Source organism: Clostridium sp. D43t1_170807_H7 (genome assembly GCF_015555905.1).
Classification (GTDB): Bacteria; Bacillota; Clostridia; order Clostridiales; family Clostridiaceae; genus Clostridium.
In genome coordinates, this window is the sequence record NZ_JADNLK010000005.1 from 1 (window position 1) to 57,671 (window position 57,671).

Below are 57,671 nucleotides of genomic sequence, written 5' to 3' on the forward strand. Positions count from 1 at the left end.
TTCTATTAGAAAAGATCAACAAGTGGTAAGTTCATATCCTATAGGCAAAAATATAACATTTAAGACTAATAATACGAGAGCTTTAGGCAACTTAAATAAAACTAAGTCAATATTAAAGGCTGATGTTAACAAGGTAGGTAATATGGTTGGAGTTGCTACTGCAGTTTCTGTTAATGCAGTTTCAAATATAATTGCAGTAAAAGGTAATGAATTAGGTGGGCTTATAGGTAGAGCATTGTCAAAATTATCTAATTTTGATATAAAGAATATTACAGGCATTAAAACATTAAAGAATAATGTTATTAAGCCATTGTTAAAAGTAGCAACTGTACCTATTAACCTTTTAGGAAATGTAGTAAAAGCTTCTAATAAAATTTTTAAATGGTTGCAAAGATTTTGTAGTAGGGGTTTTTGATTCTGTAGTTTCTGTTTTAGCATCACTAATTAATATTGTAGCTCAAGCACTTATTGGTATAGTGGCAGGATTAGGATATTTAATAGGTATGGGCTTTTTTGGAATAGAACCTAATGAAAATCCATTTTCAAAGTGGGCAGAAACTTGGAGGGGTGGAGTGAATAGCTTCTTTGAATGGGTGGCACCAAATGATACTGTTTATAATGTAACTAATTCTATATTAGATATGGCAGTTTCATGCATACCAGTAGTTGGGGACATAAGAGATGGTGTAGAAGTTATTACAGGTGTAAGTATGATAACAGGAGAAAAGTTATCAGTGGCAGAAAGACTAATTACAGCTGCATGCTTCTTTATACCACTAGTAGGAGCATCATTCGTAAGAGAATCAGGACAAGGAATAGTTAAGTTCATAGGAAAACACTGGGATGAAGCGATGCAATTTGCTTCAAAGTATATAGATGAAGGAATTACTTTGTTATCAAAATATGGTGGAGATTTCTTAATGAATATAGCTAAAAAAGGTGATGAAGGTTTAACGTTATTAAAAAAGGCATTTAATTTTGGTGATGAAATAGCATTAGCTGGAGGTGGAACAGTTAAGTTAGAACCAGAGGTTAGTACAAAGTTGCAGGATTTTGTATCAAAGATTACTGGTAAGGTTGATGATGTGGCTAGTAGTGGGACTGTAAAGAGAGTTGATAAAGCTGAAGCAGATGTTTCTTCTGCTTTTAAGCAAAAAGAATTCGCTAGTTCATATGAAGCAAGAATTAGTCAAACACCTGCAGAATTAAATCTAAAAGTAGGTTTTGAAGGAAAGAGAGGGGAATCTCTATGTACTCTTAAACCACCACCAAATCAAGAATTAAAAAAATATTAGATGAAGCTGGTATTAATGGTATTCAATATAAAAATGGAGTTCCAGATTTTTCTCCAGTTTCAAAAGCTGAAGTAGAAATAAATTATATGCTAGGGGGCAAAGGAGTAAATGGAGCCAAGGCAAGAAACTTGAATTTTGAACAAGCTAATATAGCATTAGCAAAACAGCTTAATAGCTCTCCTGAATTAGCAAATGAATTTGGAATGGTAGCAGGAAATATTAAAGCATCTGATATTGAAAAATATAGAATAAAAAATAATTTAACATGGCATGAATTAAATGACACTAAAATAATGCAACTTGTACCGACTAAAATAAATTCAACTTTTGGACATCTTGGAGGAGTTGGGGAGATTAATGCAGGTGCGTATAAAATAGATTAAAGTAGTGTATAGATAGATAAATTATATATAGGAGTGATTTATGATGATTAATGATTCAATCTTTGGGAAAATAGAGTATGATTATATTTGGTTTAGAAGAAGTAAGATTAAATTTTTCAATAATGAAGTCGATATTATGTTAATGATAGCTGGAGATGATGAAGGTCAATTTGAAGATGGGCAATATGAAGCTTATCAAGCCTTAATAAATAAATGGAATGAAATTCAGGAAACATTTTTAGAGCCAATTTTAGAGTATTATAAGCAAAAACGTAAAGAATTAGGATATGATATTGAATTAAATAAAAATTATCCAGAAATAAAATCAACTAAAGAATTATTAAATTATATTACTTTAGTTGGAATAAAAGTTCCCTATGCTGATATTTATGGTGGAAGAAGTATAGGTATAAGTTTTGACTGTTCATGGGATGAAGAAAATGGCTTAGGACTTAGATTAAATAACGAAGAAGTTATTGATGTTGGATATCAAGATATAGCTATTTAGAGTTAATGTTAAATACTGAAAAGTAGAGTTTTATATTATAAGTAATATTGTTTTTTATAAAAATAGTACAATCTTAATGATACAGTTTAAAAAAGGTTAATGTTATTATATGATATGCTCCCTTTATAGTAGACAGTTTAAATAATAAAACTGTAATTATAGAGGGAGTATTTTATTATGGGAAGAATATCAAAAATTTTACCAGAAGTTAAAATTAAGGTTGTAGAAGATTATTTAGATGGTAAAATTAGCTTGTACTCAGAAGTTAAAGGAATTTATGGATATCGCCGTATATCGTTAAATATAAATAATAGACTAAATTCAAACTATAATCATAAGCGTATATACAGACTTATGAAATCTGTAAAACTTACTTCTGTTATGGGTAGAAACTTGGAGATATGAAGTTAATAGCTTCTTTGAAGGGATAGCACCAAATGATACTGTTTATAACGTAACTAATTTTATATTAGATATGGTAGTTTCATGTTTACCATGGGTTGGATATGTAAGAGATGGTGTAGAGGTTATTACAGGTGTAAATATGATAACAGGAGAAAATTTATCAGTGGCAGAAAGACTAATTACAGCTGAATGTTTCTTTATACCAGTAGTAGGAACATCATTTATAAGAGAAGCAGGACAAGGAATAGTTAAGTTCAATTATTTGGGAAGAATAGGATAATGCAAATAGTAATTGATGGAGTAAAGTTGCGTAAAGTGAAGCTCTAAATCTTGATTTAGTTAGCTGAACTTACTCCTCTGAGCGATAGGGAAAAGTGAGTTTCATTTTAAAAGGAAGCACCTTCTCCTTACGTCGAATGTGTAAGTTTGATTTACAAAATTGAAATTTTGAATCTCACTTAAGTTTAAAAACTTTAGCAAACTTTACAGAATCAATTATATAAATTCTAGGTGAAAATTTCACGGTTACTGGAAAATAAATATTTCATTTTTTCGCTTCCACGTAACGAATAATTTAGTTATAGTGTGTGTTGCGGAATTCGGAAGGGGACATTCCTTCAAATGATTTAAAGGTTTTTGAAAAATGGCTTTGATCATAAAAGCCCAATGATATTGCTATATCAAGCATACTTTTATTTGTTGTAAGTAATAAAACCTTAGCCCTATCTATTTTTATTTTCTTAGAATATTTCATTAGAGATATTCCCATATGTTTTTTAAAACAAGTTGATGCATATTCAGGTGTTATTCCAAGATGTTCAGATATTTTTTCAAGTGACATAAAACTTTCAATATTCATATGAAGGTGTTGAAGAAGCTTGTTTACTATGAAGTTATCCTTAACTTCTACATCGCTAATTAAAAACTCAAGATATGCTTCAGCCATTTCTATTTCTAATTCCTGAAGGGATCTTAAATCATTAAGAGTTGGGATTTTAACATAATATTCATTATAAAGAGTATGAAGATATTTCTTAGAGATACCATGTCTTATAATTTCTTTAGAGAATATTGCATTCCATATATATAAATCAATTTTTTTATCTTCTATATTTAAATCATCCTCTAATTCCCCAATATGTTTTTGTTTAATTTTATAAAGAATAGCAGGTCTATTACTAGTATCAATAAAAGAAGAAAATTCATTGCTAAAAATATTTAAGTCAGAAATAAAACTTTCGTACATAACAATTACCCCCATAATATAGAAAAATTGTATTAATTATATATATATTATATTATAAATATACAATCAAGAGTATGAAAAATTTTTATAATAATTATGTAAATGTTTAAAAAATAGAGGTGAAGTTTATGAATAAATATGCTGTTTTTCATATTTTAGATACTCCTTATTCTTATGGAAAAGATAAGGATACTTTGGTTGTAAGAGTCAGAGTAGCAAGAAATGATGTTAAAGAATGTTACATTTATTATAAAGATAGATATGATTGGGAAAGTCCATATAGTAAAAAATCTATGAATGTAGTTGCAGAAACAGAATTTTTCACATATTATCAAACAGAAATATCAGTTTTTAGAAATAGGTATAGATATTATTTTGAATTTATTGATATGAATGAAGAAAGTTTTCAATATAATGAAAGAGGATTTGTAAATCCAGAATTTAAGTATAATGATATGAATTCTTTTCAGTTCCCTTATATAGCAGAAGAAGATTTGTACAAAGAGGTTAATTGGTTACAAGAGTCAGTTGTATATCAAATATTCCCTGATAGGTTTCATAATGGAGATCCTTCAATAGATGTTGAGGGAATTGGGCAATGGGGAAAAGGGAAGATTCATAAAAGAAGTATTTATGGAGGAGATTTACGTGGAATAATAGATAAGTTACCGTATTTAGAAGAATTAGGTGTGAATTTAATCTATCTTACACCTATATTTAAATCTGATACTAATCATAAGTATAATACTGAAGATTATTTTAGTATAGATCCTCAGTTTGGAACATTAGAAGAAGCAAAGGAGCTTGTAGAAAAGGCTCATAATTTAGGTATAAAAATAGTTTTTGATGCTGTATTCAATCATTCAGGATCAGATTTCTTTGCATTTAAAGACTTAATAGAAAACCAACAAGAATCACAATATAAAGAATGGTATTTTGTAGATTCATGGCCAGTAAAAAAATCAAAAAATAAATATTATACTTTTGCTAATGGTTGTGATAATATGCCTAAGCTTAATACTAATAATAAAGAAGTAAGAGAGTATTTATTAAAGGTAGGAGAGTTTTGGATTAAGGAAATTGGAATAGATGGATGGAGACTTGATGTTTGTGATGAAGTGGGACATGAGTTTTGGAGAGAGTTTAGAAAACGAGTTAAAGATGCTAAAAGTGATGCAATAATAATTGGAGAGATAATGCATGAAGCTAACTCATTTTTAAAAGGGGATCAATTAGATGGAATAATGAACTATCCTTTTAAAAACGCTATTATAGACTTTTTTGCTAAAGGGATTATAAACGGAAGAGAGTTTCTAGATATAATGGCAGAAAATAGAGTATTATATATGGATAGTATAACTAGGCAAATGTGGAACTTGATAGGAAGCCATGATACGAAAAGAGTTTATAATGAATGTGATGGAAATGTTAATAGAATAAAACTTGCTATAGCATATCAATTCTTATATATAGGTGTTCCATATATATATTATGGAGATGAAGTTGGACTAGATGGGGGAGATGATCCTGAAAATAGAAAATGTATGATTTGGGAGGCAAAAAAGCAAAATAGAGAGTTATTCGATTTTTATAAAAACATGATTAATATTAGAAGAAATAATAAAGTTTTTATATATGGGGACTTTGAAGAAGTTTATTGTAAAAATAATATTATAGCTTTCAAGAGAATTTTAGATTGTGAAGAAATTTTATGTGTATTTAATAATAGTAATGATAGTGTTTTAGTAAATATAAACTTAGAATTAAAGGCAGTAAATTTAATTACAGAAAGTATTGAAGATTTAGTTGAAATAAAGTTAGATAGTTTTTCTTTTAAAATCTATAAAGTAGTTAAATAATTACAGATTAATAAAAAAGAGAAGAAGCTAGCGCAAATTTTGTGCTAGCTTTTATATGAATTTAATTTGAAGTATATTGACAAAAAATAGAGCTATGATAACATTAAAATAAGAAAACAATTTCAAAAGTCTTCAAGATAGAGAAATTTTTTTTGAAGACTTTATTAAAACAATTAATAAAGAAGTGATAAGATGAGCAAAGTATTAAAAGGTAGCTTTGAGTTAATGAAACAATTAAATGTTTCGGCTGTGCTTAAGGTTATAAAAGATAATGGAAGCCTATCACGTGCAGAAATTGCAAAATTAACAGGATTAACTCCAGCTAGTGTTACGAATATAACAAAATTTTTAATTGAAGATAAATTTCTTATAGAAAGTAAAGTTGGAGAATCTAGTGGGGGAAGACCTCCAATAATATTAGAGCTTAATGCAGATGCTAGATATGTAATTGGTGTAGGCATAGGTGTTGGAGTCATAGATGTAGTTATAACAAACCTTTCAGCTAATATAATAATTAAGAAATCTATAATAATAGAGGATGAAAGATATGATTATGACTTAGTTTTTAAGAAGTTAGTTAATTTAATTAATGAAGTAGTAGAATCTAGCCAAATAGATCAAGAAAAGATATTAGGAGTAGGTGTAGCTCTACATGGTATAGTGAATGCAAGAACGGGAGTATCTATACATGCTTTATATTATGGTTGGAAAAACAAAAATATAAAAGAAAAGTTAGAACAAGAACTTGGATTAACTGTATGTGTAGATAATTATGTAAGAGCTATGGCACTAGGTGAAAGTTGGTTTGGAGCAACAAAGGATATAGCCAATTTTGTAACTTTAAATATATCCAATGGTATAGGGGCTGGAATTATTATAAACAATACTCCTTATTATGGAGTTGATTTTAGTGCTGGGGAAATAGGACATATAGTAGTAGAAGCAGATGGTGATAAATGTAACTGTGGAAAGTATGGTTGTCTTGAAACTGTTGCATCTAATAATAATATAACTCGAAAAGCTATTAAGCTTATAAAACAAGGTGTAAATAGTTCCCTTAGTAGAGATGTTAATGATATAAATAATTTATCGATAGAAGATATATGTAAGGCTGCTAAAGAGGGTGATGAGCTATCTATAACAATATTAAAAGAAGCTGCTAGATATATTGGAGTAGCAATTACAAATTTAATAAATATATTAAATCCAACAGCAATAGTAGTTGTTGGAGAGATATTTGAAAATACAACATATACTATTGAAACTTTAAATGAAATAGTAAAAAACAGAGGACTTAAATTGTTAAGTGAAAATGTACGAATAATTAGAAGTTTATTAGGGAGAGATGCTGCTGTAGTAGGAGCATCAACATTAGTTATTCAAGAGATATTTAATGGTATGAATAGAAAGTAAGTTATAGTATTAATTATAAAAATAAAAGGATTGTCCTATAATGAATTAGCCTTAGAGAAGTAAATTGAGGCTTAAGTAATTATAGACAGTCTTTTTATATTTTATATTAAATTATTATACTGGGAATATTATGTGTTTTATCCTAATAGTTTTTAGATAGTCATATATATAAAGATATTGACTATAAATTAATAAAAAAGTATAATTTTAAAGTATTATTAAAAAGGAGAATGAAATTAATGTTCGTCAATTGTCGAATTTAAAAAAAAATTGACTAAAGCAATATTCGTTAATATAATGTGTATATGACATAATATTTAGGAGGCTTATTTATATGAAAAACGCGTTAATATTTCAATCAGACTTTGGTATAGCGGATGGTGCAGTTAGTGCAATGTATGGAGTTGCATATTCTGTAGACAAAACACTACAATTATTTGATTTAACTCATGAAATACCACAATACAACATTTGGGAAGCTTCATATAGATTAATTCAAACTGTAGTTTATTGGCCAGAAGGAAGTGTATTTGTTTCTGTTGTTGACCCTGGAGTTGGATCACATAGAAAGAGTATAGCAGTTAAGACTGCAAAAGGTCAGTACATAATTACACCGGATAATGGAACACTTACTCATATCAAGCGTATGTGTGGAATTGTGGAAGCTAGAGAAATAGATGAAACTATAAACAGATTACCTAATTCAGGAGCATCTTATACATTCCATGGAAGAGATATATATGCATATACAGGTGCAAGACTTGCTTCAGGAGTTATAAGCTTTGAACAAGTTGGACCAGAAATTCCAGTTGAGGAAGTTATTGAATTACCAGTGGTTGAATCAACTAAAGATAAGGATATGGTAACTGGAACAATTGATGTTTTAGATGTTAGATTTGGTAGTCTTTGGACAAATATTGGAAGAGAGTTATTTACTAGTTTAGGAATAAACTATGGAGATAGAGTAGAAGTTTCAATAAAAAATGATACAAGAGAAGTTTATAGAAACATAATGATATATGCAAAATCATTTGCAGATGTTCATGTTGGAGAAACTTTAGTTTATGTTAATTCATTAGATAATTTAGCTGTTGCTATAAATCAAGGTTCATTCTCTAAGGCATATAATATACAAACAGGAACTAATTGGATAATTTCTATAAGAAAGGCACCAAAAGTAGTTTACGAATAAAATTAATTTTAATTAATCATAATGTATATGAAAAGGAGAAAATGTAATGGGTAATAAATTATCTATCAAGACTATTGTTGCAATTGGTATTGGAGCAGCTGTGTTTATGATATTAGGTCGTTTTGGTTCTATTCCGTCAGGAATACCAAATACTAATATTGAAACATGTTATGCATTTTTAGCTTTAATGGCGATCTTATATGGACCAGTTGCAGGTGTTGCCATTGGATTTATAGGACATGCGTTAAAAGATTTAGTGTTTTATGGTTCACCTTGGTTTAGCTGGGTTATCGCATCAGCATCTATTGGATTAATTATAGGATTAGCTTGGAAGAAATTAAAGGTTAATGAAGGTGAATTTGGTAAAAAGGAAATGATAGTTTTCAATATTTATCAAATAATTGCTAATGTTATAGCATGGCTTTTAATTGCACCAACATTAGATATAGTTATATATGCTGAGCCTGCTAACAAAGTTTACTTACAAGGAGCTGTAGCTGGAACTTCAAACGCAATTACAGTTGGAATATTAGGAACTATATTATTATATACTTATTCTAAGACTAGAGTTAAAAAAGGAAGCTTAGATAGAGAATAATATCTATTTTAAATACCGGAGTCTTTATGTCTCTGGTATTTTTAATGATTAAAGAAAATTTTACGTTATAAAATTTTTTTCAGAATATACATATGATTAAAAATATAGTATTATCTTTAATGAAGGTTATTAATTAAGGTTTTACTAATTAATAAAATTTTAATAATATAACTTAAAAATGCTTAATAATTGTCTATTAAGTTTTACAGTCATTAATAAAATTAGATTAACATATTAAAGTTTATATACAAGAAGACGAGGAGATTTGCTATGAAAAAACCTGTAATTGAGTTCGTGGATTTTACTTTTCAATACAGAGCTCAGGCAAAGCCAACATTAAATAATATAAATTTAACTATATATGAAGGAGAAAAGGTACTTATAGTAGGACCATCAGGTTCAGGAAAAAGTACTCTTTCAAATTGCATAAATGGGATTGTGCCATTTTCTAATGAAGGTGAAATTTCTGGTAGCTTAAAAGTTAAGGGAAAAGAAACTAAAGAAATGAGTATATTTGAATTATCAAATTCAGTAGGTACTGTACTTCAAGATCCAGATGGTCAGTTTATAGGATTAACAGTTGGTGAAGATATAGCTTTTAAATTAGAAAATGATTGTGTATCACAAGATGATATGAAAGAAAAAGTTAAAATTGTTTCTGAAATTGTAGGGATAGATACTCATTTAGATTCTGCACCTTATAGTTTATCAGGAGGTCAAAAACAACGTGTAACATTAGCGGGTGTTATGGTTGGTGAAGTAGATATTCTTTTATTTGATGAACCTCTTGCAAGTTTGGATCCGGCAACTGGGAAAAGTGCCATTGAGTTAATAGATAAAATTCAAAAGAAAACTAATAAGACTATATTAATAATAGAACATAGATTAGAGGATGTATTACATTGTCCAGTAGATAGAATAATAGTGGTTGATAATGGTAGAATAGCAGCAGATATAACTCCAGCAGAGTTATTAAGTTCAAATTTATTAATTGAAACTGGAATACGTGAGCCATTATATATTACTGCATTAAAATATGCTGGCTGTGATATTAAACCAGAAATGCATCCAGAACATATTGATACATTAAATATAGATAGTTGTAGAGAAAAGTTAAAAGACTGGTATGAAGATACAATAGAAGATGAACAAAAAATAAATAATGAGCCTATTCTTGAAATGAGGGACGTAAAATTCTCTTATGAGTCAGGAAAGGAAATATTACATGGTGTTTCTTTTAAAATTAATAAAGGTGAAATGGTTAGTATTGTCGGAAGAAATGGAGCAGGTAAATCAACTATTTCTAAATTGATATGTGGTTTTTATAAGCCAACTGAAGGTCAGATATTATTTAATGGTAGGGATTTAATTAATGATACTATTAAAGAACGTGCAGAAAAAATAGGTATAGTAATGCAAAATCCGAATCAAATGATATCAAAAACTATGATTTTTGATGAAGTAGCTTTAGGACTTAAGGTTAGAGGTGTTTCTGAAGAGGAAATCAAGAATAGAGTTTTTGAAACATTAAAGATTTGTGGACTATATGAATTCCGTAATTGGCCGATTTCAGCTTTAAGTTTTGGTCAAAAGAAACGTGTAACAATCGCATCAATATTAGTATTAAATCCTGAAGTTGTTATTTTAGATGAACCTACAGCTGGACAGGACTTTAAACATTACACTGAAATTATGGAATTCTTAAAAGAATTGAACCAAAAAGGTGTAACAATAATAATGATAACTCATGATATGCATTTAATGCTTGAATATACTAATAGAGCAATTGTATTATCAAATGGAGTAAAATTAGCTGATGATATAGCAGCTAATGTTCTTACAGATGAAAAAGTAATAAACAAAGCAAACTTAAAGGAAACATCACTATATGAATTAGCTGTGAAAGCTAAGTTAGATGATCCGAGAATGTTTGTTAAGAAATTTATTGATTATGATAGGAGGATTAGAGGTATATGAGCACAATGATTGGATATTCAGATATAGATTCACCTATTCATAGATTAACAGGGGCATCAAAGTTAATTGCTTTAATTATTTGGTCTTTAGCTTCGATGATTACATATGATACTCGTGTGCTTTTAGGAATGTTTGTTGTAAGCATAATTGTGTTTAAAATTTCAAAGGTAAAATTTAAGCAAATTTCATTTGTTCTTTACTTTATATTAATATTCTTATTATTAAATAATGTAGCTATCTTTATATTTTCACCATATGAAGGTGTTCAAATATATGGAAGTAGAACAGATTTATTTAAGATTGCTGGTCCGTATACTGTAACAAGTCAGCAATTATTTTATCAATTTAATATAACTTTAAAGTATTTTTCAATAATACCTATGGCATTATTATTTATGGTTGCTACTAATCCAAGTGAATTTGCAGCATTATTAAACAAAATAGGTGTAAGTTATAAAATTGCATATTCAGTTTCAATAGCTTTAAGATATATACCTGATGTTCAACGTGATTATCAAGATATATCATTTGCTCAACAAGCTAGAGGAATAGATATGTCTAAAAAGGAAAAATTAGCAAAAAGAATTAAAAATTCGGCTTCTATATTAATGCCTTTAATATTCTCAAGCTTAGATAGAATAGAAGCTATAAGTTCTGCTATGGAGCTTAGAGCATTTGGAAGCAATAAAAAGCGTACTTGGTATAATGGAAGGTCATTTAAAAAAGGTGATTATATAGCTATAGCTGCAGTTAGTATTATATTGATAATTGCAATATTTGCCACAATACTAAATGGTGGACGTTTCTATAATCCATTTATTTAATAAAATAAATATAAGTTAGTACTATAAACTTTTATAGTACTAACTTTTTTATATAGATTATTTTGTGTAAAAGTGTATCAAAATAAGAAAAAAATAAATAACTTCCATAAATTACAGATGTATTGTAGCCCTTTTGTAAATTAATTTTGACCCTATATAGGTATAATATAAAGTATAGAGATATGTAAGAAGTAGATAGGGAGAATTAAAAATGTATAAATTAACTAAAGATAAGAAAATCGATAGCAGTGTAAGAAAAAATATTACAAAAAATAGTTTTAAGATAGTTGGTTTATTAATAGTTGCTATGCTTGGCATAGTGGCTTTCAATGATAAAGGGGTTATAGCGAGTGAAAGTATAGATGTAAACGATAGTGAACTTCTGAAGAACGATAGTGATTTTGCTGATGAGAATAAAGATAGAAATTCGCAAAATAGAGAAAATATTGATACTGCTACAAATAAGCAAAACTTAATATATACTTCTTATGAAAATGATTTATATGCAGATAATGCTAAGGATATAGAGAAGATGCTTAATAAATGGAACTACTTAAGAGAGGATGGTAAAAAGATTGCATATCTAACATTTGATGATGGGCCCTCAACTGAAGTAACACAGCAAATATTAGAAACTCTTAAAGCTAATAATATAAAGGCTACCTTTTTTATACTAGGTAGTAATGTTGAAAAAAGTGATACACAAAAAGAATTGTTGCAAGAAATGGTTAGGGAAGGACACGCTATTGGAAATCATGGATACTGCCATGATTATAGTGTTTTATATCCAGGTAGAATTGCTAATCCAACGGTGTTAATAAATGATATGAAAAAATCAGAAAATATAATGAAGTCTGTTTTAGGAGATGACTTCAGCACTAATGTTATTAGATTACCAGGAGGACATATGTCCTGGAACACGAAATCATTAGATCCTGTTCTGGAGAAAAATGGATATAGTTATATAGATTGGAATGTTCTGAATGGAGATGCTGAAAGTAATGATAGAACAGTTGAACAGTTAGTAAATAGATTGAAAGGAACTGTAAGTGATTTAGCAGGAAATGATGATGTCTTAGTTATATTAATGCATGACACAAATGCAAAGAAAACAACAGCACAATCATTACAGCAAATTATAGATTACTTAAAGTCTTTAGGATATGAGTTTAGAACATTAAAGTAGAAAAAATTGATGAATACTGGATAAGTGATAATATTTATCCAGTATTTTATTTGCATATGTTAGAAAATATAAATAAAGAGTAGTGTCATAGAGTTGAAAGGAATTTTATATGAAAAAAATATTAATAGTTGAAGATGAAGATAGTATAAGAGGATTTTTAAAAATAAATTTAAAAAGGAATGGATTTGAGGTTTTAGAGACGGATAATGGGGAAGAGGGATTAAAAATTTTGGAATTAGAGGATCCAGTTCTGATAATATTAGATGTTATGTTACCAGGTATAGATGGATTTGAAGTTTGTAAGAGAGCTAGAGAAAAAAAAGATAAGATAGGTATTATAATGTTGACTGCAAAAAGTCAAGATATGGATAAAATAATGGGGCTTGAATATGGAGCCGATGATTATATGGTAAAACCTTTTAATCCAATGGAGTTGTTGCTTAGAATAAGGGCTATATTAAGAAGAATTGGTGTAAATGATGAAAAGAAGGTTTTAAGAAACGGAATATTTACTGTGGATACATATGGGAAAAAAATATTTAAGGGTGAGGAAGAGATTGATTTAACTCCAAAAGAATATTCACTTATAAAATTATTTATAGAAAATCCTAATAGGGCTTTTTCAAGAGATGAATTATTAGATTTAGTCTGGGGAAAAGATTATTTTGCAGATTCTAAAGTTATAGATGTGAACATAAGAAGACTTAGAAGAAAAATAGAAGATTCAGTATCTAAAGAAGGATATATAGAGACTATATGGGGATTTGGATATAGATGGAGAGGCGAAGTGTGTGAAGAGTATACGAAGTAAGGTGTTGAAAAATTTTCTTATAGTAATAATATCAACGGTTTTAATATTAGATATATTAACTTTATTATGCTTAAAGGGATATTATTACAAAAATACTCAAAATACTTTGGTTAATCAATTAGAATCAGCTATTAATTTTTATCAAAAATATTTTTCTAATAATGAATTAATGGAAAATATATATGATAATGTTGATGTTTTTTGGAATACAAAGCAGGGGCAGATTGAAATCTTAGATCCAAGCGGTAAGTTATTAATGGACTCATATGGCATAAGAGATTCTGAAATTTTAAGTACTCCTGATATAACAAAAGCTAAAAATGGAGAGGTTGGAGTATGGACTGGAAATGTAAATTGTTATAATGATAAGGTAATGATAGTTTCTAAGGCAATTACTTCTAAGATAAATCCAAGTGATATGATAGGTATAGTTAGGATTATTTTTTCTTTAGAGGAAGTACATAAAATAATACATTCTTTTAGTGTGCTATTTTTATTTATTTCTATAATAGTAATAGCATTGGGTATAATAATGAGTTTAATAATAGCAAAAGATATAGTATCTCCAATAAAAAAGATAACAGCAGTTGCAAAGGAGATGGCAAAAGGAAATTTAAATATTAAAAGTAATGTTGCTGATAATATTGAAATTGCTCAATTATCAAAGACGTTGAATTATATGGGATGTGAAGTTGAAAAGAGAGAAAAATTAAAAAATGAATTTATATCTTCAGTTTCTCATGAATTGAGAACACCATTAACGTCTATTAAGGGATGGGCTATAACTTTAAAGTATGATTGTAGTGATATGGAGACAGTAGCTTTAGGGCTTGATATTATTGAAAAAGAAAGTGATAGATTAACAGATATGGTAGAAGAGTTATTAGATTTCTCTAAGCTTATAAATGGTATTATTTCTTTAAATATAAAAGAGCATGATGTAAGGAGTTTTATTGAGTATATTGAAAATTATATGAGACCAAGAGCAAAAAGAGAGAGGAAAAAATTTAATATAACTATAGATAAGAATGTTACAAAAGGTTATTTTGATGAAAATAGACTTAAGCAAGTTTTAAGTAATATTATAGATAATGCTTTTAAATTTACTGAAGAGAATGGAATAATAAGTTTAAATACTAAAGTTGAAGATGAATATTTAGTGTTTAGAGTAAAGGATAATGGGAGTGGAATAAGTAGTAGAGATTTACCACGAGTAAAAGATAAATTTTATAAAGGGAAAAATAGTAAATCTAGAAATGGAATAGGTTTATCTATATGTGATGAAATAGTAACTTTGCATAGAGGAATTTTAGAAATTAAAAGTAGGGAAAATAAAGGAACAGAAGTAATAATTAAAATTCCTTTAGATCAAGGAGAAGATTAATATGAATAAGAAACTTTTGATAGTATTTTTTCTTATTATAATATTGTTTTTTGGATGCAAATCAAATATGAGGGATGAGGAAAGTAATGATATTTTTAATTTTACTGGAACTTGGAGAATTGATTCAGTTGAGCAACTAGGAGAAAAGGATGATAGTGAAGAGGTTTCTAGTTATTTAATTGGAGATGAAATAAAATTAGGTAATAACGAAATTGATATTGTAGGTAAATATAAGCAAAATATTCATTATAAGTTAAAGGCTGTTGAAGGAGATTACATTCTTTCATATGAGAATAATTTGACTATGAATACTTTTATGAATGGTAGAGAGACAGTAGACTTAATATCTATTATTGATAAAAATCAAATAATAGGTGAGTTCTTTTTAAATTCTGATACAGAGATGATATTATTATATAAAAGTAGTTTGATTAAATTAAGTAAAGTAAATAAAAGAGCTAACTTTGATGATATTAGAGATGATGTTGTTATAGCAAATGAAAGTAAAGAAGAAGAGTTTGATGAAAAAGAAGGAGTTATGTTAGGAATTAAAACTCCTAGTAAAAGAATTAGTGATGGTATATATAGTAATGATGAATATAGAACTTTATGGATATCTCATGATAATTGGGAAATAGGAAATATATATGAAAAATCTAGTATTATTTTCCCAAGGTTAAATGGAATATGGAAACTAGAAGTGAATCAAAAGAGTATTAATGGTTTTGAGTATGATCAGTTTCAAGTGGGTAAATATGATGAAAAATTAAAAAATGATACGGTTGAAAATATAATTTTAGATAAAAGTGAATATAAGACTATAAAATTTGTTGGAAATGACTATATTGCCATAGGAAAATATCAAGGAGATTCCTTTGAAGGAAATTATCCAATTTATCAAATAATACCTGTAAATAATATCAATATTGAAAATGGATTACAAGCAGATGAAATATTTATTGGAAATGAAAAAGAAAAATATTTAGAAGAGTTTCAAAATGAAATTAATAGTTTATCTAAGGAACAAATAGATGAGTTAAATATTTCTTCCATAGACTATAATAATTTGGCTATTGAACGAAGAATAGGACGATGGAGATTTGTTGCTAATTTATTGCCTAAGAATATGAATGAAGCGGGAGAAAGTTTTAAGCTATCAATATTACCTGATAGTAGATTTATAAATTATAATTCTCTTTATATATCATGGAAATCTTTAAAACAACAATTAGGTTTTTTTAAAGATGCTTTTACATCTCCGTTGGGCAAGATTATATTAGTTCAATTTGATACTTATATAGCAGTTTATAAAATAGAAAATGGAAGCTTGATAACAGAACCTTTAGTTACGACACCTATAGATGAAAAAGATGAGATAATAATGTCCGAGTGGTGTAGTGGAACTTATGTAGAAGAATGGGAAAAGACTTTTATTGATGGTGAGTTAATAATAGGAGATTAGACTCAGTTAGAAATATTATTGCAATAAATTGTTAATAAAAAACAATTTATTACAAAATGAGAAAAATTTTTAATAAACTTTATAAAAGTATTGTAAAAAAAATATATATGTGTTATAATTAACAAGAAGTCAAGTTGTTTGACTATTTAAAAGATTTAAAGTAGATTAATAAAATTTCTCCTATTCAAGAGATATGTTATTAACCATGATAAATCTTAAGAAAATGGAGGAATTTATAATGGCAGATAAGACTATCGTATGCAGAGACTGCGGAAAAGAATTTTTATTCACTGAAGGAGAGCAAGCTTTCTACAAAGAAAAAGGATTCGATAACGAACCAGTAAGATGTGTTGAATGTAGAAGAGCAAGAAAAGCTCAACAAAACAACAGAAAGTAATTAATTTTATAAGATTGTAAGAATTTTTCTTACAATCTTTTTTTATTGCGTGAAAATATAATTTTATATTATATCTATAATTAAATAAGCGAAAAATATATATGTAGTTTACTATAAATTAATAACTATATTGTAAAAAAAAAACTATATAAATTATAACAAATATGGTAAAATAATAAAGTTGATAGAATTTGTAAACATAAGGGGGCAATAAAGTGAGTAAAGATAAAAAAAGGTATTCTTTAAGAAATAGAATAATAATTTCAGCTATATCTATGGTACTTGCTGTTATTGTTGGAGGAGTTATAGGATATTATAGTTATGTAAAAAGTAAAATATATACGAAGTCAAGTGAAATAGAAATTAAAACTATAGAGAAAAAAAGTGAAGAGGATGTTGAGTATAAGGAAGTAGAAGGTATTACTAATGTATTATTAGTAGGAACAGATGGTAGAGATCTAAAAGAAAGTGCAAGAGCAGACTCTATTATAATTGCAACCTTAGATAACAATAATAAGGAAATAAGATTAACATCGCTATTTAGAGATACCTTGGTTGATATTAAGGGATATGGACCATATAAGTTAAATGCAGCTATGGCTTTTGGTGGAATAGATTTGTTAAAAGATACAATACAGGAAACATATGATATAAATATAGATAAGTATATAATAATAAATTTTTGGGGATTTGAAGCTATAATTGATCAGATAGGTGGCTTAGAAATTGATGTTAAAGAGTATCAATTAGATGAATTAAACAAGTATATAGGTGAATCTACTGGAGGAAATGATTGTCCAGTTACAGAACCAGGGTTACAATTGTTAAATGGAAAGCAGGCTTTATCTTATGCAAGAATAAGAAAAGGTGTTGGAGATGAATTTGAAAGAACTGAAAGACAAAGAGAGGTATTGTTTAAGGTTGCAGAAAAGTTAAGGGAGACAAAGCCTACAAAGTATCTAGGAATAGTGAATAGTATGCTTGATTATATAAATACTAATATAGAACTTTTAGATGCTTTAAATATGGCATACACAATTTATAAATTTCCTACTTTAGAAACAAAACAAATTCATATACCAGTTACAGAATTAGCTGATGATATGAATTATGGTGGAGAAGTTGGATGGGTATTTATAATGGATAGAAAACAGAATACAGAGATTTTACATGATTTCATATTTAATAATATAGAACCTGATGAAAGTAAATTTGATTATAACTCTTTAAAACAAGCACTTAATGAATATAGAACTGGTGAATGGATTGATGATTCTCAAAGTGGCGATTCAGAGGATAGTATTAGTAATGAAGAAGATGAAGAGAATGATGACTCGTATGAAGATGATGAAGAAGATATTTATGGAGAATGGGATTAGACAATTATCGTAAATTTAAATGAATATAAATAGTATAATTAAATTATTTTTAGGCTTATAGATAAGAAAATTTAATGATATAGCTTGTAACAAAGGTTAAATTATAAAGCTTAATTAGAATATTCTTTTGATGATATCATTAATATTTTCTATTCTATTTTGCTGAAGTTGAAATAGAGTCTTTAAAATTAATTATATAATTAAAAATAAAAAAATATAAAATTATAATTATTTTTATAGATATAAAAATGGATTTAGTATAAAATTATATTAAGCATACCTTTGGTAACGATTCCAAGTTGTGTTTAAATAAAGTAGACTTAATTGAATGGGAGAGGAAAAAATGGGTAAAGAGTTAATATTTAATAATGAATTCGAAAGGTTATATAACTATGATGGAGAACTAGGAGTAGTTTATTCAAAGGAAAAAAGTAAGTTTATTTTATGGGCACCAACAGCAGATAAGGTTGATTTGGTGTTATATGGTGATTATGGATATGATTATAATTGTAAACCAGTTCAAACTTATAATATGAATAAGGGGATTAATGGAACTTGGGTAATAGAAATTAATGAAGAATTAAATGGACAATATTATAATTATTTAGTTACTATAGATGGAAAAGTTAATGAAGTTGTTGATCCATATGCTAAAGCAGTAGGGGTTAATGGAAAACGTGGAATGGTAATTGATTTAGATACTACTAATCCAGAAGGTTGGGAAGAAGATAAGAAACCAAAATTAAAGTCACCTACAGACTCTATAATATATGAGGCTCATGTAAGAGATTTAACTATAGATGATACATCAGGTGTAAGGGATGAATTTAAAGGTAAATTCAAAGGGCTTACTGAGAGTAATACCAATATTCCTGGAACTAATATAAAGACTGTAATAAATCATATTAAAAATATGGGATTTACACATATTCACTTATTACCATCCTTTGATTATGGATCAGTAGATGAAACAAAACTTGATAAACCTCAATTTAATTGGGGATATGATCCAGAGAATTATAATGTTCCTGAAGGATCTTATTCAACAAATCCTTATTTAGGTGATGTTAGAATAAGGGAATTTAAGGAAATGGTAAAGGCGTTACATGATGCTGGAATAAGAGTTGTTATGGATGTTGTTTATAATCATACATTTAATTTAGATTCATGTTTAAATAAAGCTGTTCCTAAATACTATTATAGACAAGATGAAAATGGAAATTATAGCGATGCTTCAGCTTGTGGTAATGAAACAGCATCAGATAGATATATGTTTAGAAGATATATGGTAGATTCAGTAGTGTATTGGGCTAAGGAATATCATATTGATGGATTTAGATTTGACTTAATGGGAATACATGATATAGAAACTATGAAGTTAATAAGAGAAGAGTTAAACAAAATAGATCCAAGTATAATTATTTATGGTGAAGGTTGGATGGGAGGTCCAAGTCCTTTAAAAGAAAGTGATGCGGCTTTAAAGAAAAATACTTATAAATTTGGTGAATTACAAATAGCAGCCTTTAGTGATGATTGTAGAGATGGAGTAAAAGGACATGTTTTCTATGAGGAAGAAGCTGGCTTTGCAAATGGTAAAGATGGACTTGAAGAAACGATAAAATTTGCTGTTGTTGCATCAACACCACATGAGCAAATTGATAAAACTAATATAGTATATTCAGAAGAATTTTGGGCTAATGAACCTTATCAAACAGTAACTTATGCATCTGCACATGATAATTATACTTTGTGGGACAAACTTCAGATAGTGTCACCGGAAGCTAGTAATGAGGAATTAATAAAAATTAATAAATTGATAGCTGGAATAATATTAACTTCACAAGGAATAAGTTTTATACATGCAGGAGAAGAGATGGCAAGAACTAAAGTTGATGAGGATGGAAAGTTGGTAGAAAATAGTTTTGCTTCTTCTGATAAGGTAAATAAAATTTATTGGGATAGAAAAATTGAGTATAAAGATTTAGTTGAGTATTATAAGGGATTAATTTCATTAAGAAAAGAATATAAAGCCTTTAGAATGAATAGCAATAAAGATATACAAAAAAATATTCACTTTTTAGAGAAGGGAAATGAATTTGAAGCTGATAATTTAGTTGCATATATAATAGACTCTAAGAATATAGATAATAAGTGTTCTAAAATAGCAGTTATAATAAATGCAAATGAAACAGAAGAAAAGGTAAAACTTAATGAAAAAAATTGGGGGGTATTTGTTGATGATAAAAGAGCAGGAAAGGAACTTATTGAGGAATTAAATGGTGATATAGTAAGTGTTGCTGCAAAATCAATAAAGGTACTAATAAAATAATAGACTAAATATATAAGCAATAGAATAAATTATTATAGAATGTAACTTATATATGAGAATTAATTAGTTGCATTCTATATTATATTTAAACTAATAAAAAAAGGGGTGAGCTTTATGGGAATGAACATGATAGTTTATCAAATAGTTAATGAATTTAAAAGATTGGATGAAGTGGTTGCAATAACTTTGGCTGGATCATGTGCAAGTGGTAGAAAGGATAATTATTCAGATATTGATATAGATATAATTACAGAAAGAGACATACCCATTGAAAAGAGAGAGAGTGTTGTAAAAAAGTTTTCAGATTTGATGGAGATAAATAATACCTTTTGGGGACCATCTGATGAATTTGTATTAAGGAATTCATCAATACAAGTTGATATAGCTTATTTTGATTTTAATTTTTTAAAGGATAAATTAAAAAATATTTTAGATAAACATAATGCATCTATTGGATATACAACTTGTTTTTGGCATAATGTAATTAATGCAATAATAGTTTTTGATAAGAATAATGAATTTAAGGATCTTAAAGAAAGATATACTATAGAGTATCCAGAGGAGCTTAAAAAGAATATAGTTAGTAAAAATTATCCTATACTAAAAAAGAATTTCTCTGCATATTATAATCAAATAGAAAAAGCTATAAATAGAAATGATTTAGTAAGTTTAAATAATAGAATAGCTGCATTTTTAGATAGTTATTTTGATATTATATTTGCTATAAATGAAATCCCACACCCGGGAGAGAAAAGGCTTTTAAGTATAATTAATACTATGTGTAAGAAACTACCTAAAAATTCAGTGGAAAATGTTGAGAAATTAATTAAGGATATTTCAATGTGTGATGTTACGATATTAGAAGATATCAATAAAATTGTTAGGCAGTTAGATATAATTCTTAGGAATGAAAACTTAATAAGTTAAAGTGATAATGTTTACAATGATGATAATAATTTATATAATTAATCAGGTTTTTCTAATACAATATTAAAAGTTGAGGAAGAGTATAATAATACGAAAATTTATAAAAAAATAATAAATAAAAAATGACTAAGAGAGATTTCTACTCCTTAGTCATTTTTTTGCAATTTTTACAATAGCCATATATTTCAAGACGATGTTCGGTTACATCAAAATCCATATCCTCTCTTAGATGCTTTTCATAAACACATAGAGGACAATCGGTTATAGGAAATACTTCTTTACATTGTTTACAAATTAAGTGATGTTTATGTTCAGAAGTATTCATTTCATAAGATGTTTTATTGTCGTCTCCCAAAATACATTTAGAAATTACATTTTTATTAAAAAGGGAATCTAATATTTTATAAATTGATGATAAATTTATAGAAATTGAATTTTCTTTTAATTTTAAATAAATTTCTTCAGCACTAAGGGGTTGTGTACTTTCTGATAGTATCTGAAGTACAGAAGTTCTATGCTTAGTTACTTTTAATCCCTTTGATTTAAGTATATCACTAAAGTTAATTTCATTATACAATTTATTACCTCCAGGCATTATTTACTTAGATTATACAAATTTACGCCTAATAATTAAAGTGATAAAGAATATTACTGATGATACAAGAACAATTGTGGCTCCTGTAACTGTATTTAAATAATATGAAATTATTAGTCCTGTAATACCAGAAAATACAGCAATTAGTACTGAGAATAAATGATATTGACGAACGTTTTTAGAAATATTACGAGCTGCAGCAGCAGGTAAAACTAAAAGGGAATTTATTATTAATAAACCTACCCATCTTACAGTTAAAGTAACTATAACGGCTATAGTACAAGTAAATATAATTTCTATTAATAAGGTATTCATACCACGACTATTTGCAAGAGAGGTGTTTAAACTTGTTATAAGTAGTTTATTAAATATTAAAGCCCAAAGTATAATAACTACAATAAATACAACAAACAGTAAAATAATTTCGCCTTGAGTTATACTAAGTAAATCTCCTACTAGGTAAGATGAAAATTTACTTAAGCTGCTAGAAAAACTCATAAGAACTAAACCTAAAGCTATGGCAGTAGATGAGAAAACACCAATTATTGTATCTGTTGATGAAGTTCCTTTATTTTTTATGACTGTTATAGATACTGCAAAACAAATTGAAAATAGCGTTGCTCCCCACATTGGATCAATACCACCTAAAAGAATTCCAATGGCTATTCCTGTAAAGGCTCCATGACCTAAGGAATCTGCAAAGAATGACATTTTATTGCTAACAACCATAGTACTTAAAATTCCAAAAAGAGGAGTAACTATTAAAATAGCTAAAAAAGCATTTTTCATAAAATCAAAAGATAGCCATTGGAATGGCAGTATTAAATGAATAAAATTATATATAGAATCAAACATATCTTAAATGCCTCCTGTTTTAGATGAGTCTTCATTAGAATGATTTAATGATAATCCAAATATTTTTTGTGTAGCAGGATGATTAAAAACTTGTTTTGGAGTACCAGAACAAACTATTGTGCCATTTACAAGTGCTACACGATCAGAATATTTATAAACTAAATCTAAATCATGAGAGACTAAGATAATTGATAAATCATAATTTTTTTTAATATCCATAAGTATTTCATAAAATAATTCTAATCCATTTTGATCCACTCCTGATACAGGTTCATCTAATAGTAATATATTAGGCATTGGATCAAGTGCTAATGCGAGTAAGACTCTTTGTAGTTCTCCACCAGATAAAGCTCCAAGACGTCTATCTATTAAATGAGGAACTTTTACTCTTTTTAGGCTTTCTAATACATCTTCACGTATTTTCTTTTTAGGTTTTAACCATGAAGGCATAGCAGTCTTACAACAGACGAATAAATCAAGAACACTAATAGGAGTATTTTTATCAAATGTTAAATATTGAGGAACATATCCAATTATAGGTTGATGATATTTATTATCATTCTGACCAATGAAGTTTAAAGCTCCAGAATGTTTAACTTCTCCAAGTAAAGCCTTAAGTAGTGTACTTTTACCAGCACCATTTGGACCAATTATAGATGTAAGTTCTCCACAATGAATATGGAGATTTACATCTTTAAGTATTTCATTATTACCAATGGTAACAGAAAAGTTTTCGATTTTTGTGCAACAAAAGTTATTGCAACTATTATTTTTATTAAAGTTAGCTTTTTTTATCATTTTAACGCCTCTTTTAATACATCAAGATTTTTTTTCATCTTATTTATATAATCATCATAAGCATCAGGGTTAGCATCACCTGTTACTATAGGATCTAATTCATAAACTGTGGCACCAGTTTCGGTAGCTATAGTTTCAGCAATCTTAGAAGAATATTGAGGTTCAGTAAATAAGGCTTTTATATTTTTTGTTTTTATAGTATTGATTATCTCTTCAATTTCTTTTGCTGATGGCTCAGAATCTGGTTCTATTTCAATAACACCAGCTATATTTAAGTTAAATTCTTCAGCAAAGTATGGAAATGCTTCGTGGAATGTAATTATATCTTTATTTGGTAAGTTATCTAATTCTACATGCATTTCATTTTTTAAATCTTCTAATTTAGAGACATAAGTATTTGTATTTGCTTCATAGGCAGTTTTGTTTTCAGGATCTAAAACTTCAAGTTGAGAAGAAATATTTTTAACCTCGTCTATGTTACCTGTCACACTAACCCACACGTGAGCATTATATTCATGCTCATGATCATGATCTTCTGCATGTTCATCTTCATCATCGTGTTCATGGTCATCATGGCTGTGTGTATCATCTTCTAAAAGGTCAAGACCTTCAGTTGCATTAATTATTTGAAGGTCAGGGTATTGTGAAATTATACTATCTAAGAAAGATTCCATTCCAGCACCATTTACAACTAGAATATCAGCATTTTCTAATGTTTTTAAGTCCTGAGGAGTAAGCTGATAATCATGAAGACATCCTGTTTGAGATTTAGTCATATTTGTAACACTTACATTAGGAATATCTTTCGTAATATTAATCGTTGATATGTATAATGGATAAAAAGAAGTTACTATATTTAAAGTGTCATCGTCAGTAGTTTTATTTGAATTCGTATTATTGTTACAACCTATAAATAATAGTGACGTTGTAATAAGTAGTATTAGTAATTTGGAAAATTTAAATTTCATAACTTGTCCTCCTAAAATCAAATGATAATAATTTGCAATCATAATAGATATTATACTACTTTTATTAAAAAAGTAAATTGAAATTTTTTTTCTTATTTTTAGTGAATATTATATATATCGACAACAAAATATAAGAATATATAAAAAAGTTATTATACATGAATAAAAAAATAAAAAAACAAAAAAATATTCGTAAGAACTATTGGAATTTTTAAAATTTCTGTTATTATATAAAAGTAAACTTGTTCTCTCATTGGAGGAATGGGTAAATTTAAGTAACAAAAGATAAAAAGGAGATTATATTAATGAATAGTTTTTTGGATAATTTCTTTAAGCTTAAAGAAAATGATACAAATGTAAAAACAGAGTTTATAGCTGGTGTTACAACATTTATGACAATGGCTTATATTTTAATTGTTAATCCGAGCATTTTATCAGCGGCAGGAATGGATTCGGGAGCTGTATTTACGGCAACTGCAGTATCAGCAATAATTGCAACATTAATAATGGGATTATATGCTAAGTTACCTTTTGCTCAAGCGCCAGGTATGGGATTAAATGCATTCTTTGCATATACTGTAGTTTTATCAATGGGATATTCATATCAATTCGCATTAACTGCAGTTTTATTAGAAGGGTTAATATTCGTATTATTAACAGTATTTAATGTAAGAGAAGCTATTGTTGATTCAATTCCAGTAAATATTAAAAGAGCTATTTCTGTTGGAATAGGACTATTTATAGCATTACTTGGACTTGAAGGAGCTGGAATAGTTGTTCATCCAGCAGATGGAGGAACAATAGTTGCTTTAGGAAATATTACTTCAGGTACAGGACTTTTAGCAATAATAGGAATAGTAATTACAGGAATATTAGTAGCAAGAAAAGTTAAAGGTGCCTTATTCTTAGGAATGATAATAACAGCAGTAATAGGGATACCAATGGGGGTAATAGATCTTCCTAATAAAATCTTTAGTATGCCACCATCAATTAGCTCAACATTTATGCAATTTGAATGGCATAATATTTTCTCTTGGGATATGGTAATAGTATTATTTACATTATTATTTATGGATATGTTTGATACTATAGGAACTTTAGTAGGTGTTGCAACTAAAGCAAACATGTTAGATAAAGATGGAAAAGTACCAAATATTAAAAAGGCTCTTTTAGCAGATGCAGTAGGAACAACAGTAGGAGCATGTCTTGGAACAAGTACAGTTAGTACTTTTGTTGAAAGTGCTTCAGGTGTAGCAGAAGGGGGAAGAACTGGATTAACAGCAGTATCTACGGCATTTATGTTCTTCTTAGCATTATTCTTATCACCTATATTTGGAGTAATTACTTCAGCAGTTACAGCTTCAGTTTTAGTTATTGTTGGATTATTTATGATTGAGAATATAAAGGAATTAAACTTAGAAGATTATACAGAAGCAATTCCAGCGTTCTTAACAATAATAATGATGCCATTTTCATATTCAATTTCAGATGGTATAGTATTTGGTGTTGTATCATATATATTCTTAAAACTATTTACTGGCAAATGGAAAGAAATAAGTTGGGGTACGGTAGCCGTTGGAATAGTATTTGTACTAAAATTTGTGTTTATATAGACTTTATAAAAGTTCACTTTGATAAGTATCAAAGTGAACTTTTATTTTTACACAATTTTTTAATTTTAAAATATAGTATAAGAGTAATTTTAAAATTTCTTTATTACCGTTAGTAAAGTATCTAAAGAAGATGACAAAGTGCTTATATCATCTTCATTTAAAGGAGCAAGTTTTTCTTTTATTACTTCTTTAATATATTCCTGTCCTTCCTTTAAAAATTCTAAGGCTTTAGGTGTAGTTTGTATTAAAATAATTCTTCTATCAGTAGGATCATAATCTCTAAGAACAAGACCTTCTTCTACTAATTTATCGATTACAGGTGTCATATTAGGCTTAGATATATAAAGTTCTTTTGCCATTTTAGAAATAGGGATTGGTCCATTATGAATTAAATAAAATAATACCTTTATATGTGAATGTGGAATATTAAATTTTTTTGTAAGAGCATTAGGATTAAAAATATGTTTATTGAGAGAGAATAATAATAAATATAAATTATCTGATATATCATTTAAATTTAAAGTAGTCATGTTAGCCTCCTTACAATAGTAATTGATAATATTATAATCTATTAAAAAATAGTTTACAATATATAGTTATAAAATAATAACTATTATAAAATAATAACATTTTATATTGACAGAGAATAGTTATAAAAATATAATTATTATAAAAATAGAAATATATTAAATTTAAATAAGGAGAGGAGAGCTTATGCTTAATTTATTAAAACACTTAAAGCCTTTTGTTGGTTCAATGATACTTGCAATAGCACTTTTATTTGTTCAAGCCATATGTGATTTATCATTACCAGACTATATGTCGAATATAGTTAACGTCGGAATACAACAAGGCGGAGTAGAAAATGCTGTTCCTAAAGTTATTAAATCATCAGAAATGGAAAAGTTATTTACTTTCATGAAAGATGATGAAAAGAATGTTGTAGATAATAATTATACTTTGTTAGATAAAGATAATCTTACTACAGATGAGTATAATAAGTATGTAAAAGACTATCCAGAATTAAAAAATGAAAGTATTTATAGGTTAAATACTAAGAAAGAAGAAAATTTAGACAAGTTAAATGAGATATTTGGAAAACCAATGATTATTGTTTCAATGTTGGAATTACAAGGAGTGAGTGCGGTTCCAGGTATTGATAATACAGTTCCTCAAGGTGTTGACTTATCTACTGTAGATCCTTTTGAAATGTTAAAAATGATGCCTCAAGAGAAAATTGATAGTATGTTATCAAATGTAGATGAGAAATTAGAAAATATGCCAGATAGTATGATAACTCAAGCTGCTACTAGTTATGTGAAGGAACAATATAAAGAGGTTGGAATTAATACCGATAGGCTTCAATCTAATTATGTAATTATAGCTGGGGTAAAAATGGTAGGTATCGCTTTAATTAGTATGTTAGCTACAGTTATTGTAAGTTTTATTGCTGCTAGAGTTGGTGCTGCATTAGGTAGAAACCTAAGAAAAGATGTATTTAATAAGGTTGTAGGATTTTCAAATACTGAATTTGATAAATTTTCAACGGCATCACTTATTACAAGAACAACAAATGATATACAACAAATTATTATGCTTGTTGTAATGGGGTTAAGAATTGTATTCTATGCACCAATTCTAGGTGTTGGTGGTGTTATTAAAGTTATTAACACAGGAGCATCAATGGGATGGGTTATTGGAGTTGCAGTAATATCAATATTACTTTTAGTAATTGTATTATTTAGTTTTGCTATGCCAAAGTTCAAAAGTGTACAAAAGCTTGTTGATAGATTAAATCTTGTTACAAGAGAAAGTCTAACTGGTATGCTTGTTATTCGTGCATTTAGTACACAAAAGTATGAAGAAGAAAAGTTTGAAGTTGCTAATAAGAACTTAACTAGAACAAACCTTTTTGTTAATAGAATTATGACTGTAATGATGCCACTAATGATGTTCATTATGAATGCAATAACACTACTAATTGTATGGGTTGGAGCACATAGAATTGATGAAGGTATTATGCAAGTTGGAACAATGATGGCGTTTATGCAATATACTATGCAAATAATTATGGCATTTTTAATGATATCAATGGTTTCAGTTATATTACCAAGAGCAATGGTTTCTGCTCAGCGTGTATCTGAAGTTTTAAACGTTGATGTAGCAATTAAAGATACAGAAAAATTACAAGCATTCAATCCGGAAGAAAAAGGAACTATTGAATTTAAAAATGTTTCATTTAGATATCCTGGAGCAGATGAGGATGTAATAAGTAATGTTAGTTTTAAAGCGTTCCCAGGAGAAACTACAGCATTTATTGGTAGTACAGGTAGTGGTAAATCTACTTTAATTAATTTAATACCTCGTTTCTACGATGCAACAGAAGGTGAAATATTAATTGATGGTGTAAATATAAAAAGCGTATCTCAACATGATTTAAGAGAGAAAATAGGATTTATTCCTCAAAAGGGACTTTTATTCTCAGGTACAATTGAAAGTAACTTAAAGTATGGAGGAGATCATATAAGTGATGAAGATATGATAAAGGCTTCTGAGATTGCTCAAGCAATGGAATTCATAAATAGTAAAGAAGAAGGATTTAGTACAGAGATTGCACAAGGTGGTACAAATGTATCTGGTGGACAAAAACAAAGATTAGCAATTGCTCGTGCTATAGCTAAAAAGCCAGAAGTATTTATCTTTGATGATAGTTTTTCTGCATTAGACTTTAAGACAGATGCTAGACTTAGAAAAGCAATAAATACAGAATTAAAAGAAAGTACACTTTTAATTGTTGCTCAAAGAATAAGTACTATAATGAATGCAAATCAAATTATAGTTCTTGATGAAGGTAAGGTTGTTGGTAAGGGAACTCATAAGGAGCTTATGGAAAACTGTGAGGTTTATCAACAAATAGCTCTATCACAACTTTCAAAGGAGGAGCTTTCAAATGAGTAAGCAAAAAATGAGAGGCCCAATGGGCGGAGGTCCAATGGGTGGAATGGGAAGAGGTGGCGAAAAGGCTAAGGATTTCAAAAAGACTATGAAAACTCTTGCGAAATATTTAAAGCCTTATAGCTTATCAATAATAATAGTTATAATATTTGCCATTGGTTCAGCTGCATTTTCAATTGTAGGACCAAAAATATTAGGAAAAGCAACTACAGAAATATTTAATGGATTAGTTAAAAAGGTTACAACTACTAATGCTGAAGGAATTAATTTTACTCGTATAGGTGAAATAATTTTATTCTTAGTAGGTTTGTACCTAATTAGTGTAATTTTCTCATTAATACAAGGTTGGATAATGGCAGGAGTTGCTCAAAAGGTATCTTATAATATGAGAAAACAAATATCTGAAAAGATTAATAGAATGCCACTTAAGTATTTTGATACTAAAACTCATGGTGAAGTATTATCAAGAGTAACAAATGATGTTGATACTGTCAGTCAAACATTAAATCAAAGTTTATCACAAATGTTAACATCAGCAACTACACTTATTGGTGTACTTATAATGATGTTCTCAATAAATTGGATAATGACATTAGCTTCATTAATTGTAGTTCCAATATCAGGAGGATTAATTGCTTTTGCTGTTAAAAGGTCTCAAAAGTATTTTAAAACTCAACAAGAATATTTAGGATATGTTAATGGGCAAGTTGAAGAAGTTTATTCTGGTCATAATGTAATGAAGGCTTTTAATGCAGAAGAAAGAGAAATTAATAAATTTACTAATCTTAATGATACACTTTATGATAGCGCATGGAAATCACAATTTTTATCAGGTATGATGATGCCTATAATGACTTTTGTAGGTAACCTAGGGTATGTAATGGTATCAATACTTGGTGGATGGTTAACTATTAAAAATGTTATTGAGGTTGGAGATATTTTATCTTTTGTTCAATATATTAGATCATTTATGCAACCAATCGCTCAAACTGCACAAATAGCAAATGTACTCCAATCAACTGCAGCAGCTGCTGAAAGAGTATTTGAATTCTTAGACGAAGAAGAAGAAAGTTTAGATGTTGAAAATCCAGTAAGTACAGAAACCATAGAAGGAAAAGTTGATTTTAAAGATGTTCATTTTGGATATAATCCAGAAAGAACTATTATTAATGATTTTACAGCTCATGTAAAACCAGGGCAAAGAGTTGCAATAGTAGGACCAACTGGTGCTGGTAAAACAACAATGATTAAGCTTCTTATGAGATTCTATGATGTTAATGATGGGGCTATTTTAATTGATGGGCATAATATTAAGGATTTCAGAAGAAACGATTTAAGAAAAATGTTTGGTATGGTTCTTCAGGATACATGGTTATTTAATGGAACTATAATGGAAAACTTACGTTATGGTAGATTGGACGCTACAGATGAAGAGGTTAAACAAGCTGCTAAAGCAGCTCATGTTCATAGCTTTATAAAGACATTACCTCATGGTTATGATATGGAGCTTAACGAAGAAGCAAGTAATGTATCACAAGGTCAAAAGCAATTATTAACTATTGCTCGTGCCATATTAGCAGACCCTAAGATATTGATACTTGATGAAGCAACAAGTTCAGTTGATACAAGAACTGAAGTATTAATTCAAAAGGCTATGGATAATTTGATGCACGGAAGAACAAGTTTCATAATTGCACATAGATTATCTACTATTAGAGATGCAGATCTTATTCTTGTTATGAAAGATGGAGATATAGTTGAACAAGGAAATCATGAAGAGCTATTAGCTAAGAATGGATTCTATGCTAATCTTTATAATAGCCAATTTGAAGGGGCAGAAGCATAAATTATTAATGAAGTAACAAATAGGAATTAAATATAGTTAATAAAGTGAAAAACAAGGTGGATTGTAAGAATCCACCTTGTTTTTTAGCATAGTTTAATTTTTTGACCTGCTGTAATAAGGTTTAAATCTGATATATTATTAATTTCAATTATTTTATTAATATTTAAATTAAACATTTTAGAGATACTTTCTAAAGAATCACCTTCTTTTGTTGTATATACACCAGATGAATAAAGTTGAAGTACCTGGTTCTTTAAAAGTTTATTTGGATTTTTTATATCATTTAATTTTGCAATCTTATCATGCCTAATACCAAATTTATTAGCTAGATTAATTAGTGTATCATTTTCTTTTACCACATAGGTAAAAGGATATTTACAATTTTGAACTCTCCATTCGATAATTTCCATTTCATCTGTTGGTGTAATAGAGTTAAAATAGTCTGTATAAGGATGATTATTGATTGTAATATATATATTTTCTGTTTGATAATAATTTTTTAAGGTATTATAAATACAATCAAAAAATTTTTTTGTCTTAATTGTATTTTCCTTTAGACTATTTATGATACCACTGTAAAAATCTATATGAGCAAAATTTTCTTTATAATTATAATATATTTTATTTATTTTTGTATTGCGATTTATTATTGGAAGTAATCCTATAGGAGGGGTTTCGAATAGTTTAGAGAAGCCTAAAGTTATATCTTCATTAGTATTGTAATTTAAAATTTTATTTGAATACCAAATAGTGTTTAAATTTTCATCAGGATAGTATATTTTAACGTTTTTAGAGTAAGGAGTATTTTCTAGTATATCTTCAAGCTCACAATATAAAAATCCTATTTTTTTTATATAATATATACTTTTAACAAGACCTATACCTAGTACATAGTAATCTATAGAAAAATCAGAGTTGTTTTTAGATAGAGTAACAATTTCTATGGCTGAAGGAAATAAGTTAAATTGAGTTTTAACTGCTATATCTACATTAGTAATACAGCGCTTGCTTCCATCAGATAAAAGCCACATATTATTTTTAATAATAGGCTCTTTTATTAAATAATTATCAATATTATTAGATTCATCTAAGAAATTCTGATGGTGGTAAGTATTTCCGATTTGAAAGGAAAGTTTAATACCGTCATCAGTATATTCATAAATATTTACGGTATTAGTTATACCATTATCACATCTAACTTGAATTTTATTATTATTAAAATAATCTATTGAACTTTTAAAATTAATTAAATTATTATTAAATCCTCTATAAATATACATTGAATTTGAATTGGGTGGAAAATATTCTTTGGATTTTATACTCATAGTAACTCACCTCATAATCATTTGTGCGGTAATTTCTTTAATTGATACTACAGTATATGAATAGAATTAAAACTTTGATTAATATTAAAGTAAAGATTTATTGAAAGTTAAGATAAATTAACTATTTTAAATGAGTTATGCCTAATTGGCATAACTCATTTTTATATTATACAAAAAAATTAAAAATCTCTTTCTAAAATACTTATTTTTTTAGAATCTTCAAAATCTTTTAAGGAATCTATTCCTAATTTATCTAAGACATCATCAAGAATTTTACTATGAACAGCTACTTTTATTGAAGCATCATAAGCAAAGTTATCTACGGCTTTTTTACCTTCTTCAGGAGGAACTAGAATTTTAGGGCCTCCAACACAACCACCAACGCAACCCATACCTTCAATAAAGCTTGCATTTGCTTTACCTGATAAAGCTTCATCAAGTATTGCTTTACATTCTTTAACTCCTTCAGCTTTTCTAGCTTTAAAGTTTTTAATGTTATCTGGATAAAGTTCTTCAATAGCTTCTTCTACAGCTATTGAAACACCGCCAGTACGAGCATATAATCTTCCACCTCTAGATGTATATTCTATAGATGGAATACCCTTTAAGTCTCTAGGATGAATTTCTAAGGATTCAAAGATATCATTAAGTTCTTGGAAAGTTAAAACAAAGTCAATTGCTCCAGCAACATCCTTTTCTTTTGCTTCTGCTTTTTTGGCTATACAAGGTCCTACAAATACAACTTTTGCATCTTTATTAAGAGATTTAATTACTCTACCAGCTGCAATCATAGGAGAGACTGAAGGTGAAAGATTAGGAACAAGTTCTTTATAAACCTTTTTAAGCATTCCTACCCACATTGGACAACAGCAAGAGGTTATCATTAAGTCATTTGGACTTTTTACATGTTTATTAAATTCAACGGCCTCTTTTATAGTTAGCATGTCAGCAGCAAAAGCAACTTCAATCATATCTGTAAATCCAACTTTAATAAGAGCAGCTCTTAATTGGTCCATAGTTACATCACTACCAAATTGACCTATAATAGCAGGAGCAACTGCAGCTATTACAGTTTTATTATTTTTTAATAAATCTAAAATTGGCAAAAATTCTATTTTGTCTAAAATACGTCCATTAGTACAGAAATCAACACAAATACCACAATCGATACAAATATTATTATCAATAAAAGTTGTATTATTATCAGAATCAAATTTTATTGCATGAAAAGGGCAAGCTCTTTGACAGCCATATGTATTATTTGCATCAGGATTACAATTTGTACCGGAACATTCAAGTTTTTCTACTATTTTTTTATTTACCTTATAATTAGTTATTGCTTTTTTTAAGTTATAAACATAATTATTATCAAAATCAACTTTTACACCACATAATGAAGTTATTATTTCAAAAGTTTCTTGTGGAGATTTTTCATGACAAGTAATTATTTTATTAAGGGTTTCGTCAAAATTACCGTCATAATAAGATTTTATTAATATATCAAACAAATCAGTATACTTACTATTCATCATATACCTCCTAAAATAGAAATAATAAATAATTCTGTATAATTTAGTATATCTCTATTGTGATATGAAAATACTTAAAAACTAAATTAAATTAAATAAAAAATAACATATTATGAATATTAAAAACAAAATTAATGACTATTTTACATAATTTTGTTATAATATGTTGAAAATATATATTTAAGGTTAGGTGCAATATGACTAGAATACTAAAGAGGGTTGGAATATTTTTATTTATATTAGTATGTGTTTTTTTCAATAATGTATATGCAGAAAAAAATAATAATATTAATTTTCAAAGTATGACTATAGATGATGGGTTATCTCAATCATTAGCTGAATATATATATCAAGATAGTTATGGATACATTTGGATAGGAACTAGCGATGGTTTAAATAGATATAATGGTAGTGAATTTAAGATATATAAGAATAGTAAAAGTAATGAGAATACAATAAGTAATAATGTAATTACTTCATTAGTAGAGGATAATAGTAAAAACTTGTGGATAGGTACTTATAGTGGTTTAAATAAGATGAATTTAGTTACTGGAGATATAACAAGGTATTTAATTTCTCAAGATGATAAAAATTCATCTAATTCCGTAATTGAAGAGTTAATGGTTGATTCAAAAGAAAGACTTTGGGTATGTAGCATTAGTAGTTTAAATTTATATGATAGTAAAAATGATAAATTTATAAAAATAGAAACTGATTTGTTTAATGATAAGATTATTCAAGATATTTCGGAAGATCATAATGGGGTTATATGGATATCTACTGATGCTGGATTATATAGATATAATCCACAGGAAGAAAAAATTGAGAAGTTTAATGATCCTCAAAATATAATTAATGATAAAAATATTCTTACAATTTATTATAGTAATAATAAATTATGGCTGGGTACTAAAACCTGTGGATTAATTATAATGGATTTAAATGATTATAGTATAAAATCCTATCAGTATAATCTAGATGATAATACTAGTATACCTAGTAATTTTATAATAGATATACTTAGAGCAAAGGATGGATCTATATGGTTAGCAACGGATCAAGGACTAGCTTTATTTGATGAGGAAACTGAAAGTTTTTATACATATAAAAAGAATTCAGATAAATATAGCATTTGTGATGATAATATTATAAATTTATATGAAGATAGATCCGGAGGAATTTGGATAGGTACTTATAATGGAATAAGTAACTTTTATATAAATAAGGAGTTTAAAGTTTATAGAAATGATCCAACAAACAATAATTCATTAAATAATAGTAGCGTATGTGGAATATATGAGGATGATGATGGAATGATATGGGTTGGTACATTTAATTCTGGAGTTAATAAAATAAATAGGATTACTGGAGATGTAACTAGATATTATAATTTGCAAGGAAATTCTCAATCTTTAAGTAGTAATAGAATAAAAGCTATAACAGGAATAGACAATGAAGTATGGATCGCAACTGATAATGGATTAAATAAATATGATAGAAATACAGGTACTTTTACTACATATAATAAATCGGATAGTAAAAATAGTATTAATAGTGATGAGGTTAGGGCATTATTTATTGATAAAGAAGGACTACTTTGGATTGGTACTAAAGATGGCCTATGTAGCTTTGATAGAAAAGATAAATTTGTATCATATAATGAAATATTTGTAGAGAATGGGATTTATGAAAAAGTTATTTCAGCTATTTATGAAGATAGTGAAGGAATAATGTGGATTGGACTTGGAGCCGATGGTGGTTTAGTTAGTTATAACAGAAAAACTGGAGAGATAAAAAATTATTTATCAGATGAGAATAATTTAAATTCATTAAGTTTTAATACTGTAAGAGCTATTTCAGAAGATAGTAATGGAATGATATGGATAGGAACTCAAAGTGGATTAAATAAATTTGATAAGAAAAGTGAAAAATTTACTTCATATACATATATGGATGGATTATCTAACGATTTTATATATGGTGTAATTGTAGATAATAGTGATAATGTTTGGGTAAGTACTAACTATGGAATTTCAATATATGATCAAGTAAATAATAAATTTATAAGATATTATGAAGCTGATGGAATTTCTAGCAATGAGTATAATGGATATTCATACCATATGAATAAGGATGGTAGCAGAATTTATTTTGGAGGTATAAATGGATTAACAGAAATTAATCCATTTGATATTAAGTTTAATATAAGTAGTGAACAATTAATAATAGATAGTATTAAAACAAGTGGTGGTATTGAAATTAAGGAACGTGAGAATATTGTACTTGATTATGATTCAAGAGAATTATATATAAAGTTTTTTACTCCTGAATATAGGAATACTACTGAAATGCAATATGCTTATAAATTAGAAGGTACTGATAAAGAGTGGATTTTTGCCGGTAATGAAAACTATGCAAGATATGCTAGTTTAAAGCCAGGTAAATATACTATGTTGATAGCAGGGAGAAATTATAATGGGGTTTGGTCTGATGTATCTAGGATAAATATTAAAGTAAAGAATTCTATTTGGAAAACTCCTTATGCATATTGTTTTTATATTTTCATAATAAGTTTAATAATATATTTATTCTATAATCAAGTTAAGATATTAGATGGATTAGTTATACAAAGGACTCGAGAACTAAACAATAAGTTAAATGAAAATAAAAAATTATACAATAAATTAATAGAAATGGAGAGATATAAAAATAACTATTTTGTAAATTTATCACACGAATTAAGAACACCATTAAATGTAATTTTATCTGTAGAGCAATTAATATCTTCCCTTAATAAGGAAGGAAAAGAAATAAGTAGAGATAAAATGGAAGTTTATATGAATGCTTTAAAAGGAAATTCAAAACGACTTTTAAATTTAATTAATAATATAATAGATACATCTAAGATAGATTCAGGTTCATATAGGTTAGATAAAGAAAAAACTAACATAGTAAGTTTAGTTGAAGATACAGCTTTAAGTATGGTTGAATTGGCAAAAATGGAGGAAATAGAGCTTATAGTTGATCCTGAAATTGAGGAGCTATTTATAGAGTGTGATAAATTAGATATAGAAAGATGCATAACTAATTTAATAGGAAATGCGATAAAATTCACAGATAGTAATGGAAGGATAATAGTTACTATAAGTGAATTACCAAATAAGGTTAAGATAAGTGTTAAGGATACGGGTATTGGAATAGATTCTAAATTTCATAAAAGCATATTTGATAGATTTGGTCAAATTTATAATGAAGTATCTGAAGAGTTTGGTGGAAGTGGTTTAGGATTAACCTTAACTAAAAATTTAGTTAACCTCCATGGAGGAGAAATTAGTGTAATTAGTGAAAAGGGAAAAGGAAGTGAATTTATAATTTTACTCCCTATAAATAATAAACAGTAAAAGAATTTGTAATATTTACAAATTCTTTTTTTTTAGGAAATGTAAATTTAATAATATTATTATTAAATAAAAACAATATAGGAATTTAAATGATTTTTTTAGATAAATTTGTTATAATATGTAGAGAAAAGGAAAAAATATGGGGGATAAAATGAAAAGGAATATAAAAAAAGTTATAATATTTTTATTTATGCTATTATGCATATTTTACAATACTGTTTATGCTAGTGATAGCTATAATATTAATTTTAAAAGTATAACTATAGATGACGGATTATCACAATCTTTAGCAGAATATATATATCAAGATAGTTTGGGGTATATATGGATAGGTACTAATGATGGATTAAATAGATATAATGGAAATGAATTTAAGGTATATAAGAATATTAAAAATAATGATAATAGTATTAGTAATAATATGATTAGTTCATTAGTAGAAGATAGTGATAAAAATTTATGGATAGGTACTGATGGTGGACTAAATAAAATGAATTTACTTACTGGAGATATAACAAGATATTTAGTTTCAGATGAAGATAAAACCTATTCTAATACTGTTGTTGATGAATTGTTAATAGACTCTAAGGGGAGACTTTGGGTTTGTACAATAAATGGACTAAATTTATATGATAGTGAAAATGATAAATTTATAAAAGTAGCTAGTGAATATTTAGAGAATAAAGGCCTTCAAGATATTGATGAAGATAATCAAGGGAATATATGGGTATCTACAAGAGAAGGGTTATACAGATATAATCCTGATGATGGTACTGTAAAAGAATTTTTAAGTGATGAAAATGATAAAAATACAATAAATGAAAATAATATATTTTCTATTTATTATAGTGAAAAAAAGTTATGGATAGGAACTAAAACAGGTGGATTAAATATAATGGATTTAGAGGATTATAGTATAAAGGTATATACTCATGACCCTAATAATCCTAATTCTATACCAAGTAATTTTATAAGAGATATACTTAGAGATAGAGATGGGACAATATGGCTAGCTACAGATCAAGGTTTAGCTCGTTTCAATGAGAAGAATGAAACATTTTATACATATAAAAATAATACAGATAAAAATAGTATTTGTGATGATAACATTATTAATTTATATCAAGATAGATCTGGAGTGATGTGGGTAGGAACTTTTAATGGAATAAGTAAGTTTTCTATTAATAAAGATTTTAAGGTTTATAGAAATGATCCAACAGATCCTAATTCATTAAGTAATAGTAGTGTTTGTGGAATATATGAAGATGATGAAGGTATGGTATGGGTAGGAACATTTAACTCTGGTATAAATAAAATAAATAAAGAAAATGATATAGTTACAAGATATTATAATGATGTTAATAATGATAATTCATTAAGTAGTAATAGAATAAAAGATATAACTGGAATAGGAAATGAGATTTGGATTGCAACTGATAATGGATTAAATAAATATGATAAAAGTACAGATAAATTTACTGTTTATAAAAAATCAGATGATAAAAATAGTATAGTAAATGATGAAATAAGGGTATTGTATATTGATAAAGATGGAGTTCTTTGGATAGGAACTAGAGGGGGAATATGTACATTTGATAGAAAAAGTAAATTTACTTCATATAATGATATATTAGAGCAAAATGGTATCTATGAAAAAACTGTTAGTAGTATATATCAAGATAATGAAGGAATAATGTGGTTTGGGTTAGGTAATGATGGAGGTTTAGTTAAGTATAATAAAGAAACTGGAGAAGTTAAAAATTACTTAGCTAATGATGAAGAGGTAAATTCATTAAGTTTTAATAATATAAGATCTATAGCGGAAGATAGTAAAGGGAATATATGGATAGGTACGCAAGATGGATTAAATAAATTTAATAAGGAGACTGAAGAGTTTACAGTATATACATATAGTGAGGGATTATCTAATGATTTTATTTATGGAGTAATAGTAGATAATAAGGATAACATTTGGGTTAGTACTAATTATGGAGTATCCATGTATGATCAAGATAATGATAAATTTATAAGATATTATGAATCAGATGGTCTTGAAACTAATGAGTATAATGGATTTTCATATCATAAAAATAAAGAAGGGAATATCTATTTTGGGGGAGTAAATGGATTAACAGAATTTGACCCATTAGATATTCAAAATAAAATGGAAACTAGTGATATAATTATAGATAGTATAAAAACAAGCGGTGGAATTGAATTAGAACTAAAAAATAATATTGTTTTAGAATATGACTCCAGGGAGTTGTATGTAAAGTTCTTTGTTCCAGAGTATAAAAGTATAAATCAAATGCAGTACGCATATAAGCTAGAGGGTATGGATAGTGATTGGATTTTTGCAGGTAATGAAAATTATGCAAGATATGCTAGTTTATCTCCAGGAAAATATAAAATGTTAATAGCAGGAAGAAATTATAATGGTATTTGGTCTGATATATCAGAGATAAATATTAAAGTAAAGAATTCTATTTGGAAAACTCCTTTAGCATATGCTATATATATAATTATAATAGCTAGTATAATATACATATATTATAATCAAGTAAAGATATTAGATGCATTAGTAACTCAAAGAACTCAAGAATTAAATAATAACTTAGAGGAAAATAAAAGATTATATAAAAGACTTATAGAATTAGAAAAACATAAAAATAATTATTTTGTAAACTTATCTCATGAACTCAGAACACCATTGAATGTTATTTTATCTATAGAACAATTATTAACATCTTTTAATAAAGCAGAAATTCAGATATCAAAGGAAAAAATGAGTGAGTACATGAATACTTTAAAAGGTAATTCGAAAAGACTTTTAAATTTAATAAATAATATAATTGATACGTCTAAAATTGATTCTGGGTTTTATAGATTAAATAAGGAAGAGGTTAATATAGTAACTCTTGTGGAAGATACAGCTTTATCAATGGTTAATCTTGCAGAAGTTAATGGATTAAAAATTATAATTGACCCTGAAATAGAAGAGGTATTTATAGAGTGTGATAAATTAGACATAGAGAGATGTATAATAAATTTAATTGGAAATGCCATTAAATTTACTAGTGAAGGAGGAACTATAACTATTTCTATAAGTGAATTACATAAAAAAGTTAGGATTAGTGTTAAAGATACTGGGGTAGGAATAGATGAAAAGTATCATAATGCTATTTTTGATAGATTTGGTCAGGTGTATAGTGAATCTTCAGAGGAATTTGGAGGGAGTGGACTAGGATTAACTTTAACTAGGAATTTAATTAATCTTCATGGAGGAGAGATTAGTGTAGTTAGTGAAAAAGGAAAGGGAAGTGAATTTATTATTATATTACCTATACAATAGTAAAAGGAAGTATTCTATGGAAGAAATAGTTAAAACAATAAAGAAAAATCAGTTGTTCATTGGATTAAGTGATGAAAGTATAAAAAAAGTTTTAAAAGAAATTAAGTACTATATAAAGAATTACAGTAAGGGAGAAATAATTGCTCATGAAGATGATGAATGTAGAAGTTTATCTTTAGTTTTATCTGGAACTATAGAGATACAGAGATTATATTCTAACGGAAAATATATAGTCTTAAGTAGATTGCTTGAAGGAGATGTATTTGGAGAAGCATTGGTATTTTCCAAGGCAAAAACATATCCTGCAACAGTAATAGCTTTAAGTGAATGTACGGTTCTTTTTATAAATAAAAATGATGTTTTAAAATTATGTTCTTATGAAGAGAAAATATTAGAGAATTTCATTTCCTTATTAAGCGATAAAGTATTCATTTTAAATTCAAAAATAAAAAGTATATCTTTTAAAAGTTTACGACAAAAAGTTATTAATTATATTTTAAATGAAGTTAAAGAGCAAAAAAGTAGCTCTATAATATTAAAAAATTCAAAGGAAGAAATAGCCGCATTGTTAGGTGTTCCAAGGCCTTCCTTATCAAGGGAATTAATTAATTTAAGAGATATGGAGTATATTGAATTTGATAGAAAAAAAATTCAAGTATTAGATATTGAAAGTTTAGAAGAAGAATTATTTAATTAGAAAGAAGAGTTTGTAACAGATGTTACAGACTCTTTTTCTATATAGATATAAAATAAGCACATAAATTGAATTTCAAAAGGAGATTTTAATATGGAAAATAAAATGTTTTGCTTTCAATGTCAAGAAACAGCAGGTTGTACAGGCTGTACTAAATTTGGTGTATGTGGAAAAAGTCCAGAACTTGCAAACATGCAAGATTTATTAATATATGTTACTAAAGGTTTATCAGAGGTAACAACAAGATTAAGAAAAGAAGGAAAGAAAATTGATAAGGAGTTAAATCACTTCATCACATTAAATCTTTTCACGACTATTACAAATGCAAACTTTGATAATGAAGTATTTTATAGTAGAGTAAAAGAAACTTTAAGAATAAAGAAAGAGTTAATTGCACAATTAAATGATAAAGAGAAGTTATCAGAAGCTGCTTTATGGGATGCTTCATCAAATGAAGACATGGATAAGAAATCAAATAGTGATGAAGTTGGAGTTCTTGCAACTAAAGATGAAGATATAAGATCATTAAGAGAACTTATAACTTATGGATTAAAGGGATTATCAGCATATTCAAAACATGCTAATGCTTTAGGATATGATAATGAAGAAATAGATAGATTTATGCAAGAAACTTTAGCTAAACTTTTAGATGGTTCATTAAGTGTTGAGGAATTAATTGCTTTAACATTAGAAACAGGAAAAGTCGGAGTAGATGGTATGGCATTATTAGATACAGCTAATACTGAAACTTATGGAAATCCTGAAATAACAAAAGTAAATATAGGAGTAGGTAAAAATCCAGGTATATTAGTATCAGGACATGACTTAAAAGATATTGAACAATTATTAATTCAAACAGAAGGAACAGGAGTAGATGTATATACTCATTCAGAAATGTTACCAGCTCACTATTATCCAAGCTTAAAAAAATACAAGCATTTAGTAGGTAACTATGGTAATGCTTGGTGGAAGCAAAGAGAAGAGTTTGAAAGCTTTAATGGACCAATATTAATGACTACTAACTGTATAGTGCCACCAAAGAATGAAAGCTATAAATCAAGAATGTATACAACAGGAGCAGCAGGTTTTGAAGGTTGCGTTCATATAGAAGCTGATGAAAATGGCGTGAAGGATTTTTCTGCAATAATTGAACAAGCTAAGAAGTGTAAGGCACCAACAGAAATAGAGCAAGGAGAAATTATAGGTGGATTTGCTCATGCACAAGTATTAGCATTAGCTGACCAGGTTGTTGAAGCTGTTAAAACTGGAGCTATTAAGAAGTTCTTCGTTATGGCAGGATGTGATGGAAGAGCTAAGTCAAGAAATTACTATACAGACTTTGCAAAGGCATTACCAAAGGATACAGTAATATTAACTGCAGGATGTGCTAAGTATAAATATAATAAGTTAGATCTTGGAGATATAAATGGAATTCCAAGGGTTTTAGATGCAGGTCAATGTAATGATTCTTATTCATTAGCATTAATAGCATTAAAATTAAAGGAAGTATTTGAATTAGAAGATATTAATGAATTACCGATAGCATTTAATATTGCATGGTATGAACAAAAGGCTGTAATAGTATTATTATCATTATTATACCTTGGAGTTAAGAATATACATTTAGGACCAACACTTCCAGCATTCCTTTCACCTAATGTAGCTAAAGTTTTAGTTGAAAATTTTGGAGTTGGTGGAATAACTAATGTTGAAGATGATTTAAATATGTTTTTAAAATAGTTGAAAAGTAGAAAATCGCAATAAAATTTATTAGAGTATTTTTTAGAGTCGGAGATATCCGACTCTATTTTTAAAAATTAAAATTTAATACAAAAATAAAAACGTTCCTAGAATATATGCCGGGGGAAGGTATTTTCTAGGAACGTTTTTAATAGGGGAAAATTTATTTAATGCTTTATGATTAAAGTATAGTATAGAAATTTGTTAATTGTGTTTCAATTTAATGAAATTGATATGTTTAAATTAACATAAGAATTGTACTTGGGTAATAATGTAAAGTGATTTATAATAGTTTTATATTAAGGAATATAAAAAGAAGCCAGTATTAAGTAAGAAATTTAGTAATATTTTATTTGTTATAAGGAGAATGATTAATAGCGTAAGGAATAGCAAAGGCTATAAATATAGATGTTATAGAATTTAAAATAAGAAAATAATTATGTTATGAAAAGAATTAATAGTATAGCGGAGGAAGTAAATGAAAAAGAATGCAGCACTAAGAGAATTTAAAAAATTAAAAAGTCAAATAAATCAAATAGAAGAAATAGTACATCATTCAAAGGTAGGAGCATTAATAGAACAAGAAACTTCTATTAGAAAGAAGATTAGATTACTTAAAGAAATGGAGAAGGAAGGCTTTAAGGACTATCAAGATGTATGTGATAGATATGAAGAAATACTAGAAGATGCTTCTAAGAGAATGCTTGAAGATTATAATAAAAAAAATAATACTGATTTTGATTTTTATGAGGTAGTTAGAGGTAATTATAATACCTTTTTAAATTCTGGAATTATGACAGTTCTTACAAAGCAACATATACCAAAGCTTATTGGAGAGGCTTTTGAAGAGGCATTCCCAGATAATCCAAAAGATGAATATATGATAACAAGAAGAATGAAAAGAAAGATATATATTCACCTTGGAGATACAAATACAGGAAAAACTTATAATGCAGTAGAAAGACTTAAAACAGCTAAAAAAGGAGTATATTTATCTCCACTTAGAATTCTTGCCTTAGAAAACTATGATAAATTAAATAATGAAGGCATAGTTTGTGATTTAATGACAGGAGAAGAAGAAATAATAAAGGAAAATTCAACACATGTTTCTTGTACTATAGAAAAGGTTAATTTAAAGCAAAGTTATGATATTGCCGTAATTGATGAAATTCAAATGGTTAGTGATACACAAAGAGGAATTGCGTGGAGTAGAGCAGTTTTAGGGCTTAGATGTAATGAAATTCATATTTGTGGAGCAATGAACGCTAAAGAATTATTAGTTAAAATATTAGAAGATTGTGAAGATGACTATGAAATTAAGGAATATCATAGAAATATACCTTTAATAGTTGAAACAAAAAACTTTAGTTATAATGACGTTCAAGAAGGAGATGCTATTGTAGTATTTTCTAAAAAGAGAGTTTTAGAAATAGCACAGGATTATTCAAATAAAAATATTAAGACTAGTATTATTTATGGTGATTTACCACCAGAAGTTAGAAAAATGCAATATGAGCAATTTATAAATAAGGAAAATAAAGTTTTAGTAACAACAGATGCTATTGGAATGGGTGTTAACCTACCTATAAGAAGAATAATATTTATGTCTATAAGAAAGTTTGATGGGGAAGAAGTACGAGAGTTAACATCTCAAGAAGTTAAACAGATTGCTGGAAGAGCAGGTAGAAAGGGAATATACGATACAGGGTATGTTGCTGGAGTTTCAGATACTCATAATTTCATTAGTAGAAAGTTAGAAGTAAAGGATGATATTATAAAGCAGGCAGTAATAGGTCCATCAGAAGCAATTTTAACTATAAAAAGTTTACCGCTAAATGAAAAATTAGTGCTATGGAAAACTAGAGAATCAAAGATAGATTACTATACAAAGATGGATATAAGTGAGTATCTATTAATTTTAGAAAAAATAAAAAGATATAAACTTAAAGAAGAGGATCAATGGGATTTATTAAAAGTTCCCTTTGATGTTGCAAATGAAGAGCTTATGGAGAAATTCTTAGAATATGTAGATGAAGTCTTTGTTACTAAGTTAAAAGAAATAACAAAGCCAACATGCTTTACAGGAAACCTTGATGATTTAGAAATATATTATCAAAAAATTAATATGTATTATTCTTTTTCTAAGATATTTAACTTAAAGTTCGATGTGGATTGGGTATATTCAGAAAGAATTAAAGTTAGCGAAGATATAAATGAAATTTTAGTGAAAATATAAGCACTATAAGTAGTGGTAAATGTAGTAAATATAATTTAAAAGTTAAAAATAAAGTAGCAAATATAAATTAATAGCATAGTATATATAAGAAAATAAAAAAGGAGGTAGAGTTTATGTTTAATAATAATATAGAAAAAATAGGAATGGATAAAGTTAATAATAAATTTTATATGATAGCTCTACCTATGAAATAATTTTATACTTTTTTAGTGAATTGTAATAATTATTATACATACCATGAGTTATCATATTCATGGTATTTTTATGTTGTTTTTTAATAATGATATTTTAATGACCATGGAAAAACCATGGTCATTTTTGTATAAAAATTTTCAAGAAAGGAGAAAATAAAATGAATAATTACTTTATAGGTATTATTACACAAATAAAATTTAATAAGAAAGGGGGAAGAGATTATGACACCATTATACGACTACAATATTGCAATGATAATCAATAGTTATATTATAAAAGCTATAGTAAATGATAAAGATTTAAGTATGAGAGATAGAAAGCCTAGCTTAATAAAAAGATTATTAAATAAAATAATTTAATAAAAATAAAAAAATAAAGGAGAGATAAGTAAATGACTAAGAATTGGAGTTTAAATAATAATGGAAATAGAATAAGTGGTATTTATAAGAAAGAAGAAATTTTAAAAGTTTATAAACGGTGGAAGTGCTAATTATATATTTGAAGGAAATATTAGAAATAGAGATTTAGAATTATAGTGTAAATATGAGGGAATAGCTTTAAGTGAATTGAAAATCTTTCCTAATAAAAAAATTAATACTATAGGTAAGATAAAAAAGATATTAAGAAAATTAAAAATATAAATTAGTAATAAGAATAAAAGGAGATGTTAACTATGCATCTCCTTTTTTTACAAAGAAAATAATAAAATATTAAGATTATATTTATACAAAATGTTGGTTATTTTGTTATAATTATAGAATGCTTAACTATTACATAAAAGTAATTAATAGGTATTATAAAGGAGTATGAACAATTGAGATATTTAAATGAGTATAAGAAAAATCTATTTTATAAAAAGCCAGTAGAATTTAATAAGAATTCAAATAAAGATGTATTAAAGTATGCAGTAGGTGCTAATTTATATATGAATGGAGAAAAGGATTTTTATGAAAAGATAATTAATGGAGATTTTAATGAGTTAGGTGCAATTTCTATTTGTTTTGAGGATGCAACTAGAGATAGTGAGGTTGAGAATACTGAAAATAATGTAATTAATATGCTAGAGAATTTAAGAAAGCATATTAATAATGGAGAATTTATAAATAATATTCCTCTTATTTTTTTTAGAGTTAGAAATTATGATCAATTTCTTAATTTCACATCAAAATTAAAATCTGAACATTTTAGATATATTACTGGATTTATTTTTCCAAAGTTTACTACAGAAAATTCAATAGCTTATCTTAAACATACAAAGAAACTTTCAGAAAAGTATAATGAAGTTCTATATGGCATGCCTATTTTAGAGAGTGAGGCTATTATTTATAAAGAAACTAGATTTCAAGAGTTAATTAATATAAAAGAAATAATAGATGAGTACTCAGACATTATTTTAAATATTAGGGTTGGAGGTACTGATTTTTCTTCTAAATTTGGATTAAGGAGAAGTGTTGATTCTAGTATTTATAATGTAAGAGTAGTATCGGATTGTCTAATTGATATTATAAATATGTTTTCAAGAGATGGAGAAGATTACGTTATTTCAGCGCCAGTTTGGGAATATTTTTCCGAAGATATAAAATCTAAGGAAGTTTGTGGATTAATAAATGAAATAAAAAGTGATAAAGAAAATGGATTTTGTGGTAAAACAATAATTCATCCAAGTCAAATAAAATATGTGAATTCATTATATACAGTTACTTATGAGGAATATATAGATGCTAAAAGTATAATTAGTTCTTTGGAAGATGGAGGCGTATTTAAAGGTTATGGTGGCAATAAGATGAATGAGGTAAAACCACATTTTAATTGGGCTAAGAAGGTTATGAATAGAGCTGAAATTTTTGGAGTTTTAAATGAAGGAATATTATATGAAGACTTGTATAATAAAGATAATTTAAGTAGTAAATCTATAGAAGTATTATAAAAATAATATAAAAGGGGATAGGATATGAGTGTAGACATTAATATAAGAGAAAATAAATACAATTTAAACTTGAATGATTTAATAGTAATGGGAAAAAGAATTAATAATGAAAAAAGAAATTTTTTGTTTATAAGTAAGGTGTTAGGAAAGCATATTGAAGCTAAACCTAGTGTGTGTAAAGAAATAGGTTGCAAGTTAGCTGGATTAATTTTTAATAAAGAAGAAGAAGGAGAAACCTATAAAAATAATGAAAAAATATGTGTATTAGGGTTTGCTGAAACAGCCACGGGATTAGGAATGGCTGTAGCATCATATATTCAAAACTCTTATTATCTAACTACTACTAGAGAGGATATAAAAGAGATAAAATCTATTTTGAAATTTGAGGAAGAACATTCTCATGCAACAACCCATAAATGTTTTCCATTAGATAAGGACAAGCTTATTAATTCAGAAAAAATAATTTTAGTAGATGATGAAATAACAACTGGGAAATCTATGATAAATATAATAAAGGAACTAAAAGAGGTTACTAATGCAAAAAAATTCATTATATTAAGTATTTTAGATTGGAGAAATAAAGAGCATAGGAAGGCATATGATGATTTAGTAAATAAAGAAAATATTAATGTAGAGGTTTTATCATTAATATCAGGAGAGATAAAAATAAAGGATACAACTACTTATATGGATAATAATGATAATGTAATAAATGATACTACTAATGTTTTAAATTATAATGCTTTAGATAGGATAGAGCTAAAGACAAACTATGAAAAAGAAGTTGAAAGTTATTTATTACATACAGGAAGATTTGGAGTGGAATTTAATGAAATAGAATCATTAGAGGGTAAGTGTGAAGATATAGCTAATAGGCTTGAAGAGTTTATTGGAAGTAACGAAAAAATATTAGTATTAGGACATGGGGAGAATATATATATTCCTTGTAGAATAGCAGCCTATATAAAGGGAGATGTATATTTTAAAAGTACTACAAGAAGTCCAATTTATTGTGATGATGTTGATGGGTATCCTATAAAAGAAAAACATGTATTTTATCATAAAGGGATAAAGTATTATTTTTATAATAAAAGTGAAATTGAAAAAAAATATGATAAGGTGATTTTAATAACAGAAGATGATTTAAATATTAAATTAACGAATAATATGATTGCAGTAAAGGTTTAAAAGTTATGGAGAATATAAATTTAGTCAGACATAGTTATAAAGGGGATTGCATATTTTTACTTAAAGATTTAACAGATAAAATAAAGGAAATTACAATAGAAGAAAAAGAAGAATTAATAAGAAGTGGAGTAAGCTATTCTGAGATGATTTCAAAAGAAAGTATACCAAGTAAAGATATTAAAAATATATTTCTTAATATCTTAAATAGAGATAAGAAATTAATTGCATATTATGTTGCAAAGATATCCGAGATAATATATAGGCAAAAAGGTAATAAGTTGGTAATTGTTTCTTTAGCAAGAGCAGGAACTCCTTATGGAATATTAATTAGAAAATATTTAAAGTTAAAATATAAAGTGGATATACCGCATTATAGTATATCTATTATAAGAGATAAGGGTATAGATTCTAATGCATTGAAATATATTTTAAGTGAACATAGGGAAGCAAATATACAATTTGTTGATGGATGGACTGGAAAAGGATCTATAACAAAAGAATTAAATAAATCTATAGATGATTTTAATAATAAAAATAAAACTAATATAGATAGTTCATTAGCTGTTATTTCAGATCCAGCAAAATTGTGCAAAGTATGTGGAACAAGAGAGGATTTTGGAATAGCAACTTGCTGCTTAAATTCAACGGTAAGTGGATTAATAAGCAGAACTATTCATAATGAAAAGTATATTGGGAAGAATGATTTTCACGGGGCAAAGACTTTATATTATTTAAAGGATCAAGATTATTCACAGTATTTTATTGATGAAATAAATAATGAATTTAATAAAATAAACATTGATTATAAGAATTTAGTTTTAGAAATTGAAGATAAAGAGTATTCAATGAAAATTGTTAATAAAATAAGAGAATTATATGATGTTAATAATATAAATAATATTAAATTAAGTGTGGGAGAATCAGCTAGAGTTTTATTAAGAAGAGATCCTAGAGTTGTATTAGTTAAAAATAAAAGTGATAAAAATGTAGAACATATAATTAAATTAGCGGAGGAAAAAGGAGTAAAGATTATTGAATATAAAGATAGTGACTATAATTGTATTTCAATAATTAATGAAAAATAAATGGAGAAAATATTTTTTATTACGGATTTAGATAGAACAATCATACATTCTAAACATAAGGGTTATAAGTGTGTAGAAAAGCTTGGTGATAAAGAGATAACCTATATGACTGATTATGCTTATGATAAGCTACAGGAGTTGTTAAAAAGAGAAGAGTTTATTTTTATACCATGTACTATGAGGAATATTAATCAGACATTAAGAGTTGATTTTATAAGAGATTACAATCCCAAAATTATAATATGTACAAATGGAGCTCAAATTTATATTGATGGAAAACTTGATGAAGCTTGGGACAAGCAAATGAAATCTTTATGTAATCAAGATGAATTGAATGAAAATATTAATTATCTTGAAAAATTAAAAAAAGAATATAAAGAGCGTATAGGAGTTATAGAAATAAGGAATATTGAAGATTCTTATATTACTGTAAAATGCATAGACTCATATGAAGCAGAGAAACTTTACAATATAATAAATAATAAGTTTGGTAAAAATATTAATGTCTTAAGAATAGAAGCTAAGATATTTATTATTCATAATAGAATAAACAAGGTATATGCTGTGGATTATATTATTGAAAGGTTTAATATAAAGAAATTAATTACATCTGGTGATACAGAGGTTGATAGAGAGTTTACTAGTAGAGGAATAACGATTTTACCTAAGCATAGTTCTTTCAAACATGAAAAGGCTATAATAACTGAAAAAAGCAAAATACATGCTACAGAAGAAATTTTAGATTATATAAATAAAATTATTATGTAAAAAGTAGAACCAATGGAGTAAAAGAAGGAAAAAGTTGAAAGGAAAGTATGAAATAGGTTAAAATTTAGATGGAAGGTTTATTTTAAGAAAGTAAGAGGTTAATTTGTAAAATGGCTATAAATTTAAGAAACATAACAAGTTATATGTTTAGAACTATTTATGAAAGAGAAGATACATATAATAAGTTTAAGCCATATTTTTATAGATTTATAGGTGTAGATGATAGTTCTAAATATAATGATTTTATTAAGACTATTGAAAGTAAGTTTATAGAAGAGGAAGATAAATGTATTATATTTGATAATTCTATTCCTTTAAGCGGTGAAATGGAATTAATTCAGTATATTTTTAATGAACTTGCCTCAATGGATGTTTATAAAATGACTACACAAGATATAACGATATTTGATGATTTTGAAGTGAATTTTAAGTTTTTAAGTGCATTAGAATATGTTATACCGATTGCTTGTAGCAAGGAAAATTTCTTTAATGATAATGTAAGAAATAATTTTATAACTAAATTAATTGTTTGGACTTATACCTATGCTAAAGATATAAAATATGATGCTAGCATTAATCCAAAGTGTGTTTATTACGGCAATATTGAAAGACATGAAATATATTTTCTAATTATGCTTTATAAAATGGGCTTTGATGTTATTTATATTAATCCATTAAAAGAAGAGTTATGGAATGAAATTGATGATGCAGGTCTAAGTCAATGTATAAAAAGTATGGGGATTTTAAGTGTTGAATCTTTTAAAGAAAGAGCTAGCAAGGGGAAGGTAATTGATAATTTTGAAACTGTTACTAAGCAAATTCAAAGAGATATAGAAGAACAGCTTTTTTCTAATACTGGAATGTTTAAACCGTGGCAGTTTAGAAAAGGATATACAAAGAGTATTTTACTAGACACAATATTAGAAGATATTTATATTTATTGGAATGAGCCCTGTAAATTGAGAAGTGGATTTAAGGTTGAAGGTAATACCGTTCAGGTTCCGTGTTTCTTTAAAAAGATAGATGGAATATATAGTGATGAATTTGAGTATCAAAAGCTAGTGAAATATTGTACATCATCACCAAATACTTTAGTTTTTAATGGGAGATATTTCTCAGAAGATGTGCAATTTACAGATGATATGTACCAACTTATGTTTTGTCAACTAAGTGATGGTTCTTTTGATATAGATGAACTTAAAAAGTTGCCTATATATAGATTTTCAAAATATAGCGAAGATACTCAAAATTTTTTATTAAAAAAGTTTAATGAAACCATAAGCAATACAGAATTATTTAATAGAACTTTTACTAAAGAAGAAATATTAAGATTATTAGTATTAGTTTTAGGGTTAAATGAAAGTATTGTTAGATTAATAGATAATTTTGATTTTACAGCAGCTATACCTAAAATAGTAATTTATCTTGAAGATGAAAATACAATGCCTGAATCTATGCAAATACTTTTGGGATACCTTCATACTATAGGGATTGATATAGTTATATTTAACCCATCAGGTTTATTTAATATTAATAATGTAATAAAAGCTACTGCTTTAAATAATTTTAGATTAGATGTAATGAAGTATGATTCAAAATATAATAATTTAATGAATTTAAAACAAGGAGTTTTTTCAAGATTTTTAAGAAGGTAGAAAAAATAGAAAAGGAGAGATTTATATGAATAATAATGATAATAATATGTTTGGACAAACATTAAATGAGGATATATATGAAAACCAACAAATGGGATATCAAGGTCAACAAGGAGGTTACCCAAACCAACAAATGGGATATCAAGGTCAACAAGGAGGTTACCCAAACCAACAAATGGGATATCAAGGCCAACAAGGAATGTATCCAAATCAACAAATGGGTTACCAAGGACAGCAAGGAATGTATCCAAATCCTCAAATAGGTTATCAAGGAGAAATGGGAATGTATCCTAATGATAATACACAAATTCCAAATGATAACTTTGATATGGCAACTATATCAGAATATAAGCAAAGATTAAGAGGAATGAAAGAGGTTCAAGATCTTACTAGTGAAGTAGAAATTCAAAATCCTAATTCAATAGTTATGTTTGGACAAAAGGCAAGTGAAAATATATCTAAGGTTTCTGATGAATTATTAAAATCAATGAAGGCTGTAAAATCAGAAGAAGCTAGTGAAATGCTAGTAAACTTAACTAAAATAATGGATAAGTTTGACGTTAAGGAACTTGAAGGAGTAGAAAAACCATCTATGTTATCTAAGCTTATGAAAGGTGTAGGTAATAGTGTAGCTAAATTATTTCAAAAATACGATACTATGGGATATGAAGTAGAAAAGGTATATGTATTATTAAAGAAATATGAAAATGATATTAGGGAATCAAATGCTAATTTAAAGAAACTATATGATGCTAATCTTCATTATTATCAATTATTGGAGAAGTATATTGTTGCTGGAGAATTAGCATTAGAAGAAATAGATGCATATATACAGCAAATATCAATGAATACTGCAATGAACCAAGAAGAAAAGCAGATGTTAACTCAAAAACTTGAAATAAGCAAAGAGATGTTATCACAACGTGTATATGACCTTCAAATTGCAGAAAATGTTGCAATTCAAGCAGCACCTATGATTCAAACTATACAAATGTCTAATTTTAATTTAATGAGAAAAATAAATTCATCATTCATAGTTACATTGCCAATATTTAAGCAATGCCTAGCACAAGCTGTTATATTAAAAAGACAAGAAATTCAAGCTAAATCAATTAAGCAGTTAGATGATAAGACTAATGAACTTATTATGAGAAACGCTCAAAATACTGCTAGACAGTCAGTAGAAATTGCAAGAATGGCATCAGGAAGTTCAGTAGCTATTTCTACATTAGAGAAATCCTTTGAAACAATAATGAAGGGAATAGAAGATACTAAGGCTATTCAAGAAGCTAATAGGGCACAAAGAGTAGAGAACTCAGCTAAACTTGAACAAATTAAGCATACAATGAAAAAGAATATAGCTCAATCATAAAATAATTAAAAAATAGTGAATAAAAATAGAAAAATGGACATAATTAAAATAAATAGAAAAATAAATAAAATATACGTTAAAAAGAGTTGAAAAGTATTTTGTTAAGTGGTATAATTTATCACATAAGATAATTAAAAATAATACTTTGAATTTAGGGGGTATAAAAATGGGAATTAATTTAGGATCAATGATGAATAATATGCATTCTAATACAACTGATAATGGAGTAAATGCATTAAATTTAAAAAAGAATGATGTTTTAAACTTAACAAAGAAGAATCCAGGCTTAAAGAAAGTAATATTAGGAGCCGGATGGGATGTAGCTAGTATAGGACAAGATTTTGATTTAGATATAGCGGCATTTTTACTAAATGCAAATGGAAAAGTTCAGAATATACCAGATGATGTAATATTCTTTAACAATATGAAAGGTCAAGGAATTTACTTAGAAGGTGATAATAGAACTGGAGCTGGAGAGGGTGATGATGAAAGAATAAGATTAGATCTAGAAGCAATTTCATCACATGTTCAAAAAATAGTTTTTGTTGTTACTATACATGAAGCTCAAGCTAAAAGACAAACATTTGGAATGGTAGAGAATTCTTATATTAGAATTTTAGATGAAGAACGTAATGAAAAAGAAATTTGCAGATTTAATTTAAAAGAAAATGGATCAACTGTTACTTCAGTAATTTTCGCAGAATTATATAAAGTAAGTGGGGAATGGCAATTTAAAGCAATTGGAGAAGGTAAAATTGCTGATTTAAATGGAATTTTAGGATTGTATATGTAAGGAATATGAGATTTGGAGGAGAAAGAATATGGCAGGAGTTTTAAATTTACAAAAAAATGATATTTTAGATTTAAGAAAAGCAGAACCAGGATTAAAGCATGTTATGTTAGGGGCTGGTTGGGATGTTGCTAAGAAAGGTTTCTTTAATCTAGGTGCAGATTATGATTTAGATTTAATAGCACTATTATTAGATAGTAATGACAAATTAATAAATAGAGGAGTAATATATTTTGGAAATTTAAAAGGTGATGGAATATACTTACATGGGGATAATAGAACGGGTGCTGGAGATGGTGATGATGAAAAGATATCAGTTGATTTAGATAAATTACCAGCAAAATGTGATAAAGTTATATTTGCTCTTAATATCTATGATGCAGTATCAAGAAAACAAAATTTCTCTAAGGTGAAAAATGCATATATTAGAATATTAAATGAGGATAATGGCAATAAAGAAATATGTAGATATAACCTATCAGAAGATGGAGGAAATAATACAGCATTACTTTTTGCAGAATTACAAAGAGTTAATGGTAGTTGGCAATTTAAGGCTAAGGGAGAATTATTACAAGCTACAGTTAAATCTTTAGCAGATATGTATAAATAGAGGAGGTAATTAATATGGGAATTAATTTAGGTTCAGGATTTGGAAATTTAACAGGAAATACAAGCAATAATGCACCAACTGGTGGAGTTTTAAATTTAAACAAAAATGATATATTAGATTTAACAAAGAGAAATCCAGGATTAAAAAGAGTAATGCTTGGTGCAGGATGGGATATTTCAAACAATGGCTCAGATTTTGATTTAGACATAGCAGCATTTTTATTAGATGCTAATAATAAATTTAATACTGTTTCAAATGTAATATTCTTTAATAATAAAGTAGGTCAAGGAATTTCCTTAGCTGGAGATAACAGAACTGGTGCTGGTGCTGGTGATGATGAAACAATAAATATAGATTTAGATAAGATTGATTCAAACATAGCAAAAATAGTTTTCGTTGTTACAATTCATGAAGCAATGGCTAAGAGACAAACTTTTGGAATGATAAATAATTCATATGTTAGATTAGTAGACCTAGATCAAAATGGAAAAGAATTATGTAGATTTAATTTAAAGGAAAATGGATCTACTGCAACATCTGTAATATTTGCAGAACTTCATAGAAGTGGATCAGAATGGCAATTTAAGGCTGTTGGAGAAGGTAAAATCGCCGATTTAAATGGAGTATTAGCTTTATATCAATAGCTAAGGAAGTACATGCAAAAGATATTTTACTTTTGCATGTATATTTTTTAAAGGAAATTATAATGTAATATTTTAAAAAAATATAAATAAATGATAATATAGTACTTATATATTATAATTATGTAAATTTTATTTAAGGAGAGAATGGGATGATTAAAGGGCTTAATAAAAAGCAAGTAGATGAAAGTAGAAAGCTCTATGGGGATAATATAATCCATGAAGCAGAGCCAGAAACGTTTTGGGACAAATTTAAGGGTGCATTCGATGATCCAATGATTAAGTTATTATTAGCAATTGCAGCAATTATGGCAGTAATGGCATTCATGGGATATGCTGAATTTGGAGAGCTAATCGGTATAGCTATATCTGTATTGTTAGTAACTGGAATTTCTGCAAAAACAGAAATTGCAAGTGATAACGAGTATAGAAAGTTAAAAGATTCTACTAAAAAAGATGTATGTAAAGTATATAGAGATGGTAAAGTTGTTGAAATTGAAGTAAATGAACTTGTTGTAGGAGATATGGTAATTCTTCAAAGTGGAGATAAAATTCCAGCTGATGGATATCTTTATCAAGGAGATTTAAGAGTAGATAATTCAGCTCTTAATGGTGAAGCAGAAGAATGTAAAAAAGTTGCAGTAGAAGATTCTAAAGCTTATAAAGAAATTGCTATGACTGCAGATATAACTGGAGATACTTTTGTTGATTCACACTCTTTATTTAGAGGTGCAGTAGTATTTAATGGTGAAGGAGTTATGGAAGTTACTAAGGTTGGTATGAAGACTATGATGGGTGCTATGGCTGCTGATATGGCTGATGAAGAAGTAGCAAGTCCATTAAAGGTAAAACTTACCAAACTTGCAGAGCAAATTTCTATGTTTGGTTATATTGGTTCAGTTGTTATTGCATTAGCATTACTTGGACATAAAATATTAGTTGCAGGTGGATTTGCCGATTATTTCGCAATTGGTGGAGTATTAATATTTAAAGACGTATTAGAAGCAATTATGTTAGCTGTTGTTATTGTTGTTATGGCAGTTCCAGAGGGGTTACCTCTTATGATTGCTATTGTACTTATGAGAAATACATCTAAGATGTTACAAAATAACGTACTTGTTAGAAAGCCAATTGGTATTGAGACAGCAGGGTCATTAAATATTTTATTCTCTGATAAAACAGGTACAATTACTAAAGGTGAGCTAGAAGTTGTAGAATTTTTTGATGGTAATTTAAAAGATACTTATAAAGATGGTTCTAAAGTAAAGGAAATGATGAAGCTTTGTATTGGTAAAAATACAGGAGCAATGTTTGATGCAAATGGTAAGGTTGTTGGAGGAAATGCTACTGATAAGGCATTACTTAACTTCCTAACACAAGAAGAGATGACAAAATTAACAGACTTAGTTGTTGAAAAATCACAAGGGTTTAACTCAGCTAATAAATATTCAGCAAGTCAATTAAATGGAAAAACAGTATATAAGGGTGCTCCAGAAAGATTACTTGCAAAGGCTACAAAAATGTTAGATGAAAAGGGAAATGTAGTTGAGATAAATAAGAATAAAATTAATAATAAGATAGATGAATTAGCAGTAAGAGCTATGAGAGTTTTATCATTTGCTTATAGTGAAAGTGGATTAGTAGAAGATACTCTTCCAGATGATTTAGTTATTGTTGGATTTGTTGGAATTCGTGATGATGTAAGAGTTGAAGCTAAACAAGCTATTGAGGAAGTTCAAAATGCAGGTGTTCAAGTTGTAATGATAACTGGTGATAGAAAAGAAACAGCAGTTGCAATTGCAAAAGAGGCTGGATTATTAAAATCTGATTCAGATATTGCTTTAACTTCAGAGGAATTAAATAAGATGTCTGATGAAGAGGTAAAAGCTATTATACCTAATTTAAGAGTGATAGCTAGAGCATTACCAACAGATAAATCAAGAATGGTAAGACTTGCT

At 27.4% G+C, this 57,671-nt stretch carries 47 protein-coding genes (1 of these 47 running past the window's edge); 39 read left to right on the forward strand and 8 right to left on the reverse strand.

The genetic code is table 11. The features are described 5' to 3' along the window. From I2E98_RS04270 to I2E98_RS04295, 6 genes are all read left to right on the forward strand, one after another. Positions 1 to 415: hypothetical protein (locus I2E98_RS04270; RefSeq protein WP_195467733.1), on the forward strand; the 415-nt coding region annotated here is incomplete at its 5' end. Positions 416 to 503: 88 nt separating this feature from the next. Further along, positions 504 to 1,295, forward strand: coding sequence for a pre-toxin TG domain-containing protein (locus I2E98_RS15940; RefSeq protein WP_243250938.1), 792 nt, complete (start codon positions 504 to 506; stop codon positions 1,293 to 1,295). Positions 1,296 to 1,372: 77 nt separating this feature from the next. Continuing rightward, positions 1,373 to 1,678 carry an HNH endonuclease gene (locus I2E98_RS16290; protein WP_347708014.1) on the forward strand — a complete coding sequence of 102 codons (306 nt, stop codon included), beginning with the start codon at positions 1,373 to 1,375 and terminating at the stop codon, positions 1,676 to 1,678. 40 nt (positions 1,679 to 1,718) lie between these two features. Beyond that, complete coding sequence (locus tag I2E98_RS04285; protein ID WP_195467734.1) at positions 1,719 to 2,186, forward strand: DUF2004 domain-containing protein; 468 nt, start codon at positions 1,719 to 1,721, stop codon at positions 2,184 to 2,186. A 177-nt stretch (positions 2,187 to 2,363) separates the two neighbouring features. Beyond that, positions 2,364 to 2,591, forward strand: a complete 228-nt coding sequence (locus I2E98_RS04290; protein ID WP_195467735.1) for an IS3 family transposase — start codon at positions 2,364 to 2,366, stop codon at positions 2,589 to 2,591. 70 nt (positions 2,592 to 2,661) lie between these two features. Beyond that, the gene (locus tag I2E98_RS04295) at positions 2,662 to 2,871 is read left to right on the forward strand and encodes a pre-toxin TG domain-containing protein (protein WP_195467736.1); all 210 of its coding nucleotides are present in this window, start codon (positions 2,662 to 2,664) and stop codon (positions 2,869 to 2,871) included. A 294-nt stretch (positions 2,872 to 3,165) separates the two neighbouring features. Here the strand turns inward: I2E98_RS04295 and I2E98_RS04300 are convergent, their stop codons facing one another. After that, entirely contained in the window at positions 3,166 to 3,837 is a 672-nt protein-coding gene (locus I2E98_RS04300) for a helix-turn-helix transcriptional regulator (RefSeq protein ID WP_195467737.1), read from the reverse strand. Between the two features lie 128 nt (positions 3,838 to 3,965). On the opposite strand from I2E98_RS04300, the gene I2E98_RS04305 reads away from it, so the two are divergent. The 14 genes from I2E98_RS04305 to I2E98_RS04370 all read left to right on the forward strand — a co-directional run bounded on the left by I2E98_RS04305 (position 3,966) and on the right by I2E98_RS04370 (position 21,575). Next, a complete protein-coding gene (locus tag I2E98_RS04305; RefSeq protein WP_195467738.1) occupies positions 3,966 to 5,696 on the forward strand; it encodes a glycoside hydrolase family 13 protein in 1,731 nt (576 codons plus the stop codon). A gap of 192 nt (positions 5,697 to 5,888) precedes the next feature. Next, positions 5,889 to 7,109, forward strand: coding sequence for an ROK family transcriptional regulator (locus I2E98_RS04310; RefSeq protein ID WP_195467739.1), 1,221 nt, complete (start codon positions 5,889 to 5,891; stop codon positions 7,107 to 7,109). A 334-nt stretch (positions 7,110 to 7,443) separates the two neighbouring features. After that, positions 7,444 to 8,301, forward strand: a complete 858-nt coding sequence (locus tag I2E98_RS04315; RefSeq protein WP_195467740.1) for an S-adenosyl-l-methionine hydroxide adenosyltransferase family protein — start codon at positions 7,444 to 7,446, stop codon at positions 8,299 to 8,301. A gap of 46 nt (positions 8,302 to 8,347) precedes the next feature. After that, positions 8,348 to 8,899, forward strand: a complete 552-nt coding sequence (locus I2E98_RS04320) for an ECF-type riboflavin transporter substrate-binding protein (RefSeq protein ID WP_195467741.1) — start codon at positions 8,348 to 8,350, stop codon at positions 8,897 to 8,899. 270 nt (positions 8,900 to 9,169) lie between these two features. Next, the gene (locus I2E98_RS04325) at positions 9,170 to 10,876 is read left to right on the forward strand and encodes an ABC transporter ATP-binding protein (RefSeq protein ID WP_195467742.1); all 1,707 of its coding nucleotides are present in this window, start codon (positions 9,170 to 9,172) and stop codon (positions 10,874 to 10,876) included. Next, on the forward strand, positions 10,873 to 11,700 hold the full coding sequence (locus I2E98_RS04330) for an energy-coupling factor transporter transmembrane component T (RefSeq protein ID WP_195467743.1): 828 nt from the start codon (positions 10,873 to 10,875) through the stop codon (positions 11,698 to 11,700). Before I2E98_RS04325 ends, I2E98_RS04330 begins: the two co-directional genes overlap by 4 nt. 211 nt (positions 11,701 to 11,911) lie before the next feature. Continuing rightward, a complete protein-coding gene (locus I2E98_RS04335) occupies positions 11,912 to 12,886 on the forward strand; it encodes a polysaccharide deacetylase family protein (RefSeq protein ID WP_195467744.1) in 975 nt (324 codons plus the stop codon). A gap of 109 nt (positions 12,887 to 12,995) precedes the next feature. Continuing rightward, positions 12,996 to 13,697 (forward strand): response regulator transcription factor, encoded by a 702-nt coding sequence (locus I2E98_RS04340; protein WP_195467745.1) that lies wholly within the window; start codon positions 12,996 to 12,998, stop codon positions 13,695 to 13,697. Then, positions 13,678 to 15,081, forward strand: coding sequence for an ATP-binding protein (locus I2E98_RS04345; RefSeq protein WP_195467746.1), 1,404 nt, complete (start codon positions 13,678 to 13,680; stop codon positions 15,079 to 15,081). The genes I2E98_RS04340 and I2E98_RS04345 overlap by 20 nt, the downstream gene beginning before the upstream one ends. Before the next feature lies 1 nt (position 15,082). Beyond that, positions 15,083 to 16,543: a hypothetical protein gene (locus I2E98_RS04350; protein ID WP_195467747.1), complete on the forward strand. Its 1,461-nt coding sequence runs from the start codon at positions 15,083 to 15,085 to the stop codon at positions 16,541 to 16,543. 238 nt (positions 16,544 to 16,781) lie between these two features. Then, the gene (locus I2E98_RS04355) at positions 16,782 to 16,940 is read left to right on the forward strand and encodes a zinc-ribbon domain-containing protein (RefSeq protein ID WP_042394571.1); all 159 of its coding nucleotides are present in this window, start codon (positions 16,782 to 16,784) and stop codon (positions 16,938 to 16,940) included. Between the two features lie 215 nt (positions 16,941 to 17,155). After that, positions 17,156 to 18,319, forward strand: coding sequence for an LCP family protein (locus I2E98_RS04360; RefSeq protein ID WP_291656040.1), 1,164 nt, complete (start codon positions 17,156 to 17,158; stop codon positions 18,317 to 18,319). A 343-nt stretch (positions 18,320 to 18,662) separates the two neighbouring features. Beyond that, positions 18,663 to 20,648, forward strand: coding sequence for a type I pullulanase (pulA, locus tag I2E98_RS04365; RefSeq protein ID WP_195467748.1), 1,986 nt, complete (start codon positions 18,663 to 18,665; stop codon positions 20,646 to 20,648). A gap of 114 nt (positions 20,649 to 20,762) precedes the next feature. Beyond that, positions 20,763 to 21,575: a nucleotidyltransferase domain-containing protein gene (locus tag I2E98_RS04370; protein WP_195467749.1), complete on the forward strand. Its 813-nt coding sequence runs from the start codon at positions 20,763 to 20,765 to the stop codon at positions 21,573 to 21,575. Positions 21,576 to 21,714: 139 nt separating this feature from the next. Here I2E98_RS04370 and I2E98_RS04375 read toward each other — a convergent pair whose 3' ends face one another. The 4 genes from I2E98_RS04375 to I2E98_RS04390 are packed head-to-tail and all read right to left on the reverse strand — an operon-like array spanning position 21,715 to position 24,791. After that, positions 21,715 to 22,152, reverse strand: coding sequence for a Fur family transcriptional regulator (locus I2E98_RS04375; protein WP_195467750.1), 438 nt, complete (start codon positions 22,150 to 22,152; stop codon positions 21,715 to 21,717). 30 nt (positions 22,153 to 22,182) lie between these two features. Continuing rightward, positions 22,183 to 23,025, reverse strand: coding sequence for a metal ABC transporter permease (locus tag I2E98_RS04380; RefSeq protein WP_195467751.1), 843 nt, complete (start codon positions 23,023 to 23,025; stop codon positions 22,183 to 22,185). 3 nt (positions 23,026 to 23,028) lie between these two features. Continuing rightward, positions 23,029 to 23,823 carry a metal ABC transporter ATP-binding protein gene (locus tag I2E98_RS04385; RefSeq protein WP_195467752.1) on the reverse strand — a complete coding sequence of 265 codons (795 nt, stop codon included), beginning with the start codon at positions 23,821 to 23,823 and terminating at the stop codon, positions 23,029 to 23,031. Further along, the gene (locus tag I2E98_RS04390; protein ID WP_195467753.1) at positions 23,820 to 24,791 is read right to left on the reverse strand and encodes a metal ABC transporter substrate-binding protein; all 972 of its coding nucleotides are present in this window, start codon (positions 24,789 to 24,791) and stop codon (positions 23,820 to 23,822) included. Before I2E98_RS04390 ends, I2E98_RS04385 begins: the two co-directional genes overlap by 4 nt. A gap of 317 nt (positions 24,792 to 25,108) precedes the next feature. Between I2E98_RS04390 and I2E98_RS04395 the strand changes: the two genes are divergently transcribed. Continuing rightward, positions 25,109 to 26,404: an NCS2 family permease gene (locus tag I2E98_RS04395; protein ID WP_195467866.1), complete on the forward strand. Its 1,296-nt coding sequence runs from the start codon at positions 25,109 to 25,111 to the stop codon at positions 26,402 to 26,404. A gap of 89 nt (positions 26,405 to 26,493) precedes the next feature. Here I2E98_RS04395 and I2E98_RS04400 read toward each other — a convergent pair whose 3' ends face one another. Further along, on the reverse strand, positions 26,494 to 26,934 hold the full coding sequence (locus tag I2E98_RS04400) for a MarR family transcriptional regulator (RefSeq protein ID WP_195467754.1): 441 nt from the start codon (positions 26,932 to 26,934) through the stop codon (positions 26,494 to 26,496). A gap of 184 nt (positions 26,935 to 27,118) precedes the next feature. Between I2E98_RS04400 and I2E98_RS04405 the strand changes: the two genes are divergently transcribed. Both I2E98_RS04405 and I2E98_RS04410 read left to right on the forward strand, forming a co-directional pair. Next, entirely contained in the window at positions 27,119 to 29,362 is a 2,244-nt protein-coding gene (locus tag I2E98_RS04405) for an ABC transporter ATP-binding protein (protein WP_195467755.1), read from the forward strand. After that, positions 29,355 to 31,205, forward strand: coding sequence for an ABC transporter ATP-binding protein (locus tag I2E98_RS04410; protein WP_195467756.1), 1,851 nt, complete (start codon positions 29,355 to 29,357; stop codon positions 31,203 to 31,205). The genes I2E98_RS04405 and I2E98_RS04410 overlap by 8 nt, the downstream gene beginning before the upstream one ends. An 83-nt stretch (positions 31,206 to 31,288) precedes the next feature. Here I2E98_RS04410 and I2E98_RS04415 read toward each other — a convergent pair whose 3' ends face one another. Continuing rightward, positions 31,289 to 32,530 (reverse strand): LysM peptidoglycan-binding domain-containing protein, encoded by a 1,242-nt coding sequence (locus tag I2E98_RS04415; protein WP_195467757.1) that lies wholly within the window; start codon positions 32,528 to 32,530, stop codon positions 31,289 to 31,291. A 179-nt stretch (positions 32,531 to 32,709) separates the two neighbouring features. Then, entirely contained in the window at positions 32,710 to 34,059 is a 1,350-nt protein-coding gene (locus I2E98_RS04420) for a [Fe-Fe] hydrogenase large subunit C-terminal domain-containing protein (protein WP_195467758.1), read from the reverse strand. Between the two features lie 197 nt (positions 34,060 to 34,256). Between I2E98_RS04420 and I2E98_RS04425 the strand changes: the two genes are divergently transcribed. The 16 genes from I2E98_RS04425 to I2E98_RS04500 all read left to right on the forward strand — a co-directional run. Further along, positions 34,257 to 37,460 carry a sensor histidine kinase gene (locus I2E98_RS04425; RefSeq protein WP_195467759.1) on the forward strand — a complete coding sequence of 1,068 codons (3,204 nt, stop codon included), beginning with the start codon at positions 34,257 to 34,259 and terminating at the stop codon, positions 37,458 to 37,460. Between the two features lie 151 nt (positions 37,461 to 37,611). Then, entirely contained in the window at positions 37,612 to 40,812 is a 3,201-nt protein-coding gene (locus tag I2E98_RS04430; protein WP_243250941.1) for a sensor histidine kinase, read from the forward strand. A gap of 16 nt (positions 40,813 to 40,828) precedes the next feature. Continuing rightward, complete coding sequence (locus I2E98_RS04435) at positions 40,829 to 41,509, forward strand: Crp/Fnr family transcriptional regulator (RefSeq protein WP_195467761.1); 681 nt, start codon at positions 40,829 to 40,831, stop codon at positions 41,507 to 41,509. Between the two features lie 90 nt (positions 41,510 to 41,599). Next, the gene (gene hcp / locus I2E98_RS04440) at positions 41,600 to 43,246 is read left to right on the forward strand and encodes a hydroxylamine reductase (RefSeq protein WP_195467762.1); all 1,647 of its coding nucleotides are present in this window, start codon (positions 41,600 to 41,602) and stop codon (positions 43,244 to 43,246) included. 478 nt (positions 43,247 to 43,724) lie between these two features. Further along, positions 43,725 to 45,482, forward strand: coding sequence for a DEAD/DEAH box helicase (locus I2E98_RS04445; RefSeq protein WP_195467763.1), 1,758 nt, complete (start codon positions 43,725 to 43,727; stop codon positions 45,480 to 45,482). Positions 45,483 to 45,898: 416 nt separating this feature from the next. Continuing rightward, complete coding sequence (locus tag I2E98_RS04450) at positions 45,899 to 46,036, forward strand: hypothetical protein (protein ID WP_195467764.1); 138 nt, start codon at positions 45,899 to 45,901, stop codon at positions 46,034 to 46,036. 455 nt (positions 46,037 to 46,491) lie between these two features. After that, complete coding sequence (locus I2E98_RS04455; protein ID WP_243250943.1) at positions 46,492 to 47,604, forward strand: HpcH/HpaI aldolase/citrate lyase family protein; 1,113 nt, start codon at positions 46,492 to 46,494, stop codon at positions 47,602 to 47,604. Between the two features lie 24 nt (positions 47,605 to 47,628). Beyond that, positions 47,629 to 48,792 carry a phosphoribosyltransferase domain-containing protein gene (locus tag I2E98_RS04460; protein WP_195467765.1) on the forward strand — a complete coding sequence of 388 codons (1,164 nt, stop codon included), beginning with the start codon at positions 47,629 to 47,631 and terminating at the stop codon, positions 48,790 to 48,792. A gap of 5 nt (positions 48,793 to 48,797) precedes the next feature. Next, positions 48,798 to 49,877: a cysteine protease StiP domain-containing protein gene (locus I2E98_RS04465; RefSeq protein ID WP_195467766.1), complete on the forward strand. Its 1,080-nt coding sequence runs from the start codon at positions 48,798 to 48,800 to the stop codon at positions 49,875 to 49,877. Beyond that, a complete protein-coding gene (locus I2E98_RS04470) occupies positions 49,878 to 50,645 on the forward strand; it encodes an HAD family hydrolase (RefSeq protein ID WP_195467767.1) in 768 nt (255 codons plus the stop codon). A 110-nt stretch (positions 50,646 to 50,755) separates the two neighbouring features. Then, positions 50,756 to 52,300 (forward strand): YceG family protein, encoded by a 1,545-nt coding sequence (locus I2E98_RS04475; protein WP_195467768.1) that lies wholly within the window; start codon positions 50,756 to 50,758, stop codon positions 52,298 to 52,300. 25 nt (positions 52,301 to 52,325) lie between these two features. Further along, the gene (locus I2E98_RS04480; RefSeq protein ID WP_207737569.1) at positions 52,326 to 53,672 is read left to right on the forward strand and encodes a toxic anion resistance protein; all 1,347 of its coding nucleotides are present in this window, start codon (positions 52,326 to 52,328) and stop codon (positions 53,670 to 53,672) included. A 166-nt stretch (positions 53,673 to 53,838) separates the two neighbouring features. After that, entirely contained in the window at positions 53,839 to 54,465 is a 627-nt protein-coding gene (locus I2E98_RS04485; RefSeq protein ID WP_195467769.1) for a TerD family protein, read from the forward strand. 28 nt (positions 54,466 to 54,493) lie between these two features. Continuing rightward, complete coding sequence (locus I2E98_RS04490; RefSeq protein WP_195467770.1) at positions 54,494 to 55,072, forward strand: TerD family protein; 579 nt, start codon at positions 54,494 to 54,496, stop codon at positions 55,070 to 55,072. 14 nt (positions 55,073 to 55,086) lie between these two features. Continuing rightward, positions 55,087 to 55,716 (forward strand): TerD family protein, encoded by a 630-nt coding sequence (locus I2E98_RS04495; protein ID WP_195467771.1) that lies wholly within the window; start codon positions 55,087 to 55,089, stop codon positions 55,714 to 55,716. Between the two features lie 149 nt (positions 55,717 to 55,865). Then, positions 55,866 to 57,671, forward strand: partial view of a cation-transporting P-type ATPase gene (locus I2E98_RS04500; RefSeq protein ID WP_195467772.1) — the 5' portion only. Its footprint extends 846 nt past the window's final position; the window shows 1,806 of its 2,652 coding nt (coding positions 1-1,806); it begins with the start codon at positions 55,866 to 55,868; its stop codon lies beyond the right edge, outside the window.

What these genes read in the sequence shown, in the direction of transcription:
- I2E98_RS15940 (WP_243250938.1), top strand. Translation starts at nt 504, where the DNA reads ATGGGCTTTTTTGGAATAGAACCTAATGAAAATCCATTTTCAAAGTGG.
- I2E98_RS04285 (WP_195467734.1), top strand. Translation starts at nt 1,719, where the DNA reads ATGATGATTAATGATTCAATCTTTGGGAAAATAGAGTATGATTATATT.
- I2E98_RS04290 (WP_195467735.1), top strand. Translation starts at nt 2,364, where the DNA reads ATGGGAAGAATATCAAAAATTTTACCAGAAGTTAAAATTAAGGTTGTA.
- I2E98_RS04295 (WP_195467736.1), top strand. Translation starts at nt 2,662, where the DNA reads ATGGTAGTTTCATGTTTACCATGGGTTGGATATGTAAGAGATGGTGTA.
- I2E98_RS04300 (WP_195467737.1), bottom strand. Translation starts at nt 3,837, where the DNA reads ATGTACGAAAGTTTTATTTCTGACTTAAATATTTTTAGCAATGAATTT.
- I2E98_RS04305 (WP_195467738.1), top strand. Translation starts at nt 3,966, where the DNA reads ATGAATAAATATGCTGTTTTTCATATTTTAGATACTCCTTATTCTTAT.
- I2E98_RS04310 (WP_195467739.1), top strand. Translation starts at nt 5,889, where the DNA reads ATGAGCAAAGTATTAAAAGGTAGCTTTGAGTTAATGAAACAATTAAAT.
- I2E98_RS04315 (WP_195467740.1), top strand. Translation starts at nt 7,444, where the DNA reads ATGAAAAACGCGTTAATATTTCAATCAGACTTTGGTATAGCGGATGGT.
- I2E98_RS04320 (WP_195467741.1), top strand. Translation starts at nt 8,348, where the DNA reads ATGGGTAATAAATTATCTATCAAGACTATTGTTGCAATTGGTATTGGA.
- I2E98_RS04325 (WP_195467742.1), top strand. Translation starts at nt 9,170, where the DNA reads ATGAAAAAACCTGTAATTGAGTTCGTGGATTTTACTTTTCAATACAGA.
- I2E98_RS04330 (WP_195467743.1), top strand. Translation starts at nt 10,873, where the DNA reads ATGAGCACAATGATTGGATATTCAGATATAGATTCACCTATTCATAGA.
- I2E98_RS04335 (WP_195467744.1), top strand. Translation starts at nt 11,912, where the DNA reads ATGTATAAATTAACTAAAGATAAGAAAATCGATAGCAGTGTAAGAAAA.
- I2E98_RS04340 (WP_195467745.1), top strand. Translation starts at nt 12,996, where the DNA reads ATGAAAAAAATATTAATAGTTGAAGATGAAGATAGTATAAGAGGATTT.
- I2E98_RS04350 (WP_195467747.1), top strand. Translation starts at nt 15,083, where the DNA reads ATGAATAAGAAACTTTTGATAGTATTTTTTCTTATTATAATATTGTTT.
- I2E98_RS04355 (WP_042394571.1), top strand. Translation starts at nt 16,782, where the DNA reads ATGGCAGATAAGACTATCGTATGCAGAGACTGCGGAAAAGAATTTTTA.
- pulA (WP_195467748.1), top strand. Translation starts at nt 18,663, where the DNA reads ATGGGTAAAGAGTTAATATTTAATAATGAATTCGAAAGGTTATATAAC.
- I2E98_RS04370 (WP_195467749.1), top strand. Translation starts at nt 20,763, where the DNA reads ATGGGAATGAACATGATAGTTTATCAAATAGTTAATGAATTTAAAAGA.
- I2E98_RS04380 (WP_195467751.1), bottom strand. Translation starts at nt 23,025, where the DNA reads ATGTTTGATTCTATATATAATTTTATTCATTTAATACTGCCATTCCAA.
- I2E98_RS04385 (WP_195467752.1), bottom strand. Translation starts at nt 23,823, where the DNA reads ATGATAAAAAAAGCTAACTTTAATAAAAATAATAGTTGCAATAACTTT.
- I2E98_RS04390 (WP_195467753.1), bottom strand. Translation starts at nt 24,791, where the DNA reads ATGAAATTTAAATTTTCCAAATTACTAATACTACTTATTACAACGTCA.
- I2E98_RS04400 (WP_195467754.1), bottom strand. Translation starts at nt 26,934, where the DNA reads ATGACTACTTTAAATTTAAATGATATATCAGATAATTTATATTTATTA.
- I2E98_RS04405 (WP_195467755.1), top strand. Translation starts at nt 27,119, where the DNA reads ATGCTTAATTTATTAAAACACTTAAAGCCTTTTGTTGGTTCAATGATA.
- I2E98_RS04410 (WP_195467756.1), top strand. Translation starts at nt 29,355, where the DNA reads ATGAGTAAGCAAAAAATGAGAGGCCCAATGGGCGGAGGTCCAATGGGT.
- I2E98_RS04415 (WP_195467757.1), bottom strand. Translation starts at nt 32,530, where the DNA reads ATGAGTATAAAATCCAAAGAATATTTTCCACCCAATTCAAATTCAATG.
- I2E98_RS04420 (WP_195467758.1), bottom strand. Translation starts at nt 34,059, where the DNA reads ATGAATAGTAAGTATACTGATTTGTTTGATATATTAATAAAATCTTAT.
- I2E98_RS04425 (WP_195467759.1), top strand. Translation starts at nt 34,257, where the DNA reads ATGACTAGAATACTAAAGAGGGTTGGAATATTTTTATTTATATTAGTA.
- I2E98_RS04430 (WP_243250941.1), top strand. Translation starts at nt 37,612, where the DNA reads ATGAAAAGGAATATAAAAAAAGTTATAATATTTTTATTTATGCTATTA.
- I2E98_RS04435 (WP_195467761.1), top strand. Translation starts at nt 40,829, where the DNA reads ATGGAAGAAATAGTTAAAACAATAAAGAAAAATCAGTTGTTCATTGGA.
- hcp (WP_195467762.1), top strand. Translation starts at nt 41,600, where the DNA reads ATGGAAAATAAAATGTTTTGCTTTCAATGTCAAGAAACAGCAGGTTGT.
- I2E98_RS04445 (WP_195467763.1), top strand. Translation starts at nt 43,725, where the DNA reads ATGAAAAAGAATGCAGCACTAAGAGAATTTAAAAAATTAAAAAGTCAA.
- I2E98_RS04450 (WP_195467764.1), top strand. Translation starts at nt 45,899, where the DNA reads ATGACACCATTATACGACTACAATATTGCAATGATAATCAATAGTTAT.
- I2E98_RS04460 (WP_195467765.1), top strand. Translation starts at nt 47,629, where the DNA reads ATGAGTGTAGACATTAATATAAGAGAAAATAAATACAATTTAAACTTG.
- I2E98_RS04465 (WP_195467766.1), top strand. Translation starts at nt 48,798, where the DNA reads ATGGAGAATATAAATTTAGTCAGACATAGTTATAAAGGGGATTGCATA.
- I2E98_RS04470 (WP_195467767.1), top strand. Translation starts at nt 49,878, where the DNA reads ATGGAGAAAATATTTTTTATTACGGATTTAGATAGAACAATCATACAT.
- I2E98_RS04475 (WP_195467768.1), top strand. Translation starts at nt 50,756, where the DNA reads ATGGCTATAAATTTAAGAAACATAACAAGTTATATGTTTAGAACTATT.
- I2E98_RS04480 (WP_207737569.1), top strand. Translation starts at nt 52,326, where the DNA reads ATGAATAATAATGATAATAATATGTTTGGACAAACATTAAATGAGGAT.
- I2E98_RS04485 (WP_195467769.1), top strand. Translation starts at nt 53,839, where the DNA reads ATGGGAATTAATTTAGGATCAATGATGAATAATATGCATTCTAATACA.
- I2E98_RS04490 (WP_195467770.1), top strand. Translation starts at nt 54,494, where the DNA reads ATGGCAGGAGTTTTAAATTTACAAAAAAATGATATTTTAGATTTAAGA.
- I2E98_RS04495 (WP_195467771.1), top strand. Translation starts at nt 55,087, where the DNA reads ATGGGAATTAATTTAGGTTCAGGATTTGGAAATTTAACAGGAAATACA.